46 protein-coding genes, 1 tRNA gene and 2 pseudogenes (1 of these 49 only partly in view) are annotated in these 57,671 nt (G+C 73.5%); 22 read left to right on the forward strand and 27 right to left on the reverse strand.

Translation table 11 applies throughout. From position 1 onward, the window contains the following. The 3 genes from ACH4K4_RS02720 to ACH4K4_RS02730 all read right to left on the reverse strand — a co-directional run. The coding region (locus ACH4K4_RS02720; RefSeq protein WP_398164255.1) for a lysophospholipid acyltransferase family protein at positions 1–803 on the reverse strand (803 nt) is incomplete at its 3' end. A 152-nt stretch (positions 804–955) separates the two neighbouring features. After that, a complete protein-coding gene (locus ACH4K4_RS02725; RefSeq protein ID WP_398164256.1) occupies positions 956–2,059 on the reverse strand; it encodes an isoaspartyl peptidase/L-asparaginase family protein in 1,104 nt (367 codons plus the stop codon). A gap of 80 nt (positions 2,060–2,139) precedes the next feature. Then, on the reverse strand, positions 2,140–4,212 hold the full coding sequence (locus ACH4K4_RS02730; protein ID WP_398164258.1) for a phosphocholine-specific phospholipase C: 2,073 nt from the start codon (positions 4,210–4,212) through the stop codon (positions 2,140–2,142). Positions 4,213–4,720: 508 nt separating this feature from the next. On the opposite strand from ACH4K4_RS02730, the gene ACH4K4_RS02735 reads away from it, so the two are divergent. From ACH4K4_RS02735 to ACH4K4_RS02750, 4 genes are all read left to right on the forward strand, one after another. Further along, positions 4,721–5,677 carry a hypothetical protein gene (locus ACH4K4_RS02735; protein WP_398164259.1) on the forward strand — a complete coding sequence of 319 codons (957 nt, stop codon included), beginning with the start codon at positions 4,721–4,723 and terminating at the stop codon, positions 5,675–5,677. 166 nt (positions 5,678–5,843) lie between these two features. Continuing rightward, entirely contained in the window at positions 5,844–7,295 is a 1,452-nt protein-coding gene (locus ACH4K4_RS02740; protein WP_398164517.1) for an amino acid permease, read from the forward strand. An 85-nt stretch (positions 7,296–7,380) separates the two neighbouring features. Then, on the forward strand, positions 7,381–8,298 hold the full coding sequence (locus ACH4K4_RS02745; protein WP_398164260.1) for a GNAT family N-acetyltransferase: 918 nt from the start codon (positions 7,381–7,383) through the stop codon (positions 8,296–8,298). A gap of 6 nt (positions 8,299–8,304) precedes the next feature. Further along, positions 8,305–9,270, forward strand: a complete 966-nt coding sequence (locus ACH4K4_RS02750; protein WP_398164261.1) for an RNA polymerase subunit sigma-70 — start codon at positions 8,305–8,307, stop codon at positions 9,268–9,270. Here ACH4K4_RS02750 and ACH4K4_RS02755 read toward each other — a convergent pair. Together ACH4K4_RS02755 and ACH4K4_RS02760 are read right to left on the reverse strand one after the other, a co-directional pair. Next, complete coding sequence (locus tag ACH4K4_RS02755; RefSeq protein WP_398164263.1) at positions 9,215–10,375, reverse strand: prephenate dehydrogenase; 1,161 nt, start codon at positions 10,373–10,375, stop codon at positions 9,215–9,217. The two genes, ACH4K4_RS02750 and ACH4K4_RS02755, sit on opposite strands and share 56 nt — an antisense overlap. Then, the gene (locus ACH4K4_RS02760) at positions 10,372–11,718 is read right to left on the reverse strand and encodes a PLP-dependent aminotransferase family protein (RefSeq protein ID WP_398164264.1); all 1,347 of its coding nucleotides are present in this window, start codon (positions 11,716–11,718) and stop codon (positions 10,372–10,374) included. Before ACH4K4_RS02760 ends, ACH4K4_RS02755 begins: the two co-directional genes overlap by 4 nt. A gap of 379 nt (positions 11,719–12,097) precedes the next feature. Here ACH4K4_RS02760 and hppD point away from each other — a divergent pair, with 379 nt between their 5' ends. After that, positions 12,098–13,201 (forward strand): 4-hydroxyphenylpyruvate dioxygenase, encoded by a 1,104-nt coding sequence (gene hppD, locus ACH4K4_RS02765; protein ID WP_398164266.1) that lies wholly within the window; start codon positions 12,098–12,100, stop codon positions 13,199–13,201. After that, a complete protein-coding gene (locus ACH4K4_RS02770; protein WP_398164267.1) occupies positions 13,188–14,324 on the forward strand; it encodes an alpha-hydroxy acid oxidase in 1,137 nt (378 codons plus the stop codon). Before hppD ends, ACH4K4_RS02770 begins: the two co-directional genes overlap by 14 nt. Positions 14,325–14,396: 72 nt before the next feature. Here ACH4K4_RS02770 and ACH4K4_RS02775 read toward each other — a convergent pair whose 3' ends face one another. From ACH4K4_RS02775 to ACH4K4_RS02815, 9 genes and pseudogenes are all read right to left on the reverse strand, one after another. Next, positions 14,397–15,683 (reverse strand): cation:proton antiporter, encoded by a 1,287-nt coding sequence (locus tag ACH4K4_RS02775; protein WP_398164268.1) that lies wholly within the window; start codon positions 15,681–15,683, stop codon positions 14,397–14,399. A gap of 461 nt (positions 15,684–16,144) precedes the next feature. Further along, positions 16,145–17,140, reverse strand: a complete 996-nt coding sequence (locus ACH4K4_RS02780; RefSeq protein WP_398164269.1) for a ParB N-terminal domain-containing protein — start codon at positions 17,138–17,140, stop codon at positions 16,145–16,147. 389 nt (positions 17,141–17,529) lie between these two features. After that, on the reverse strand, positions 17,530–18,063 hold the full coding sequence (locus ACH4K4_RS02785; protein ID WP_398164271.1) for a winged helix-turn-helix domain-containing protein: 534 nt from the start codon (positions 18,061–18,063) through the stop codon (positions 17,530–17,532). A gap of 223 nt (positions 18,064–18,286) precedes the next feature. Continuing rightward, positions 18,287–19,339, reverse strand: coding sequence for a 3-deoxy-7-phosphoheptulonate synthase (gene aroF, locus ACH4K4_RS02790; protein WP_398164272.1), 1,053 nt, complete (start codon positions 19,337–19,339; stop codon positions 18,287–18,289). A 407-nt stretch (positions 19,340–19,746) separates the two neighbouring features. Next, a complete protein-coding gene (locus tag ACH4K4_RS02795; RefSeq protein WP_398164273.1) occupies positions 19,747–22,635 on the reverse strand; it encodes an AAA family ATPase in 2,889 nt (962 codons plus the stop codon). A gap of 476 nt (positions 22,636–23,111) precedes the next feature. Next, positions 23,112–23,196, reverse strand: a tRNA-Leu gene (locus ACH4K4_RS02800). A gap of 178 nt (positions 23,197–23,374) precedes the next feature. Continuing rightward, the gene (locus ACH4K4_RS02805; RefSeq protein ID WP_398164275.1) at positions 23,375–23,764 is read right to left on the reverse strand and encodes a chorismate mutase; all 390 of its coding nucleotides are present in this window, start codon (positions 23,762–23,764) and stop codon (positions 23,375–23,377) included. Between the two features lie 85 nt (positions 23,765–23,849). After that, on the reverse strand, positions 23,850–24,425 hold the full coding sequence (locus ACH4K4_RS02810) for a hypothetical protein (protein WP_398164518.1): 576 nt from the start codon (positions 24,423–24,425) through the stop codon (positions 23,850–23,852). A 26-nt stretch (positions 24,426–24,451) separates the two neighbouring features. Next, positions 24,452–24,730 (reverse strand): annotated as a pseudogene (locus ACH4K4_RS02815) (hypothetical protein); the annotation flags it as partial. A 6-nt stretch (positions 24,731–24,736) separates the two neighbouring features. On the opposite strand from ACH4K4_RS02815, the gene ACH4K4_RS02820 reads away from it, so the two are divergent. The 4 genes from ACH4K4_RS02820 to fdhD all read left to right on the forward strand — a co-directional run bounded on the left by ACH4K4_RS02820 (position 24,737) and on the right by fdhD (position 31,640). Further along, positions 24,737–28,105, forward strand: a complete 3,369-nt coding sequence (locus tag ACH4K4_RS02820) for an ATP-binding protein (protein ID WP_398164277.1) — start codon at positions 24,737–24,739, stop codon at positions 28,103–28,105. A 282-nt stretch (positions 28,106–28,387) separates the two neighbouring features. Beyond that, positions 28,388–29,158, forward strand: a complete 771-nt coding sequence (locus tag ACH4K4_RS02825) for a hypothetical protein (RefSeq protein WP_398164279.1) — start codon at positions 28,388–28,390, stop codon at positions 29,156–29,158. Between the two features lie 183 nt (positions 29,159–29,341). Next, positions 29,342–30,589, forward strand: a complete 1,248-nt coding sequence (locus tag ACH4K4_RS02830) for an FAD-dependent monooxygenase (RefSeq protein WP_398164281.1) — start codon at positions 29,342–29,344, stop codon at positions 30,587–30,589. Between the two features lie 199 nt (positions 30,590–30,788). Continuing rightward, positions 30,789–31,640 (forward strand): formate dehydrogenase accessory sulfurtransferase FdhD, encoded by an 852-nt coding sequence (gene fdhD / locus ACH4K4_RS02835; RefSeq protein WP_398164283.1) that lies wholly within the window; start codon positions 30,789–30,791, stop codon positions 31,638–31,640. Positions 31,641–31,664: 24 nt separating this feature from the next. Here fdhD and ACH4K4_RS02840 read toward each other — a convergent pair whose 3' ends face one another. Further along, positions 31,665–32,120 (reverse strand): MarR family winged helix-turn-helix transcriptional regulator, encoded by a 456-nt coding sequence (locus ACH4K4_RS02840; protein WP_398164285.1) that lies wholly within the window; start codon positions 32,118–32,120, stop codon positions 31,665–31,667. Between the two features lie 131 nt (positions 32,121–32,251). Here ACH4K4_RS02840 and ACH4K4_RS02845 point away from each other — a divergent pair, with 131 nt between their 5' ends. Continuing rightward, positions 32,252–33,193, forward strand: a complete 942-nt coding sequence (locus ACH4K4_RS02845) for a zinc-binding alcohol dehydrogenase family protein (RefSeq protein ID WP_398164287.1) — start codon at positions 32,252–32,254, stop codon at positions 33,191–33,193. Positions 33,194–33,567: 374 nt separating this feature from the next. Continuing rightward, positions 33,568–35,460: an exo-alpha-sialidase gene (locus ACH4K4_RS02850; protein ID WP_398164519.1), complete on the forward strand. Its 1,893-nt coding sequence runs from the start codon at positions 33,568–33,570 to the stop codon at positions 35,458–35,460. Positions 35,461–35,475: 15 nt separating this feature from the next. Here ACH4K4_RS02850 and ACH4K4_RS02855 read toward each other — a convergent pair whose 3' ends face one another. Further along, complete coding sequence (locus ACH4K4_RS02855) at positions 35,476–36,537, reverse strand: bile acid:sodium symporter family protein (RefSeq protein ID WP_398164289.1); 1,062 nt, start codon at positions 36,535–36,537, stop codon at positions 35,476–35,478. A 133-nt stretch (positions 36,538–36,670) separates the two neighbouring features. Here ACH4K4_RS02855 and ACH4K4_RS02860 point away from each other — a divergent pair, with 133 nt between their 5' ends. The 5 genes from ACH4K4_RS02860 to ACH4K4_RS02880 all read left to right on the forward strand — a co-directional run bounded on the left by ACH4K4_RS02860 (position 36,671) and on the right by ACH4K4_RS02880 (position 42,183). Beyond that, positions 36,671–37,555, forward strand: a complete 885-nt coding sequence (locus ACH4K4_RS02860) for a LysR family transcriptional regulator (protein ID WP_398164291.1) — start codon at positions 36,671–36,673, stop codon at positions 37,553–37,555. A gap of 253 nt (positions 37,556–37,808) precedes the next feature. Further along, positions 37,809–39,611, forward strand: coding sequence for an AMP-dependent synthetase/ligase (locus tag ACH4K4_RS02865; RefSeq protein ID WP_398164520.1), 1,803 nt, complete (start codon positions 37,809–37,811; stop codon positions 39,609–39,611). A 97-nt stretch (positions 39,612–39,708) separates the two neighbouring features. Further along, positions 39,709–40,719 carry a hypothetical protein gene (locus ACH4K4_RS02870; protein ID WP_398164293.1) on the forward strand — a complete coding sequence of 337 codons (1,011 nt, stop codon included), beginning with the start codon at positions 39,709–39,711 and terminating at the stop codon, positions 40,717–40,719. A gap of 48 nt (positions 40,720–40,767) precedes the next feature. Next, the gene (locus ACH4K4_RS02875; RefSeq protein WP_398164295.1) at positions 40,768–41,598 is read left to right on the forward strand and encodes an aldo/keto reductase; all 831 of its coding nucleotides are present in this window, start codon (positions 40,768–40,770) and stop codon (positions 41,596–41,598) included. A gap of 252 nt (positions 41,599–41,850) precedes the next feature. Further along, a complete protein-coding gene (locus ACH4K4_RS02880) occupies positions 41,851–42,183 on the forward strand; it encodes an SH3 domain-containing protein (RefSeq protein WP_398164297.1) in 333 nt (110 codons plus the stop codon). Positions 42,184–42,378: 195 nt separating this feature from the next. On the opposite strand, the gene ACH4K4_RS02885 is transcribed toward ACH4K4_RS02880, so the two are convergent. The 3 genes from ACH4K4_RS02885 to ACH4K4_RS02895 all read right to left on the reverse strand — a co-directional run bounded on the left by ACH4K4_RS02885 (position 42,379) and on the right by ACH4K4_RS02895 (position 45,218). Further along, positions 42,379–43,125: an SDR family oxidoreductase gene (locus tag ACH4K4_RS02885; protein WP_398164299.1), complete on the reverse strand. Its 747-nt coding sequence runs from the start codon at positions 43,123–43,125 to the stop codon at positions 42,379–42,381. A 203-nt stretch (positions 43,126–43,328) separates the two neighbouring features. Further along, positions 43,329–44,195, reverse strand: coding sequence for an LLM class flavin-dependent oxidoreductase (locus tag ACH4K4_RS02890; protein WP_398164301.1), 867 nt, complete (start codon positions 44,193–44,195; stop codon positions 43,329–43,331). A gap of 102 nt (positions 44,196–44,297) precedes the next feature. Then, a complete protein-coding gene (locus tag ACH4K4_RS02895) occupies positions 44,298–45,218 on the reverse strand; it encodes a class I SAM-dependent methyltransferase (protein WP_398164303.1) in 921 nt (306 codons plus the stop codon). A 104-nt stretch (positions 45,219–45,322) separates the two neighbouring features. Here ACH4K4_RS02895 and ACH4K4_RS02900 point away from each other — a divergent pair, with 104 nt between their 5' ends. Further along, positions 45,323–46,396 carry a DUF1266 domain-containing protein gene (locus ACH4K4_RS02900; protein ID WP_398164305.1) on the forward strand — a complete coding sequence of 358 codons (1,074 nt, stop codon included), beginning with the start codon at positions 45,323–45,325 and terminating at the stop codon, positions 46,394–46,396. A gap of 22 nt (positions 46,397–46,418) precedes the next feature. On the opposite strand, the gene ACH4K4_RS02905 is transcribed toward ACH4K4_RS02900, so the two are convergent. Genes ACH4K4_RS02905 through ACH4K4_RS02915 form a run of 3 tightly spaced genes read right to left on the reverse strand, consistent with a single transcriptional unit; the run spans position 46,419 to position 47,970 of the window. Beyond that, positions 46,419–46,763, reverse strand: coding sequence for a hypothetical protein (locus ACH4K4_RS02905; protein ID WP_398164307.1), 345 nt, complete (start codon positions 46,761–46,763; stop codon positions 46,419–46,421). Continuing rightward, positions 46,760–47,401 (reverse strand): Asp23/Gls24 family envelope stress response protein, encoded by a 642-nt coding sequence (locus tag ACH4K4_RS02910; RefSeq protein WP_398164308.1) that lies wholly within the window; start codon positions 47,399–47,401, stop codon positions 46,760–46,762. Before ACH4K4_RS02910 ends, ACH4K4_RS02905 begins: the two co-directional genes overlap by 4 nt. Further along, positions 47,392–47,970 carry an RNA polymerase sigma factor gene (locus ACH4K4_RS02915; RefSeq protein WP_398164310.1) on the reverse strand — a complete coding sequence of 193 codons (579 nt, stop codon included), beginning with the start codon at positions 47,968–47,970 and terminating at the stop codon, positions 47,392–47,394. The genes ACH4K4_RS02910 and ACH4K4_RS02915 overlap by 10 nt, the downstream gene beginning before the upstream one ends. A 127-nt stretch (positions 47,971–48,097) precedes the next feature. On the opposite strand from ACH4K4_RS02915, the gene ACH4K4_RS02920 reads away from it, so the two are divergent. Beyond that, positions 48,098–49,042, forward strand: coding sequence for a YihY/virulence factor BrkB family protein (locus ACH4K4_RS02920; RefSeq protein WP_398164311.1), 945 nt, complete (start codon positions 48,098–48,100; stop codon positions 49,040–49,042). 12 nt (positions 49,043–49,054) lie between these two features. Here the strand turns inward: ACH4K4_RS02920 and ACH4K4_RS02925 are convergent, their stop codons facing one another. Continuing rightward, on the reverse strand, positions 49,055–49,366 hold the full coding sequence (locus tag ACH4K4_RS02925) for a 4a-hydroxytetrahydrobiopterin dehydratase (RefSeq protein ID WP_398164312.1): 312 nt from the start codon (positions 49,364–49,366) through the stop codon (positions 49,055–49,057). Positions 49,367–49,585: 219 nt separating this feature from the next. Here ACH4K4_RS02925 and ACH4K4_RS02930 point away from each other — a divergent pair, with 219 nt between their 5' ends. Continuing rightward, entirely contained in the window at positions 49,586–51,418 is a 1,833-nt protein-coding gene (locus ACH4K4_RS02930; protein ID WP_398164314.1) for an FAD-dependent oxidoreductase, read from the forward strand. Between the two features lie 27 nt (positions 51,419–51,445). Here ACH4K4_RS02930 and ACH4K4_RS02935 read toward each other — a convergent pair. Further along, positions 51,446–51,544 (reverse strand): annotated as a pseudogene (locus ACH4K4_RS02935) (RNA polymerase sigma factor); the annotation flags it as partial. A 221-nt stretch (positions 51,545–51,765) separates the two neighbouring features. Between ACH4K4_RS02935 and ACH4K4_RS02940 the strand changes: the two are divergent. Next, positions 51,766–52,587, forward strand: coding sequence for a helix-turn-helix domain-containing protein (locus ACH4K4_RS02940; protein WP_398164315.1), 822 nt, complete (start codon positions 51,766–51,768; stop codon positions 52,585–52,587). Positions 52,588–52,605: 18 nt separating this feature from the next. Here ACH4K4_RS02940 and ACH4K4_RS02945 read toward each other — a convergent pair whose 3' ends face one another. From ACH4K4_RS02945 to ACH4K4_RS02955, 3 genes are all read right to left on the reverse strand, one after another. After that, positions 52,606–53,007: a nuclear transport factor 2 family protein gene (locus ACH4K4_RS02945; protein WP_398164316.1), complete on the reverse strand. Its 402-nt coding sequence runs from the start codon at positions 53,005–53,007 to the stop codon at positions 52,606–52,608. A 169-nt stretch (positions 53,008–53,176) separates the two neighbouring features. Next, positions 53,177–54,559 (reverse strand): amino acid permease, encoded by a 1,383-nt coding sequence (locus ACH4K4_RS02950; protein WP_398164522.1) that lies wholly within the window; start codon positions 54,557–54,559, stop codon positions 53,177–53,179. A gap of 87 nt (positions 54,560–54,646) precedes the next feature. After that, positions 54,647–56,770, reverse strand: a complete 2,124-nt coding sequence (locus ACH4K4_RS02955) for a phage holin family protein (RefSeq protein WP_398164318.1) — start codon at positions 56,768–56,770, stop codon at positions 54,647–54,649. 199 nt (positions 56,771–56,969) lie between these two features. Here ACH4K4_RS02955 and ACH4K4_RS02960 point away from each other — a divergent pair, with 199 nt between their 5' ends. Then, positions 56,970–57,671: the 5' portion of an MBL fold metallo-hydrolase gene (locus ACH4K4_RS02960; protein ID WP_398164319.1), read on the forward strand. 111 nt of this gene lie beyond the right edge of the window; the window shows 702 of its 813 coding nt (coding positions 1–702); the start codon lies at positions 56,970–56,972; its stop codon lies beyond the right edge, outside the window.

Genomic DNA, 57,671 nt, shown 5'->3' on the forward strand with positions numbered 1-57,671 from the left:
GGGTGGCGCCCCCCCGCGGGGGTGCCCCCCCGCCCCCTGCCGGGCGGGCCCCCGGGCGCGCGCGGCCGTTCGCGGCAGCGGGGGGCGGGCCCCCCCCCGGGGGTGCGGGCCACGGCGGCGGTCCCGGCCCCCGCCCGCGCCTTGGCCTCCGCCGCGTAGGTGTCGACGTACTCCTGCTCGGACAGCTTCAGGAGGGCGTACATGATCTCGTCCGTGACCGCCCGCAGCACCAGGCGCTCGTCGGCCAGCCCGGCGTAGCGGGAGAAGTCCAGCGGCTCCCCGAAGCGGATGGTGATCGGGACGACGCGCGGCAGCCGGCGGCCGGCCGGCTGCGCCTCGAACGTACCGATCATCGCGCACGGGATCACCGGCGCGCCCGTGCGCAGCGCCATCTCCGCCACACCGGTCTTGCCCTTGTACATCCGGCCGTCGTGCGAGCGCGTGCCCTCGGGGTAGATGCCGAGCAGTTCGCCGCGGTCGAGCACCCGTACGCCCTCCTCGACGGCGGCCTGTCCCGCGCTCCGCCCCGAGCGGTCCACCGGGATCTGCCCGCAGGCGCGGAAGAAGGCCGCCGTCAGACGCCCCTTGACGCCCCGTCCGGTGAAGTACTCCTGCTTGCACAGGAAGGTGATGCGGCGCTTGACCGTCGCCGGCATCAGGAAGCTGTCGCAGAAGGAGAGGTGGTTCCCCGCGATGACGGCCGCGCCCGATTCCGGCAGGTTCTCCAGGCCCTCGACGCGGGGGCGGAACAGGCACCGCAGCAACGGCACCAGGACGATGGATTTGAACAAGTAATAGAACATGTAACTGATCCCCTCCCCAGAGTGATCCCCCCGCGTCGGGGGACGGTAGTGCCTGCTCCGGGAGGAGAGGGAGAGTGCCGATTGAGCCACGCGCGGCGGGCGGCGGGCCGGGGGCGGGGCGCACGGCGCGCCGGGCCCCCGGCCCACCGGAGTCACCGGTTCGCCGGGGTCTCGTCCGCGAAGATCTTGGTGACGGTCCGGCCGTCCTCGGTCAGGTAGCCGTGCAGCATGCCCTCGCTGCTGTGCGGGGCGTCGAAGACGCCGTCGGCGTCCAGCGCGATCACACCGCCCGTGCCGCCCAGTTCCGGCAGTCGCTCGACCAGCACCTCGTACGCCGCTCCGGCCAGATCCGAGCCCCCGAACTCGATCAGGTCCGAGAGGGTCGCGGTGGCGGAGCCGCGCAGGAACACCTCGCCCGCTCCGGTGGCGCTGGCCGCGGCCGTGCCGTTCTTGGCGTAGGTGCCCGCGCCGATGACGGGCGAGTCGCCGATCCGGCCCGCCATCTTGTTGGTCAGCCCGCCGGTGGACGTCGCCGCCGCGAGGTCCCGCTTCCCGTCCACGGCCACCGCGCCGACCGTGCCTTGGGTCAGCGTCTCGCCGGAACCTTTCAGCTGCCCTTTGGCCTTGAGCAGTTCCCGCCAGCGCTGCTCGGTCCAGTAGTAGTCCTGGGTGACGGTCCGCAGGCCGCTGCGCGCCGCGAAGTCGTCGGCGCCCTCGCCCGCCAGCATCACGTGCCTGGTCTTCTCCATCACCAGCCGCGCCGCGGAGACGGGGTTGCGGACGTTGCGTACGCCCGCGACCGCGCCCGCCGCCAGGTCGGAACCGCGCATGATCGACGCGTCCAGCTCGTGCCCGGCGTCCTCGTTGAACACCGCGCCCTTGCCCGCGTTGAACAGCGGGTTGTCCTCCAGCGAGCGGACGGCGGCCTCGACCGCCGCGACGCTGGTGCCGCCGTTGTCCAGAACCTTCCCCCCGGCCCGCAGCGCGTCGGCCAGGCCGTCGCGGTACGCCTTCTCCTGGGCGGGTGTGGTGTTCTCCCGCTTGAGCGCGGCGCCCGCGCCGCCGTGTACCGCGAGGACGACATGGCGGGCGTCGGGCCGCGGCTTGCCCTTGGCGGCCTGCGCCACGACGGGCTCGGCGGCTCCGGGACGGCCTGCGAAGACCGCGCTGCTGCCGGGCACGGCCGCCAGCAGCGCGGCCACGGACAGCGCCCCGGCTCCGGCAGTCGTCAGTCGCCGTGTCGGTTTCCTGGTCATGGGCAACACTCCCTCGGAAAAGAAGGTCACTTGCCTGGAAAGACGGCTGCCCGCCCCTCTGGCGGGGCGGACAGCCGGCGTCACGCCGTACGGATCGCGGGATCGCTCACACCCTCGGCGCCGGTCTCCACGTGACCGGCGAACCGGCGCAGGTAGCTCTTGTCCGCCGCGCAGCGCACGGACACGTCGTACCACCGCTTGCCCGCCTTCAGGTCCACGGTGTGCGTCACCCGCTGACCGGGCCGCACGGTGACCTTCCCGGAGGCACCGCCGTACGCGTTGGCGATGGTGAGCGTGCGGGTGCCGTCGCCCGCGTTGGTGAGCGTCAGGTCGAGGTTGCCGGTGGCCTTGTTGTGGCGCGCGGTCACCTCGGGTCCAGCGGCCTTGCCCGGGCCCCGGAACGTGCGCAGGAACCCGTTCGGGCCGAACACCGAGAGGTCGTACGTGCCGTTCGAGTAGGCCGTGTTCCACCTGTCGGACAGCTTCTTCGCGCGTTCGGTGGTGTACGTCCACGGGCCGTCACCGCGGTTCGGCGCCGTGACGTGGAACTGCGCGCCGGCGTCGGCGCCGCTGCCGAAGGTCAGGCGGAACGTACCCGCCGCGGTGTCGGCGGCGCCGTCCACGTACGGCGCGTACGGCAGCGGCCGGGTGGGGCGCGAACCCCGCTCCTGCTGGGGCAGGCTGCCCCGTGCGGGCGGCACCGGGTGGAAGTCGCCGGGCTTGGACCCGTCGGGCCGGTAGCCGCCGGTGTCCGGCAGCTTGCCGGGCGCACCCGTCTTGGCGAAGTCGAAGGCCGAGGTCAGATCGCCGCAGACGGCGCGCCGCCACGGCGAGATGTGCGGCTCGGACACCCCGAAGCGGCGCTCCATGAAGCGGATGACCGAGGTGTGGTCGAAGGTCTCGGAGCAGACGTACCCGCCGGTGCTCCAGGGGGAGACGACGAGCATCGGCACCCGCTGGCCGAGGCCGTACGGCCCGGCCTCGAAGCCGTTGCCGCCGGGGTAGAGCTCCAGCTCGGTGGAGACGGTGGACAGGCCCTGGCCGGCGTCGGCGGGCGGGTACGGCGGTACGACGTGGTCGAAGAAGCCGTCGTTCTCGTCGTACGTGATGAACAGCGCCGTCTTGCTCCAGACCTTCGGGTCGGAGGTCAGCACGTCGAGCACCTGGGAGATGTACCAGGCACCGTAGTTGGCGGGCCAGCTCGGGTGCTCGGTGAACGCCTCGGGGCAGGCGATCCAGGAGATCTTCGGCAGCCGGCCGCCCTTCACGTCCGCGCGGAGGTCGTCGAGGAGCTGCCCGCCCGCCTTCACGTTGGAGCCGGTCCTGGCCTTCTCGTAGAGCGGGCTGCCCGGCTTCGCGTTGCGGAAGCTGTTGAAGTAGAGCAGCGAGTTGTCGCCGTAGTTGCCCCGGTAGGGGTCCTTGATCCAGCCCCAGTGGCCGTTGGCGTCCAGGCCGTCGCCGACGTCCTGGTAGATCTTCCAGGACACCCCTTTCGCCTCCAGCCGCTCGGGGTACGTCGTCCAGCTGTAGCCCTTCTCGGCGTTGTCCAGGACGGGACCGCTGGAGTCGCTGCCGCCCTTGCCGTCGTTGCCCGTGTAGCCGGTCCACAGGTAGTAGCGGTTCGGGTCGGTGGAGCCGATGAAAGAACAGTGGTAGGCGTCGCAGACGGTGAACGTGTCGGCGAGCGCGAAGTGGAACGGGATGTCCTTGCGTGCCAGGTGCGCCATGGTCGTGGCGGTCTTGGCGGGCACCCACTGGTCGTAGCGTCCCTTGTTGAAGGCTCGGTGGCTGCCCTTCCAGTCGTGGTTGAGGTCCTCGATGAACGTGAGTCCCAGGTAGTCGTCCGCGGTCTGCGGCCGGAACGGCAGCACTTCCTTGCCGCCCGTGTCGGCCTGGTGCCAGACCGGCTTGCCGCTGGGCAGCGTCACCGGGCGCGGGTCGCCGAAGCCCCGTACGCCGCGCAGGGTGCCGAAGTAGTGGTCGAAGGAACGGTTCTCCTGCATCAGCACGACGATGTGCTCGACGTCCTCGATGCTGCCGGTGCGGCGGTTCGCCGGGATGGCGGCGGCGCGCGCGATGCTCTCCGAGAGGACGGAGAAGGCGGCGGCCCCGCCGGAGAGTTGGAGGAACCGGCGCCGGTCGAGTTCTGGCATGGCTGAAATGACCCCTTGGGCTGGGCGGGAACGGGCGGGACTGGAGTGTTCCAAGAGAGCCAGGCCGTGGGAAGACACCATGACGCGCGGGTGAAGAATCGTCAGGGATGGCGTGAACAGGTGGGTGGCGCGCCTCCGTTCCCGTCGCGCGGGGCATATCGCCCCGCCGCCGCCCATACCGTCCCTCGGCCTCCCCGGCCGGGCAGTCGGTGACGTGTCCGGCCGAAACCGGACCGGCCGGAGCGCTTCTCCCGTCGGGGCATATGCCAATTGCAAGCCGTTCGTTTTCGGACGGCGCGCGCTCGACCGTTTTTGTCGCCAATGTCGCGCCCGGCGACGAAGCGGAATCGCGTAATTCCGATCACCAGTTTCGAACCGACTTGCTGCTGAGTAGGGTGTGGCACTGCCGGTGGAACTGGGGGAACAGTGCGTACCGGTCTGTTTCGGCATGGCTGAAAATGCGCTGGTGGCCGACCACACCGGCAGAACGGCAGGAGCGGCAGGGGACATGACCGCTGGGTTATTCGAGGGGCAGTACGTGTGGCATCCCGCAGCCGACGACGTCCAGCTCGCCCGCGCATGCGTGGACGTACGGGCAGGCCGCTACTTCGGCGCGCGCGAAATCCTGCGGGAGGCGCGCGGGGACCACGGCGTACGGGCACACCGCTCCCTGGTGCTGGCCTCCGAGGCCGCCGCCTCCGACCTGGCGGAACGCTGGCTGGCCGAGGAGCCCGACCAGGAAGCGGCCCTGGTGTGGGCGCGGGTGGCGGTGCTGCGCGCGGTCCGGGCCGCCGACGGCGGCGACCGGCGGGCCGACGCGCTGGGGCGCATCGCGGTGGCCGCCTGCGACCGGGCGGCGGAAGCCGCTCCCGACGACCCCGCGCCGTGGGTGGCGAAACTGACCCTGGCGCGCTTCCAGCAGCCCCGCGACCCCGCCCCGCAGGGCCTGCTGACCGCGCCGCCGGGCCCCTGGTCGCTCTTCTCCCACATCCTGCGGCTCGACCCCTGGAACCGGGAGGGCCACCACCGCTTCCTGTCGTACTTCTTCCCCCGGTACGGCGGCGAGGCCAACGCGGCCTGGGACGTCGCCGCGTTCCTGAGCCAGCGGGCACCGGCCTCCTCGCCGCTGCGGCTGCTGCCGCTGGTGGCCCTGGTCGACGGCTACAACCCGTCCTCGCTGCTGGCGGAGCGCACCTGGGAACAGCCGCAGTGGAAGGCCACCGCCCTGGGCATCTACCGCGACTGGCTGCCGCACGTATCCGGGTACCGGTTCACGCCGGTGCTGGACCTGGCCTATCTCGCGCACGCCCTGCACATGGCGCAGTGCGCCTTCGAGGCGCGGGCGGTCTTCACGGCCATGGGCCCGTACGCCTCCCGCATGCCGTGGAGCGTCTTCGGCGACCCCGAGGAGCAGCTGAACAAGGCGAGACGCGCGTGCGGCCTCCCGGTGCCCGATGCCTCCTGAGTCCGTTTCCCGGTTCCCCGCCCCACTGATCGACGCTCCGCGCCGATGTCTTCTGTTCCCCGTCAGAAAGGTTGCGGCTGTGTCCGATCCCGCGTCCCCCACCCGTACGAGAACCCGCCGCGCCGCGGAGCCCGTCACCCTCGACGACGACGCGACGCTGCACGCCATGGGTTATCCGCGGAAACTGACCCGGCGTTTCCGCGCGTTCGACAATTTCGCGATCTCTTTCACCATCATCAACATTATTTCCGGAATCTTCTCCTCCTTCGGATTCGGAATGAATGCCGGCGGGCCGGTGATCCTGGTCTTCGGCTGGATAGCCGTGGCCGCCATGGTGCTGTTCGTCGGCGCCTCGATGGCGGAGATCGCCTCCGCCTATCCGACCAGCGGAGCGCTCTACTTCTCGGCCGGAAAGCTGGCCAAGCGGCACCGGGGCGCCTGGTCCTGGTACACGGGCTGGCTGAACTTCGTGGGCCAGGTCGGCGGCACGGCCGCCACCGGTTACGCCGCGGCCACGTTCATCCAGGCGTTCATCGCCATGCAGTGGCCCTCCTATGAAGCCACCCCGCAGCGGGCGGTGCTGATCACCGCGGCGATTCTCGTGGTCCAGGCGCTGGCCAACACCTTTACCGTGCAGCTCGTCGCGGTGCTGAACCGGATTTCGGTGTGGTGGCTGCTGATCGGCCTGGTGGTGATCGTCACCGCGCTGATCGCCCTGCCCTCGCACCACCAGTCCCCGTCGTTCGTGACGCACTTCGTCAACAACACCGGCTTCACCAACGGCCTGTACGGCGCGATGCTCGGCCTGCTCGTCACCAGCTGGACGTTCACCGGGTTCGACGGCAGCTTCCACATGTCGGAGGAGACGGTGCAGGCGACGGTCAACGCGCCGAAGGGCATCATGCGGGCGATCGGCTACTCCGCGGTCGCCGGGCTGGTCCTCATGCTCGCCCTGGTCTTCGCGATCCGCGACTACGCGGGCGCGGCCGCCGCCGAGGCGCCGCCGGTGCAGATCCTCATCGACGCGCTCGGCGCGGGCACCGCCAAGTTCCTGCTGCTCATCGTGATCGGCGCGATGCTCTTCTGCGGCCTGGCCAACATGACCAGCAACACCCGGCAGATCTTCGCCTTCTCCCGCGACGGCGCGATGCCCGGCTCCCGCTGGTGGCACTCGGTCTCCTCGCGCACCCGCACCCCGGTCAAGGCGGTCTGGCTGGCCGCCGCCTGCTCCCTGGTCCTGGTCGTGCCGGGCTGGTGGTCGCACACCGCGTTCACCGCGGTCGTCAGCGTCAACGTGGTCGGGCTGTTCCTGGCGTACGCGGTGCCGATCTTCCTGCGGCTGCGGCTGGACACCTTCCAGCCGGGCCCGTGGAACCTGGGGCGCTACGGCAAGCTGGTCGCCGCGGTCGCGGTGACGTGGATCGTGATCAGCAGTGTGCTGTTCATGCTGCCGCAGGCGTCGCCGATCACCGCCGAATCGTTCAACTACGCGCCGATCGCGCTGGCCGTGGTGCTGGTCATCGCTACGGTGTGGTGGTTCGCCACCGCCCGGCGGCGCTTCCAGGGACCGGTCAGCTACGGCCGCCCCGACGAAGTCGCCGCGATGGACCTGATCTGACGGGCCGCCACGACCGCCCGCCGACCGCCCCGCCCCGCCGCCGCGCACGGCGGCGGGGCCCGACAGCCAAGGACGTACACCAGGTATGACCGCCTCCGGCGACATCCCGAGCCAGCACACCACGACCGCGACGCTCGCCGCTGCCCCCGGCTCCCCGGCCGGCGAGTTCACCGTCCGCCCCGCCACCCTCGAAGAGTGGCACCAGGTGGCGGAGTGGGCCGCCGAGGAGGGCTGGAACCCCGGCCTCGGCGACACCGCGTGCTTCCACCCCACCGACCCCGACGGCTTCTTCACCGGCCGCCTCGACGGCCAACTGGTCTCGGCGGTCTCCGTCGTCAACTATTCGCCCGAGTACGCGTTCCTGGGCTACTACCTGGTGCACCCGGGGTTCCGCGGCCGCGGGCTGGGCCTGGCCACCTGGCGCGCCGCCGTACCGCACGCCGGAGACCGGGTCATCGGCCTGGACGCGGTGCCCGCGCAGGAGGCCACCTACCGGCGTTCCGGCTTCACCACCGCCTACCGGACCACCCGTTACCGCGGCCGGCCGGTGCGCCCCGGCACGCCGGCGCTGCCGGTCGTGCCCGTCGGCGCCGGGCACCTGGACGAGATCGCCGCGTACGACCGGCAGTGCTTCCCCGCCGACCGCCGCCCGTTCCTCGGACGGTGGCTGACCGCCCCGGGCCACCACGCGTACGCGCAGCTGCGGGACGGCCGGGTGGCCGGGTACGGCGTGATACGGGCGGCCCGCGACGGGCAGCGCCTCGGGCCCCTGTTCGCGGACACCTCCCGGGGTGCCGAGGCCCTCTTCGACGCGCTCACCGCGCACCTCGGCCCCGACGAAACGGTCCACCTCGACATACCCGACCCGCACCACAGCGCCCGGTCCCTCGCCCTGTCGCGCGGCCTGGAGCCGGACTCGCACACCATGCGGATGTACACCGGCTCCGCCGGTCCGGTCCGGCCGGAACGCGGATACGCCGTCACCAGCCTCGAACTGGGCTGAGAACCTGTGCAGGAGGGCCCGACGGACGCCGGCGCGCGTGACGACGCGGCGGCGTTCTCCCGGCTGGTGGCGCGGTACCGGCCGGAACTGCACCTGCACTGCTACCGGCTGCTGGGCTCGTACGAGGAGTCGGGGGAACTGGTGACGGAGGCGCTGCTGCGGGCGTGGCGCGAGCGCGACACCTTCGCGGGGCACGCGACGTTCCGCACCTGGCTGTACCGCGTCGTCACCCGGGCGTGCCTGGACTTCCTGGCCGGCCGGCCGCGCGTCGCCGTGGCCGGGGAGCCGCGCGGCGGCCCGGTGCCGGCGACCGCGCTGCCCTGGCTCCAGCCCTGTCCCGACACGCTGCCGGAGCAGGTGGCGACCCAGCGGACGGGTACGGACGAGGCGGTGGTGGCCAAGGAGAACATCGCGCTCGCGTTCGTGGTGGCGCTCCAGCTCCTGCCGCCGCGCCAGCGGGCCGTGCTGGTCCTCCGGGACGTACTGGGATGGCCGGCGCGGGAGGCGGCCGAGGTGCTCGGGGTCAGTGTCGCGGCGGTGAACAGCGCGCTCCAGCGGGCCCGCCCGGCGGTACGGGACCGGCTGCCGGACCGCCGCACCGGCCGGCCACCCCCCGCGAAGCCGTCCGGTGCGCAGCCGGCCGACGCGCCGGAAACCGTGCCGGACGCCGACGAGAACACCGTGCTACAGCGCTACTTGGCCGCGCTGGGCCGGGGCGACGAGGCCGCGCTCACCGGCGTAGTGCGGCGCGAAGCCCTGGCCGCCCGGCACCCCGACCCGCCCGGCTGCCGCCGGGTGCCCACCCGGATGAACCGGCAGCCCGCCGCCGCCGTCTACACCCGTGGCCCGTCAGAGCGCTTCCACCGTGCTCACGGCCTGGAGGTGCTCCGCGTCGAGGACGACCGCGTCGCGGAGATCACCGTGTTCCCGCCCGGCCTCTTTCCGGCGGTCGGCCTGCCTCCTGTCCTGTGAGGACGAGGCCGCCGCCCTCCCGGTCGGCGTCCCAGCCCCGGGCGGTGACGCGGGCGAGCAGCGGCCCTGCTACGGCCGCGGGCACGGCGAGGCGCACCGACAGGCCGTGTGCCTCGGCGTCGGGCCGGACCTCGGCGTCCTCGGGACCGACGCCCAGGTCGGCGGTGGCGTCCAGGAGCCGGGCGAGTTCGCCGGGGCGGTCGGCGATCCGGACGCGTACGGACGCGGAGCGCGGCAGGCCGCCCGTGTGGACCGCCGGCACCTCGTCCAGCCCGGCGATGCCCCGGTCCAGGAGGTCCACGACCGTCCGCAGGCTCTGCGGGCTGCGCCGGTGCGCGGGCCCCGCCAGGTCGTGCAGGGCGGTGAGCAGCTCGCCCAGGTCGGCCTGGAGGTCCGTGAGGACGCCGGCGACGGCACCGGCGTTGGCCTGGAGGATGTCGCTCCACAGCCGGGAGTCGCCGCCGGCGATGCGGGTGACGTCGCGCAGCCCCTGGCCGGCCAGCCGCGGCGCCTGGGGCGGGCCGTTGCGGAGCCTGGCCGCCATCAGGCTCGCCACCACGTGCGGCACATGGGAGGTGAGCGCCACCGCGTCGTCGTGGGCCTGGCTCTGCATCACCACGGGTACCGCTCCGCAGAGCGCGACCAGGCACAGCGCGCGGTCGAGGGCGGTGCGCGAGGTCAGCCGGGACGGGGTGAGCGCCCAGGCCCGGTCCTGGAACAGGTCGGCGCGGGCCGCGAGCGGTCCGGACCGCTCCCGCCCGGCCAGCGGGTGGCCTCCGATGTAGCGCGTCGGGTCGGGCGCCCCGGCCAGGACCGCCCGCTCCGGTTCGGACTTCACGCTGGCCACGTCGGTGTAGGTACGGGCCAGCCCGCGCGTCTGCTGCTGGGCGAGTACGGCGGCGACCTGGCTGGGCGGGACGGCGATCACGGCCAGGTCCACGGGTCCGGGCGGCGGCCCCGGTATGCCGGCGCCCAGCGCGGCGGCGGTCCGTACGGCGTCCGCGTCGCGGTCCTGGAGGTACACCGTCACGCCCTGGCGGGCCGCGGCGAGCGCCAGCGAGGTGCCGATCAGCCCGGTGCCGACGACGGCCAGGGTGCGGATCACCGGGCACCGCCCGCCGCGTGGGCGCCGTTGCCCCGGAGCCGTTCGGTGATCAGCGCGGCGAGCCGGTCGAGCCCCTTCTCGATCCGTTCGGGCGTCAGGGTGCTGATGGAGAGCCGCAGCTGACGGCACTGCGCCGACGCGTCGTAGAAGTGGTGCATCGGGGTGAACAGCACGCCGTGCCGCCGGGCCGCGTGTTCCAGGAGGTCGTCGGTGACGGGGAACGGCACGCTGAGCACCACGAAGAAGCCGCCGGTCGGCTCGTTCCAGGTGACGCCGGGGCAGTCGCCGAAGCGCCGGGCCAGGCCCGCCAGCACCTGGTTGAGGTTCTGCCGGTAGACGGCGGTCTCGCGGCGGTTGGCCTCGACCATGCTGCATCCGTGGCTGAGCAGTTTGCCGCCGATGACCGCCTGCGCGATCGGCGAGGTGTTCACGGTGAGCATGCTCTTGATCTTCGACAGTTCGTCGGCGAACAGCCCCTCGCCGCCGGCGCCGCCGGTCACCCGCTGGTCGGCGACCACATAACCCACCCGGGCCCCGGGTACGCCGGTCTTGGCGAACGAGCCCAGGTAGACGACCCGGCGGTTGCGGTCCAACGACTTCAGCGTCGGCGGCCGTTCGCCAGAGGTGTGGAAGACGCCGTACGCGTTGTCCTCCAGCAGCAGGAGGCGCTCGGCCTCGGCGATCTCCAGCAGCCGGTGCCGGTCGGCGAGCCCCATGCTGGCGCCCACCGGGTTGGCGAAGTCGGGGGTCACGTAACAGGCGCGCACCCGCCGGCCCGCGGCCCGCGCGCGGCGCAGCTGGGTGACCAGGTCGTCCAGATCGATTCCGGACTCCCCCGTCGCCACCGGCAGGACGGGCAGGTCGGCGAGGAGCGCCGCGCCGGTCAGCCCGACGTAGGTGGGCCGCGGCGCGAGCACGGCGTCGCTGTCGTCGGCGCGCAGCGCGCGCAGCACGAGGAACATCGCTTCCTGGCAGCCGACCGTGACGACCACCGACCCGTCCACGGCCTCGATGCCCTCGTCCACGGCCAGGCTGCGCGCGATGAGCCCGGCGATGATCCCTTTCGTCTCGCCGTACTGGAACAGGGTGCGTGCGATTTCCGCTTCCGTCATCCGGCGCTCGACCCCGAGGTGATCGCAGAAGACCTCCAGGTATTTGTGCACCTGGCACGAGTCGTAAAACCCCTCGTACGGCCGTCCGGCGGCGAACGAGATCGCTTCCGGATACTTATCGGCGATCTGGTTCAGGAGATTCATCGACTCCATCGAGGCGTCGGCCAGCGATGCGTGCAGCGTCGCGGTATTCAGTTCGGCGGCGGCGAATTCCGGTTGCGTGATTTCCATGGCTGCCTTCTGTCAGTCAGGAAGCGGTACGGCGCGTACGGCCGGGGCACGCACCACACCGTCAGCATCCCTCAGGGGCCGGATCAACAGCAATGGTTGTCCCGGCGTCCGCCCGGGTCAAGGCGATAGCGCACCGGCCCGCGGCGCGCACCCCCTAATTCTTGACAGGTGCGACAGCCTTACCGCCGGTGTAATGTCTGGCGGTAACCGTAATATTTCGCCTTCCGCTGTCCGGCGGCAGTGGCGAACTCACCAAAGAGGTCTGCGGATTAGGCCGGCCCCGGCCGGGGCCGGTCATACGGCAGGTAATCCGTCCGCTTCGGTCGGCGCTCCGGCTCGACGAGCCGCGCCCGGATCATTCCTTCAAACGGGGACTCTCATGACAGTTTCAGACACCACAGCGGCAACGGCTGCTGTCAGCGACCTCTCCATCGACTACGTCGAGATGTACGTCGACGATCTGGAAGCGGCGGCGTTCGGGTGGGTCGACAAATACGCGTTCGCCGTCGTCGGCACCGGAGGGTCGGCGGAGCACCGCAGCATCGCGCTGCGGCACGGCACGATCACCCTGGTGCTCACCACCGCGACCTCCGACCGCCACCCGGCGTCGGTGTACGTCGCCGCCCACGGCGACGGGGTCGCCGACATCGCGCTGCGCACCGCCGACGTGGCGGGCGCCTTCGACCGCGCGGTCGCGGGCGGCGCGCGGGCGGTGCGCCGGCCGACCCGGCACGAGGGCCCCGGCGCGGGGGTCACGGCCGCCGTCGGCGGCTTCGGCGACGTGGTGCACACGCTGGTGCAGCGGGAACCGGGCGAGGCCCCCGGGCTGCCGGTCGGCTTCGTGGCGACCCTGCCGTCGCGGCGGCCGGTGCCCACCGAGGTGGGGCTGCTGGAGCTGGACCACGTCGCGGTGTGCCTGAACAACGGCGACCTCGCCGGGACCGTCGAGCTCTACCAGCGGGCCTTCGGGTTCCGGGACATCTTCGAGGAGCACATCGTCGTCGGGGCGCAGGCGATGGACTCCAAGGTCGTCCAGAGCCCCACCGGCCGGGTCACGCTCACGCTCATCGAGCCGGACACCACGGCGGCCCCCGGGCAGATAGACGACTTCCTCAAGAGCCACCACGGTCCCGGCGTCCAGCACCTCGCGTTCTCCTGTGACGACGCCGTGCACGCGGTGCGTACCCTGACCGGCCGCGGCGTGGAGTTCCTCAGCTCCCCGGCCGCCTACTACGACATGCTCGGCAAGCGGATCGCGCTCAGCGACCACAGCCTGGAGGACCTGCGGTCGACGAACCTGCTGGCGGACCAGGACCACGGCGGGCAGCTGTTCCAGATCTTCACCGCCTCCGCGCACCCGCGCCGCACGATCTTCTACGAGGTCATCGAGCGGCAGGGCGCGGAGACCTTCGGCAGCTCCAACATCAAGGCGCTGTACGAGGCCGTGGAGATGGAGAAGAAGGGCCAGCGTGTCCTTCGGTGAGGACGGCGCGCACGGCGAAGGGGCCGCGGACGCGCTCCTGACCCTGGAGGACGTCGAGCGTGCTGCCGCCGCGGTACTGCCCGCCGGGGTGCGGGACTTCGTCGCGGGCGGCAGCGGCCGCGAGCGCACGCTCGCCGCCAACCGCGCGGCGTTCGACCGGGTCTTCGTACGGCCGCGGGTGCTGCGGGACGTGTCCCGGTGTACGACGGGCTCCGAGCTGCTGGGCCGTCCGGTGTCGATGCCGGTGGCGCCGGCCCCGGTCGCGTACCAGGGCCTGGTGCACCCCGGCGGCGAACTGGCGGCGGCCCGCGCGGCGAAGGCGGCGGGCGTGCCGTTCACGGTGAGCACGCTGAGCACCGTGCCGGTGGAGGAGGTCACCGCGGTCGGCGGCAGCGTCTGGTTCCAGCTGTACTGGCTGCGGGAGCCCGGCCGGGCGCTGGAGCTGGCGCGCCGCGCGGAGGACGCCGGCTGCGAGGCGCTGATGCTGACGGTGGACGTCCCGTGGATGGGCCGGCGGCTGCGTGACGTGCGCAACGAGTTCACGCTGCCGGAGCGGGTGCGGGCGGTCCACCTCGGCGGCGGCGCCTCGGCCGCGCACCACCGTGCCGCCGGCGCCTCGGCGGTGGCCGTCCACACGGGCCAGGCGTTCTCCCCGGCCCTGACGTGGTCACACGTCGCGGAGCTGCGGGCGCACACGCGGTTGCCGCTGGTGCTCAAGGGTGTGCTGGCGCCCGAGGACGCGGTGCACGCGGCGGAGTCCGGCGTGGACGCCGTGGTGGTGTCCAACCACGGAGGTCGTCAGTTGGACAGTGCCCTGCCGAGCATCGACGCGCTGCCCGAGGTCGCCGAGGCCGTCGGCGGCCGCTGCGAGGTGCTGCTGGACGGCGGGGTCCGCTGCGGGACGGACGTGCTCAAGGCGCTGGCGCTGGGCGCGGCCGGGGTCCTGGTCGGGCGCCCGCCGGTGTGGGGGCTGGCCGCGGCGGGGGAGGACGGCGTCCGGCGGGTGCTCGACGTGCTGGCTGCCGAGCTGGCGGACGCGCTGGGCCTGGCGGGCTGTGCGACGGTCGCGGACGCGCGGCGGCTGCGTACGGTACGGATCGGTGCCGCGGCCGGCGACCCGTAACAGGTCATGGGCCGGCGGTGTCCGTCTTGATGGACGCCCGAGGAGAACGCTCCACGGGCCGCCGACCACTTCCTATTCGGCGCTGCTTCTCTGCTGAGGCCCCGTCAAGGACAGTGCCCTGGGCTCGGGTTCCGGCGCGCTACGGCGGCCTATCAGGGACAGCAGCGGCCCGGTCGCGAAGGTGGTGACCAAGGCCATGAGCACCAGGACGGTGAAGAGACCGGGGCCGATGACACCGGCCTCCAGCCCCACGTTCAGCACGATCAGCTCCGTCAGGCCGCGGGTGTTGACCAGCGCGGCCACCAGCGCCGACTGGTGCGGATCGAGCCTGCCGAGCCGCGCCGCCAGATACGCGGGCACCAGCTTGCCGACGGTGGCGACGGTCACGATCAGCGCCAGCAGGATGCCGGCGTCCCCGTCCATCGAGCCGATGTTGAACGACAGCCCGGTGGTGACGAAGAACAGCGGCAGCAGCAGCCCGGCGCTGTGTTCCATCGACCGCAGCACGTCGGCGTCGGGCACGCCGTCGCGCCTGGGCATCACCAGGCCGGCCAGCAGTCCGCCGAAGACGGGGTGCAGGCCCAGCGACGCGGTGACCCAGGCGCTCCCCAGGGCGAGCGCCAGCGCGATGGTGACCTGGTTGGCCACCAGCGCCTCGGAGCGCCGCAACCACCAGCCGAGGGCCGGGCGTACGACGAGGAACAGGCCGGCCACGAACACCGCGATCAACAGCAGCGTCAGGGCCCACGGGCGGCCCGGCGCGTGGCCGGTGCCGACGAGGGCGGCGGCCAGCACCAGCCACGCCGCCACGTCCATGAGCCCGGCCGCGGTCGTGGCCACCGTGCCCGCCGGGCTCCCCGCCAGACCGCGTTCGCGGATGACGGCGACCAGCACCGGCAGGGCGGTGACGGCGGTCGCCACCGCCATGAAGAGCAGGAACGAACGGCCGCCCGCGTGCCGCGGGTCGACCGCCGAGAACACGCCGGGCAGCAGCCGCACCGCCCCTGCGCTCAGCGCGGCGGGCACCAGCAGCCCGAACAGCGCCACCAGCGCGGCCGCCCGGCCGCCCCTGCGCAGCTGGCGCGCGTCGATCTCGTACCCCGCCACGAACATGAGGAGCACGATGGCCACTTGGGACAGCACCGACAGAAAAGGGAGCACCTCCCGTGGGAACAGGTGCTCCGTCGGGTTGCCGGGGAGCCGGCCGAGCAGGGTCGGCCCCAGGGCGATGCCCGCCACGATGTGACCGATGACGGCCGGCTGGCCGCACCGGCGGGCCGCCGCTCCCAGCAGCCACGAGACGACGACGATCAGCGCGACGTCGCCGATGACCACCGTCACCAGGGTCTCGGTGTCCACTTCGGCCCTCCCCCACGGGGCAGCGGGCGTCCCGGCCGCCCCCTGCACGGCTTCCTCCCACAGGCGTCTACGAGACGTTACCGCTCCCGCTCGGCGCGGCGATGAGGCTTTTCGGGCGCATGTCGGGCCGGTTCTCGTCAATGTGGCCGGGACACTTCCCACAGGGGGCCTCGCCCGCCTCCGCGAACCGCGCGTGACAACGAGCCGACCACGCTGTGGTGACCGGCTGGAACCTCGGTTTGATCCGGCGTCGGTTGTGTTCTTCGGCGTCGTTCGTATGCGGTGGGCGAATAGCGCGGTCCGGCACCGGAAGGAGCGGCGGGCGGCGTTTTCACGGCACCCGCCGGCTCCGGCCGTATCGCCTTTCCCCGTACGGAAGTACGGTCCGGCCGGACGGTCCGCAGACCGTCCAACCGGACACTTTCCCCGCTTGGACCACGCCCGGCCGTGCGGCCGGAACGTCAGACCGTCTCGACGACGTTCCGTTCCGCCCGTTGAGCGAAATCCGCCCAGATATCCGCACACTCGCGGGCCAGTTGCGCAATGATGCCGCTGCAATGCGGAGGAATGTTCGCCATGATGTCGTCCCATTCCTCCGCGCTGATCGTGTGAATACTCAGCAGCCGCAGCAGCGTGCGCCCCGTCTCGCTGAACCGCAGGGCCGGGTCGACCTTGAGGCGGCGTACGACCACCGTCCGGTCCTGCACGGGCATCCGGGCGGGTGCCGTGGCGCCCTCGTCGCCGTCGCGCGGTCCGGTGTGCCCGGCGGGCTCCCGGTCCTCGTGCGCCCTGGCCGTCCGGCCCCGCCCCTTGAGCAGCGGTTCCTCGCCCCGGCGCAGCCGGTTGCGCACGTCACGCGCCGTCTCGGGCGAGATGCCCGACGCCCGCGCGATCTGCCGCAGCGACAGCCCGGGGTTCTCGGCTATGAGATCGCCGGCGAGCCGGCGGCCCTCGGCGCCGTTGAGCGGCCTGAAGCGGCCGTCCTGGCCGATCCGGCCGTGCCCCGCCGCCGCGCCCGACACCCGGCGGCGGATCTCCGCGACGGTGCCGGGCGCAATACCGGTGACCGAGGCGATCATCCGGTCCGACCACAACGGGTGCGAACGGATGATGCGTTCGGCCGCGCTCTTGCGGTCCGCCATGGACAGCGGAAGGCCGTGCGAGATGTTCGATTCCACGGCGAGTACGAAGGCGTCGGCCTCGCCGCCTTCGAAGAATCTCACCGCGATCTTGTCGTCGCCGCGGCGTTCGGCGGCCCGCAGCCGATGGACACCGTCGATCACCCGCATCGTCCCGCGGTGCGCGATGATGGGCGGCAGCGGCGCCTGCGCCACCGCCAGCATCTCGACGTGGTCCTCGTCTTCCCCCGATATACGCGGAGAACCGGCCACCGACAGTGAACCGATCTCCACTTCGACGACCGTATCCATATCCATGTGCGCCTGCCCAGGTTCCACTCCAGGCTCCTCGCGTTGTGATTCCCCCGTGCGCAAGCTCGCGCCGACGCACCCTAACGACTTACGGCAGGCCCTTGCATCGGCGATGTCCGCCGGAGAGAGACATCGCCGGGCCGATCAGGCGTAGAAACCCACCCCCGCTTCTCGACCTCTACAACTCCGGGCGGGGGAGGAAGGTTCCCGCGTCGCCGGAAACACCCGACGCGAAGCGGAACTCATATTCAAACAAACCATCTTCCCCCATTCAGATACATACTCTAACAGTGCCTTTATCTACGGGGCACCCCTACCTGGCATGCCTGAACCTGCAATGTCGCTTTCCTCTTTCCCGGAAGCGGAGCGGCCGGAAAAGTCGATCGCCCCGGAAAAGATTGCATTCGCCACGCCCGTCATTCGCACCCCGGTGAACGAGGGGCCCGCGGGGCGCGCCCGTTCCGGCCGCCCTCGGCGCGTACCCAGCCGCCCGCCGCGCCGGCGGACCCGTCGCCCGGCCCCTGCCCCGCCGCCCGCCGCGCCGGCGGCACGTACGCCCAACCGTGACGGCGCATCATCTTGCGCACACCCTGGATCGTGTACACGACCTGGAAGCGCCGGGCGATCACGGTCTGGATGCGCTCCAGCGTCCAGCGCTGGTCGGCCCACCCGTAGGCCGCCGCTCCCCGGGCGAGTTCGGCCTCCAACTGCCGGAACTGGGCCGGCCCGAGCCGCGGCCGGGACGCCGGCCCCTTCGAGGCCAGCGCCCGCGTACCGTCGCGCTCCCAGGACTTGCGCCACCGCTGCACCGACCGCACGCTGACCCGCAGGTCCCTGGCGATCACCGCGTTGGTCTCGCCCCGCGCGAACCGTTCGACCGCCTTCCGGCGCAGCCGTTCGCGGAACTCCCGCCGCTCGGCGGTCAGTCCGCCGCCCTGTGCATATCGCATCTCTCCGACATACCGCAAGATTCGAGATTCGTCAGTATCCGGCGACATTACGGGTTCAGCGCCGGTACCCCTATCGCGGCCGCCGTGGCGCACCGGGGAACAGCGGTCCCCGGACGCACCAGCCGTCCGGCCGCGACCTCGGAAAATGGCCTGTACCAATCGAGCGGACGGTGGGTTGTGTGCGCTTGCGTCCGTCTCTCGTCGGGGTACCCCTACCGGCGGTTCAGGAGGCGGCACCCGTGGCGGCCTGCGGCGCCGGCTGGGTGAGGGTGCGCCCCATCAGCGGCGACAGGACCGAGGCCGTACTGGCGACCTCCCGCATGTCGGCTTCCTGCAGCGCCTGGTCGCCGTCGCACAGCGCGCTCTCGGGCGCCGGATGCACATCGATCATGACGCCGTCCGCACCGACCGCCAGCGCGGCGCGCATCAGCGGCAGGACCAGCTCCCGGCGCCCGCCCGAGTGCGACGGATCCACGATCACGGGCAGGTGGGACAGCCGCTGGACGACCGGCACCGCACTGATGTCCAGGGTGTTGCGGGTCGCGGTCTCGAAGGTACGGATGCCGCGCTCGCACAGCACGATGTCCAGGTTGCCGCGCTGCGCGATGTACTCGGCGGCCATCAGCCACTCGTCGATGGTTGCGCCGAAACCGCGCTTGAGCAGCACCGGCCGGCCCGCCGAACCGACCGCCTGAAGCAGCGCGAAGTTCTGCATGTTGCGGGTGCCGATCTGGAGCATGTCCGCGTACGAGGCGACCAGTTCGACGCTGCCGGGGTCGATGACCTCGGTGACCACCGGAAGCCCGGTCTCGGCGCGCACGTCCGCGAGGATGCGCAACCCGCTCTCGCCCAGGCCCTGGTAGGCGTACGGCGAGGTGCGCGGCTTGTACGCCCCGCCGCGCAACAGCGAGGCCCCGGCGGTCCGGGCCATGCGGGCGGCGGCGAGGGTCTGCTCCGCGGACTCCACCGCGCACGGCCCCGCGATGACGGACAGGGTGTCGGGCCCGATCGGTACACCGCCGACCCGCACGACCGTCCGCGCGGGGTGGTGCTCCCGGCTGACCAGCTTGTGCGGAACGGAGATCCGCACGACGTCGAGGACCCCCTTGCGGCTGCGGAGGTTGAGCGCGTCGAACTCGTCCACGTCCCCGACGAGGCCCACGATCGTACGGGTCACCCCCCGGCTGACGAAGGCGTCCCCGCCCACCGAACGCACCAGGCCGACGACGGTGTCGACGTCCTCCTGTGTGGCCCCTGGGGCCATCACCACCACCATGAGGGGTTCCTCCCGTTGCGTGGCCGGCGTCGGCCGGCCGGATCGTGTTGCGGGAAGCCGGCACGCGCCCGCACCGCCGCGCGCCGGAACGTCCGGTCCTGATGCGTGAAGGCCGCGCACCGCGCGGCGCCGTTCGCGCACCGCCCCGGCCCGCGAACAACCGGGCCCGGACCTCGTGCGCGTACCTCCGGAAAATCCGGCACACCACCACTCCGCAGCGGCAACTACGGTTTGCCCGGCGGGCGTTCACGGAAAGTGATGTCGCGGTCAATCATTCCACACGCCCTCGCCGGAGCGTCCAACCGCGCAATATCCACTGCCGCACCGCACGCCGCAAAGCCCGCACCGGCCGGGCACCGGCCGACGCCCGCGCGCCGGTCGGTGCCCCGCCGGCGTCCGCGCTCCGCTCACCCGGCGCGCAGGCAGTCGTGCGCCGAACCGTCCCCGCACCCGTCCAACCCGGCCCCGTCCGCGCCGTCCGGCTTGAGCCGCGTCGCCAGGCCGGTACGGCGCTGCACGCCCAGCTTGCGGTACGCGCGGGTCAGGTGCTGCTCGACGGTACTGATCGTGATGAACAGCGCTCCGGCGATCTCCCGGTTGGTGTAGCCGCGCGCGGCGAGCGTCGCCACGCGCAGCTCCGCGCCGCTCAGCTCGGCGGCCGGACGGCCGGCGCCGCCCGCCGTGGGCCGTTCGGGCGCGTGGGAATTTGCCGCGCCGACCGGCGGGGCCTTGAGGACGGGCGACCTGATGCCGCACTCCCGCATCAACTGCTGCGCCCTGCGCGCCGCGGCCCTCGCCCGGCTGCCGTCGTTTATGTCCCAGTACCCGTACGACAGTTCCGCCAACGCGTACGCCAACTCCAGCCGGTGCCCGCTCCGCTGGAGGAGATCCATGGCCTCGCCGAGCAGCCGCGGCCGGTCCCCCCGCTCGGCCAGCGCCGCCAGCACCCGCAACGCGACACCCCGCGTCCACGGCCGGCGGGGCCCCGGCCGGGTCAGCTCCTTCTCCAGCAGCGACCTGGCGCGGCGGTCGTCGCCCAACGACACGTACACCTGCGCGGCGTCGGCCCGCCACGGCACCAGCTCGGACAGGTCGAGGTTCCACCGCGCCATCAGGTCCCCGCACCGGTGGAAGTCCTCCAGAGCGGCGTACGGCCGGCCGACGGCGAGGTGGTAGTGACCGCGCGCCCAGAGATACAGCAGCCCGCCGGGCGTCCGAAACGCCGCTTCGGGCACGGGGACCAGCAGATGGGCCGCCGCCTCGTCCAGCCGCCCCATGGCGGTCTTCGCGTACAGCAGCGCCGCGACCGGGACGGCGACGGCCGCGCCCCACCCTTCGGGCGGGACGACGGTGAGCGCGGTGTGCGCCGACTCCTCCGCCGCGGCCAGCTCGCCGAGCCTGATCTCGATGAACGCCTTCACCGAGGCGAACAGCGACTGCCACATCGGCGTCCGGCGCTCCCGCGCCTCCACGAGCAGGACGTCGCACCAGCGCGCCGCCTCCCGCAGCCCGTCGGCGACGACGAGGGCCACCAGGGCGGCCAGCCCCGCCGCCGGGGTCCGGTCCTCGGGCCGGGTCTCGTGGAGTATCCGCTCCGCACGGGCGACCACGTCCCCGGCCGCCCGCTGGTCCAGCACGGAGGCCATCAGCGCCAGCGCCCGCTGCTGGGTGCCCTGCTCAGCCGTCAGGCCCGCCCCGCCGACCGCCTCACTCCGGTACACCCCGCCCGCCACCGCGGCCCGGTAGGAGCAGCCCGGCCCCGGATACCCGTAAGCACACCAGAGACGAGCGAGATCCCACATCACCCGCCCCCCGTCCCCCTTCCCTGCCTCCCTTTCCCTCTCCTCCCCTTCCCCCTGCTCGTCCGCCGCCCGCAGCACCTCAAGGGCCTCATCGGCCCTGCCGAACCACAACAGGTGACCGACCAGCGCCTTCGCGTCCCGCGCGGTGAGCCGCCCGGCGAGCGCGGCATCGGTGAGCGCCGGCAGATGCCGTACGGCGGAGGACGGATCGACCCGCCACCCGGCGCGCATCATCGCGACCCTGACCTTGAGCACCTGCCGCTCGTCCGAGCACGCGTCCCGGGCCGCCCGCAGGCAGTCCAGCGCCGCACCCACGTCGTTGCGTGCCAGCGCGGACTCGGCCGCCTCCAGAAGCGTGGGCAGCGCCCACGGGGCGTCGACGGGCTCCGCCGCGATCAGACGGCGCGCCAGTACGGTCGCCGGGGCACCGTGCTCGTACAGCACCCGGGCGACGCGCGCCTGCAGCCGGCCGCAGCCCGGCGGCTCCGCCCGGCGCAGCACCGCCGCCCGGCCGCACTCGTGGCGGAACCGGCCCCCGGCGAGCAGCCCCATCCGGTCCAGGCCCCGCAGGCTGCGTTCGGCCGCCGCCCGCGGCACCCCGAGCACCTCGGCCGGCTCCACCCGCTCGGCTTGCGGCCCGAGCACCGCCAGGACCCAGGCAGTACGGCGGGTGAGCGGGTCGCAGCGGTTCAGGCACAGCGCCACGGCACGCTCGTACGCCGCCCCCGGCACCAGCCCGGCGTCCCCGCCCCGGCCCGCGTCCTCGTAATCGTCCAGCAGCGCCCGTAGCAGCAGCGGGCTGCCCCCGCTCAGCCGGTGGAATTCCGAAACCGGCGGTGCGGACCGCCGCCCTTTCTGTCCGGCGACCGCCATGGCGGCGACACCGTCCCGCAGCAAGGGGCCGATCTGCACGAAACGGCACGTCGGCCGCATCAGCAATTCCTGCCGCGCCCTATTGTCTTCCCAATCAGAGCCGACGCTCTCACCGAGCACCACAAGAATCCGGCTGACATCCAGGCGCCGCACCATATACAACACACATTCCAGCGAATAGGCATCGGCCTGGTGCACATCGTCGATACACACCACGACCGGCCTGTTCCTGGCCTGCGCCAGCAGGATTCCGCACCACCGCGGAAAGAACTCGACGGCCACCTCAGCGGGGATTCCCTCCTCGGCCTCCCGCACCGGCGCCCCGCCCGCGGCCACCGGCGGCAGCCACCCCGCCGGCTCCCCGCCCGCGCCGGCCGCCTCCGCGGTACGCATCAGCTGACCCGCCACCCGCAGCGGTACGTCCCTCTCGGCCCCGACCGCCGTGGCCTGCAACCACAACGCCCCTGTGGGCGCGGCCCGCTCCCGGAAGGCGCGCAGCAGGGCCGTCTTCCCGCTGCCCACCACGCCGCTGACCAACGCCACTCCCCCGCGCCCGCCGACGCAGGCGTCGAGCATGCCCTCCAGGACGGAGAGCTCCGTGTCCCGTTCGACCAACCTCATGAGCCGGCTTCACCCCCGTATCCGGACTCGCGTGTTCAGTTGGACAGGTAACCAGTCGCGACCGACCCTTCCGCTCCAACGGTCACAAGAAATGCGCACCGGCCGATTAACCAGGCCCTCGGAACAGCCATCGCCCGCGTCCGCACCCCGGCACCGGCCCGCTCCGCCCTAACATGTTCCTTATTCCACCAACATTACCTCGCCCACGCCCCCCGAAGGCTCCGCCCGGCAAACAATTTCAGGAGCCCCCCATTCCCTCACCACTACTCCACCCAACCTCACCCAAAACCCTGACTCCAAGTAATCAAATCCCGGCCCCACCCCTCCCCATCCATTCCCCCACCACACCAGCAGCCCCCCTCACCCCGCCAACGCACCCAACCCCAGCCACCCCACGAACCCGCACCACCTCGCGGCACCCACCAACGACAAGACCCCACGGCCCGCTGGGGACCGTGGGGTCTTGATCTGCTCTGTGTCCGAGGGGGGACTTGAACCCCCACGCCCGATAAAGGGCACTAGCACCTCAAGCTAGCGCGTCTGCCATTCCGCCACCCGGACTAGGTGTGGTCTTCGCGGGGTGTTCCCCGCGGCGACATGGACAACAATACCAAGGTTTCGGAGTGCGTTTCACCTGCGTATCCACTGTGGGCATAAGCGCAGGTTATGAGGCCTCCGAGCGCCGGGCCCGACGGCCCTGACCGGGCCGCCGGCGCGCAGGAGGGGACCCGCTCGCCGGTCAGCGCTCGGCGACCCGGCTGGGGGGCTCCGCGGTCGCCCCGTCGGGCGGGGTGCCCTGGTTCGCGATCGCCTTGTGGTGGCGTACGACCTCGCCGATGATGAAGTTGAGGAACTTCTCGGCGAAAGCCGGGTCCAGTCTGGCGTCCTCGGCCAGTTTGCGGAGCCGGGCGATCTGGGTGGCCTCACGGGCCGGGTCGGCGGGCGGGAGGTTGTGACGGGCCTTGAGCTCGCCGACCTGCTGGGTGCACTTGAACCGCTCGGCGAGCAGGTGCACCAGCGCGGCGTCCAGGTTGTCGATGCTGCCGCGCAGGTAGATCAGGCGCTCGCGCGCCGCCTCGTCGGTGACGGAGGTCGCGTCGCCCGCCTCCGGTGCGGTCCCCTCGCTCATGTGCGTCTCGCCCATCCTCGTCGTACCGGTCGCCCCGGTCGGGTAGTGCTGATCCCGTGCACACTACCCGGCACGGGTGACCGGCTTAATCGCGTGCAGCGCGCAAGCCGCGCAGATGGCAGGCGGAACGGCGGGCGGTCGACAGGGAGCCTGCGGGGTTGGCGGCCGGGTCCACGGCGTCGTCGCGCTCGACGATCCAGTCTGCGCGGCGGCGGCCGTGGCGGCGTTCTACGGCGGAGAGGAAGTGGCGGTAGTCGATGTCGCCGTCGCCGACGTCCACCATGCGGTAGCCGTCGCGGGAGGCGGCGTCGTGTGCGCCGTCCTTGACGTGGAAGAGGGGGTAGCGGGCCGGCGCCTCCAGGACGTAGTCGAGGGGCTCGAAGGGGGCCGGGGTGCCGTCGGGTCGCCGGGAGAACCGGTACTGGGCGACGTAGGCCCAGAAGATGTCCATTTCGAAGAAGACCAAGTCCGGGTCGGTCTCGGCGAGCAGGACGTCGTAGAGCCGGATGCGCGGGTCGTCGATGGCGAAGCCGAATTCCTGGAAGGAAGGGGAGCCTTCGTCGCCGTTGAGTTCGATGCGCAGCGCGTTCCTGCGTCCCGCGGCGGCCCGGCCGGCCTCGAAGGAGGCGAGCGCGCCGGAGGCGAAGCGGCCGGTGCACAGCGCGGCGTCGTCGACGGTGACCGAGCCCGCCTGTCCTTGAGCTGTTCGCCGATGTACCGGCCGGCGTTCAGGCCCATGCCGTAGTTGTCGCCGTCATTCCAGCAGCGGTACGCCTGCGGGTAGCGGCGGGCCCGGCTCCCGGCGTTGCGGTTGATGGCGTTGAGCCGGCCGTGGCCGGCCTGCGGACCGGCGAAGCCGATGGCTTTCTCGCCGGGCTTGTCGTCGGTGCCGCCCGCCTGCCCAGTACGGCGCTGACGATGATCGCGCCTCCGAGGACGAAGAGTCAGGCGGCGGCCGGGGACAATGGTCCGGTGACCTACCGCTACCGCGTTCTCGGCGCCGCGCAGGCGCTCCGCCCCGACGGCACCGAGGTGCCGCTCACGGGAGCGCGGCTGCGCGCGCTGCTGGTCGCGCTGGCAGCGGGCGGCGGGCGCCCGGTGCCGTCCGACCAGCTGATCGCGCAGGTGTGGGGCGCGGAAGGGGAACCGCCCGCGGACGCGCCCGCGGCACTCCAGGCCCTGGTGGGGCGCCTGCGCCGGGCGCTCGGCGGGCCCGCGGTGACCTCGTCGCCCGGCGGGTACGGGCTGGCGGCGGAGCCGGACGCCGTCGATCTCTTCCGCTTCGAGCGGCTGACGGCGGAAGGAACGGCCGCCCTGCGCGACGGCGACCCCGCCACCGCGGCCGGGCTGCTGGACGAGGCGCTGGCGCTCTGGCACGGCCCCGCGCTGGCGGACCTGCCGGGGCGGGACGGCGACCCGCTCGCCGTACGGGCCGAACGGCGGCACGGCGAGGCCCGCCGCGCCCGGCTGGCGGCCGAGGTCGCGGCGGGCCGGGCGGCGGACGCGCTGGCCGAGCTGGCGGCGCTGGCCACGGCGGAGCCGCTGGACGAGCCGCTGCAAGCGCTGCGCATCCGGGCCCTGGCGGCGGCGGGGCGGCAGGCCGAGGCGTTGCAGGCGTACGAAGAGGTACGGGCCGGGCTCGCCGAGCGGTTGGGCACCGACCCGGGTGCCGAACTGCGCGCCCTGCACGCGGACCTGCTGGCCGGGGCCCCGGCTCCCGGGCCGCGGGCGACACCCGGAAACCTCCGCTCGCGCCTCACGTCCTTCGTCGGCCGGAGCGACGAACTGTCCGCTATATCAAGGGAGTTGACCTCACGGCGGCTGATCACCCTGCTGGGCGCCGGCGGTGTCGGCAAGACCCGCCTGGCCCTGGAGGCCGCCGAAGCGGCCACCGCCGCCGCGAACGGCACGCGGTGGCCCGACGGCGTCTGGGTCGCCGAGCTGGCTCCCGTACGGGACGGGGCGGGCGTGCCCGAAGCCGTACTGACCGCGCTCGGCGGGCGGGAGACGCTGGTGCGCGGCCCCGCCGCCGACGAACTGCACGCGCCCGAGGACGACGGGTCCGGGCGCGCTCCCCTCGCGCAGCTGGTGGAGCACTGCGAGCGGCGGCGGATGCTGCTCGTGCTGGACAACTGCGAGCATGTGATCGGCGCGGCGGCCGAGCTGGCGCATGCCGTGGCGACCGGCTGCCCGGGTGTGACGGTGCTGGCCACCAGCCGTGAACCGCTGGGCGTACCGGGTGAGGCCGTACACCCCGTCGAGCCGCTGCCGCCGCACGGCGCGCTCCGGCTGCTGGCCGAGCGGGGTGCCGCCGCGCGCCCGGGGTTCCGTACGGAGGACGACCCTGCCGCGTGTGCGGAGATCTGCCGCAGGCTCGACGGGCTGCCGCTCGCCGTCGAACTGGCGGCAGCCCGGCTGCGGGCGCTCACGCCGCGGCAGATCGCGGAGCGGCTGGACGACCGGTTCCGGCTCCTGCGCGGCGGCAGCCGGACGGCGCTGCCCCGGCAGCAGACGCTGCGCGCCGTCGTGGACTGGTCCTGGGACCTGCTCACGGCGGACGAGCGCGCGGTACTGCGCCGCCTGTCCGTCTTCTCCGGCGGCTGCGAGGCGGCGGAGGCGGAGTACGTGTGTGCCGGCCCGCCCACCCCGGACACGCCGGCCGACGTCTTGGACGGCCTCGCCTCCCTCGTGGACAAGTCGCTGGTCACCGCGGCCCCGGAGGGCCCGCGCGGCATGCGGTACCGGCTGCTCGAAACGGTCGCCGAGTACGCCGGGGAGCGGCTCACGGAATCCGGGGAACGGCCGGCCGTGGAGCTGCTGCACCTGACCGCCTACCGGGAGCTGGCCCGCACCGGCGATGCCGGGCTGCGCGGGCCGCGGCAGGCGGAGTGGCTGGAGCGCCTGGAGACCGAGCACGGCAACATCAGGGCCGCGCTGCACACGGCGGTCGGCCGTGCCGCGGAGCAGGAGGCGCTGTGCCTGGTCCTTTCCATGAGCTGGTTCTGGCAGCTGCGCAACCACCAGGCGGACGCCCGGCGCTGGTCGACGGCCGTCGCCGGGATCGCGGCCGACCCGTTCGCCGAACCCGTACGCCCCGCCGGGCCGCTGGCGGAGCGGTGCACCACGGTCCCCCCGCCGTGGTCGGGGGAACGGCTGTGGGAGGCCCGGCGCGGGGTGCGGCTGCTGGTGCTGGCGAGCAGCAGCGGGCAGGAGGGCAGCCTCTCGCCCGCCTGCCCGCCGCCCGCCCGCGCATACCTGGAGTCGGTCGTGGCCGCGTACCGTACGGGGCTCCCGCAGACCGCGCGGCAGCCGGGCGTCATGTGGTTCTTCGCCCGGCTGATGACCGGCGGGTTCGCGGGGCTCGACGAGGCGGTCGACGCGGTCGTGCGGAACTGCCGCGAAGTGGGCGACGGCTGGGACCTGGGCCTGGCGCTGCTGCTGCGCACCAAGCTGCTCGGCAACGGCCCCGCCGGGCTGGACCGCTCCGCGCGTGACGCCGAGGAGGCGCTGGCCCTCTTCGAGGACGCCGGAGACCACTGGGGCATCGCCGAGTCGCTGTCCGCGCGGGGCGAGACGTACGAACGGCGCGGACAGTACACACTGGCGGACGCGGACTTCGAGCGCGCCATGAACAGCTCGGCGCTGATCGGCGCGCACGCGCAAGTGCCGGTTTTCAAGGCGCGGTTGGCGGCCGTGCGTCTGGAAGGCATGTACACCGGAAACGCCGACGACGCGGCCGCCGATCAGGGCCTTTCGCCCCGCGCCCGGCAAGCCGAGCAACTGCTGCTGGAGGCGGTGACGGAATCCCGGCCCTCCTCCGGCGAAACGCTGAGCACGGCGCGGCTGCTGCTGGCCCGGCACTACGGCAGGACCGGGCGCACCCCTCTCGCCCGCGACCAGCTGCGGGAAGCCGAGCGGGCGTTCACCACCGGCACGCCGGAATTGTTCGCGGGCATGGTGACCGGCCTGCACGGCTGGCTGGACTGTCTCGACGGGGAATTCGGGCGCGCCCGTACGCACCTCCGCCAGGCCGTCCGGCAGCTCGGCAACCTGGCGCATCTGGTGGCCCCCCACCTGGTCACCCACCAGTTCCTCTGCGGCGCTTGGGCGATGTGCCACCTGAGCGCGGCGGAGGAGGGCGCCCGTCTGCTGGGGGCGTACGACCGTCACGCGCCCGCCGCCGAGGGCTTCGGGCTCCAGCCGCTGCCCGCCGAGACGGAGGCCCGTGTGCGCCGGCGGGCCGAGGCCGAGCTGCGTACCGCGCTGGGCACCGACGCGTACCGGCGGGCCCACGCCGAGGGCGGCGGCCTCTCGGTGCGGGAAGCCGCCGCCCTCGTCTGACGGCCGGCGAACACCGACCCCCGCGGTGTCGGCGGCGCGCCGCGCGAGGTGACGGCACGACCGTCTCAGCGGCCGCCTCCACGCGTCCCACGTCCCGCCTGCACGTACCGGACACCGCGAGCGAGCGCGCCCGGACCCCAGCTATACGGGTGATTCGCCCGCACGGCCGTCACGGCGGCGGCCTCTCCGTCAATACGTCTGCTGACAGGGAGAGCCCCGCCGTCCGCCGCCGGTACCGCCGCCCGGTGAACGGCACCCCGACGAAGAACGGATCACCACACCATGCCCGCAGACCGCTGCCGCCCGCTCCCCATCTGCTCCGCCGGCGCCCTGGCCCTCGCCGCGGCGCTGAGCGCCGGAGCCGCCCTCGCGACCGCCGCCCCGGCGGGAGCCGCACCCTCCGCCACCCACCAGGAAGGACCCCGGTCCGCACCCCGGGACCCGGGACTGCGGGTCGCCGGGGGCACCGCCGACTTCTGCCTCGCCCCCGGCGCCACCCGTGCCCTCGCGAAGGCCGCCGTCCGCCTCGCCGCCGTGGCACCGGCGAAGCTCACCGGCACGGCCGAGCGCCGCTGCGTGACCGCGCCGATCTCGGGCGGTGCGTTCGACACCCGGTTCACCTCCGGGCACCTCGCCTTCGGGGGCGGCTTCGACTTCGTACGCAAGGACGGCCGCCACCTGAAGGTCGACGCGCTGCGCGGCGACCTCGCTCGCCGGCACGTCACCGGCAACGTCAACGGCTCCAAGGCGCACCGCACCGACTTCCTCGCGTTCCGCATCGACCCCAGCCGCGTCTCGATGGGCGGCGGGCAGGTACGGGCGCAGCTCGCCTTCACCCTCACCGAGCGGGGCGCCGGCGCCTTCCGCGACGCCTTCCGTGCCCGCTCGCCGCTCACCGCGGGCCAGCGGGTGTTCGACGGGGTCGGTACGGCCCGGCTCGCGCAGAAGCCGTCCGGTACGCAGTCCGGCCCCGCGCCCCAGGCAGCCGGCGGCACGAAGCAGCCGGCGACGAGCGGCGCCCTCGACCCCGTGAACGACGTGACGGTCAGCTGAGCCGACCGGGCGGCGGGCGCGTCCTACCGGCACGCCCGCCGCCCGGCCTCCGCGCCGCCCGTCCGGAGCCCCGCGGGACACCCTCACTATCCCCCCGGCAGCGGCAACACCTGCGAGAATGAGTTTTCCCGAACCGCCGCGGGCCCGCGGACCACGGCGCGGCAAAGGAGAGGGCAGAGTCTGATGCGCGGAGGCAGGGTCGCCGTCGTGGGCGGCAGCATCGCCGGTTGCGCTGCCGCACTCGCCGCACACCGGGGCGGCGCGGCAGAGGTCACCGTGTACGAACGGGCCGCCGGCCAGCTGGCCGAGCGCGGCGTCGGCCTGGGCATGCACAACGCCCGCTACGCCGAACTGGCCGCCGCGGGCTACATGGACGCCGGCATGCCCTGGCTCCAGCTGTCCCGCCGCCGCTGGTACGCGCGCGACGGTGCCGCACCGTTCGGCCGGCTGGTGGGGGAACTGGCCCTGCCGTTCCGTACGTACAACTGGGGACCGCTCTGGCGCGCGCTGCGCGACCGGATGCCCGCGACCGCCGCGTTCCACGGGGGCAGCCCGGTCCGTACGGTCGAGTCGTCGGCCGACGGGACCGCCGTCCACCTCGGCGACGGCACCACGCACCACGCCGACCTGGTCGTCGGCGCGGACGGCTACCGCTCGGTGGTGCGCGGCGCCGCCTTCCCCGACGTACGGCCCGCGTACGCCGGGTACCTCGCCTGGCGCGGCGCCTTCCCCGCCGGACGGCTGGCCGCACTCGACGGGCTCGCCCCCGGCGGCCGGTGGCCGGTCGAAGACGCCGTCTTCGCCGTCTTCCCGGGCGGCCACGCCGTCATCTACCACATCCCCGACGCAGCGGGCGGACACCGCGTCAACTGGACGCTGTACACCGTCCCTCCCCAAGGCACCGACCTCGGCCTGGACACCCCCACGAGCCTGCCGCCCGGCACCCTCGACGACTCCCTGCACGCCCACTTCGCCCAGATCACCGGCGACCTCCTGCCGCCCTACTGGGGCGCGCTGGTGCGCCTCACCCTCCCCGGCGAGCTGTTCATCCAGCCCATGTACGACTTCACGGCGCCGCGCTACGCCGCGGGCCGCGTCCTGCTCGCCGGCGACGCGGCCACGGTCGCCCGCCCGCACACCGGCAGCGGCGCGGTGAAGGCCCTCCAGGACGCCACCGCCCTGGAGGCCGCCTGCGCCGCCGCCGGAAGCTGGGCCGAGGTCCCCGCCGCGTACGACGCCGCCCGCGGCGCCGCAGGCCGCTCGATGATGGAACTGGGCCGCCGCCTGGGCGACGCCCTCGTCCTGCGCAGCCCGGACTGGCGCACGGTGCGCCAGTCGGACCTGGACGCCTTGTGGGCGGGGACGAACACGGGCGCGTTCGGCGGGCGGGCGCTGAACGCCGAGAACGCGCCGGGCGGCGCCCGCCGGTAGCCGCGGCGCCGGCCGGCAGCCCGGCGGGGAAGTCGCTTGGGCTCTGGTCTCGACTTCTTCCGTACGTGCACAGCCGTCTCGGCCGTCTCAAGGGTTGCGACTATTCGAAAACGCGTGCGTACCGGACAATGGGAGCGGCGAGGCCGGCTCGCCGGCCGGCGAGCCGGCGCACACCAGGAACGGACGGGACTGATCAGACATGGGACGGGTCACCGAGCGGCGCCGCGTCATCCGCATCCGCGACGGAGCCGTGAGCGAGCGCCCGGACACCCTCGTCGGCGAGGAACCGCTGGAGATCCGCCTCGGCGGCAAGCCGCTCGCCATCACGATGCGCACACCGGGCGACGACTTCGCCCTGGCCGCCGGCTTCCTCGTCAGCGAAGGCGTGCTGGGCGGCGCGGAAGAACTGGCGAACATCGTGTACTGCGCCGGCGCCACCGAGGACGGTTCGAACACGTACAACGTGGTGGACGTCCAGCTCGCGCCCGGCGTCCCCGTCCCGGACATCACGCTGGAGCGCAACGTCTACACGACCTCCTCCTGCGGCCTGTGCGGCAAGGCGAGCCTGGACGCGGTCCGCACGACCGCCCGCTGGCCCCTGGACGCGCCCGCTTCCCCGGCCCGCATCACGCCGGCGACGCTGTCCGCGCTGCCCGGCAGGCTCCGGGCGGCGCAGCGGGTGTTCGACCGGACCGGCGGGCTGCACGCCGCCGCGCTCTTCGGTACGGACGGTGAACTCCTCGACGTACGCGAGGACGTCGGCCGGCACAACGCCGTCGACAAGGTCGTCGGCCGCGCCCTCCAGGAGGGGCGGCTGCCGCTGCGCGACACCATCCTGATGGTGTCGGGCCGGGCCTCGTTCGAACTGGTCCAGAAGGCGGTCATGGCGGGCATTCCCACTCTCGCCGCCGTCTCGGCACCCTCCTCCCTCGCCGTCGACCTGGCCGCCGAGACCGGCCTGACGCTGGTGGGCTTCCTGCGGGGCACGTCGATGAACGTGTACGCGGGCGAAGAACGCCTGGCCCTGGGCGCGGAGGCGGCGCGGAGCTGACCCCGGGTCACGGGCAGGCCCCCGTCATCCCGCCTCCGCCTGTCCCGGCTCCACGACGCGCGCCAGCAGCGCCATCAGCTGTGCGCGTTCGGCGGGCGTGAGCGCCGCGGTCAGCTCCTCGTTGGCCCGGTCACCCAGCTTCTCCGTACGGCGCAGCCTGCGCTCCCCCGCGGGCGAGATCTCGATGGCGTTCTTCCGCCGGTCCTTCGGGTCGGGGGTGCGGGTCACCAGGCCGTCGGCCTGGAGGTCGTTGACGACCGCGACCATGTCTTTCGGGTCGATGCCGGTGCTGCGGCCCAGTTCCGCCTGGGACACCGGGCCCAGCTCGCCGACGGCCGACAGCACCGCGTGGTGCATCATCCGCATGCCTTCCTCGGCCAGCGCCTCGGCGACGAGCCGGTGGCCGCGGGCGGCGGCCCGGCCGAGCAGCCAACTGGGGAGGGCGCGGATGCGGGCGGGCGCGTACGGGGTCTCTGCCATGGGGCCAGCCTACCGAATTCCATTGGTTGCCCCAACGAATGCTGTTACCGTTGGGGCAACCAACGGTTGGGTCCCGCCGTGCGGTTCCCCTGCGTGGCGCCCGGCCACGCCCCTCACCCCCGGAGATGCCCATGCGGCGAGTCCGCTTCCACGCGTACGGCGGTCCCGAAGTCCTGCGGACCGAGGAGGCCGAGGCCCCCGAGCCGGGGCCGGGCGAGCTGCTCGTCCGCACGGAGGCCATCGGCGTGAGCCTGCCGTCCGTGCGCCGGACGCGCGGCGACGGCCGGGGCGGCGGCGTACCGCTGCCCGCGGTCCTGGGCGGCGAGGTCGCCGGCGAGGTCATCGGCCTGGGCCCGGACGTCGCCGGCTTCGCGGCCGGCGACCGCGTCACCGCGCTCAGCTTCACCGGCTCGTACGCCGAGATCGCCACCGTGCCGGCCGCGCTGGCCGCCCGGATACCGGACGGCGCGAGCAGCGTGGACGCCGTCGCGCTGGTACGCGGCGGGCAGGTCGCACTCGCCGCGCTGGCCACCGCCGCCCCCACCGGCACGGAATCGGTGCTGGTCACGGGCGCGGCCAGCGCCACAGGGCACCTGGCGGTGCAGCTGGCCAGGCTGCGGGGCGTGCCACGGGTCGTGGCGGCCGCCGGCTCCGCGGCCAAGGCGGAGTTCCTGTACGGGCTCGGCGCCGACGAGGTCGTGACGTACGAGGACGCGTCCTGGGGCGAACCGGCCGACATCGTCCTCGACGGCGTCGGCGGGGACCTCCTACCGCGCGCGGTGGCGGCCCTCGCCCCCGGTGGGCGGCTGGTGTTCTTCAACTCGGGAGGCGGTACGGTCCCGGCGTTCGACCTCCTCGCCGGCTCGAAGACCATCACGGGACTGACCATGGCCCGCTTCGCCGCCACCCGCCCGGAGCTGTACGCCCGGCACGGCGCCGAGCTGTGGGACCACTTCTTCGCCGGCCGGCTGCGGGCCGCCGTACACGCGGAGATACCGCTGTCCCAGGCCGCGCGGGCGCACGAGATCATCGAGGCCCGCAGCAACCTCGGCAAGGTGGTGCTGCGCCCGTGAGCGCCCGCCGCGGCACGGGATTTCACACAGGCGTGCCCGGCGTACTCCGGACGGGGGAAATCCGGCCGGGCGCGAAGAAGCGCCGCGCGTGGCTTGTGGCCGTGCCGGGGGCCCAGTAGCTTCCTGCGCACCAGAGGCAGGACATGGGACATTCTACGTAGGACGTGGGATGTTCGCCGTCCCTGCCTCCCGCGCCGCTTCGCCCTCCCCTCTCATCCCCTCTCCTCCGCTCCTCCTCCGGCGCCTCGAAGGGCAGGTCGGAACATGACGCCACCGTTCCGCGCACACGACGAGCACCGCGGCAGACCCGCCACCGGGGCCGGCAACGCCCCCGCCACGGCCCCCGCCGCGGCCCTCGTCCCCGGCGCCGCACCCTGGCCGCGCTCGCCACGGCGGCCGCCGCCCTGGTCCCGGTGGCCACCGCACAGGCCCACCCCTCCACCGTGCCCGCCAGTGCCTCTCCCACCACCGGCTTCGACCAGCAGGTGCTGTTCAAGGCGGCACAGGAGCACGGCTACGCGTGCTTCCGCATCCCGGCCGTCGTACGGTCCGCCAACGGCACCCTGCTCGCCTTCGCCGAGGGCCGGGTGAACAACTGCGGCGACGCCGGCGACATAGACCTCGTGCTCAAACGCTCCACCGACGGCGGCCGCACCTGGGGCCCTCTCCAGGTCGTCAACGAAGGCGGCGGGGACACCCACGGCAACCCGGCCCCCGTCGTCGACCGCGAGACCGGCCGCATCCTCCTCGCCGAGACCTACAACAAGGGCCGCCCGGACGCCGGGAACTGCGACGTCCCCTGCGACCGCACCCCGCACCTCCAGTACAGCGACGACGACGGCGCCACCTGGTCCGCGCCCCGCGATCTGACCTCCGAACTCCGGCCCGCCGGATGGAACTCCTGGTACGCGACCGGGCCGGTGCACGGCATCCAGCTCGCCCGGGGGCGGCACGCGGGGCGGCTGGTCTTCTCCGTCAACGCCGAGAGCTACGCGGGCGGCCGGATAACCGCCAACCACGCGGCGCTGATGCTCAGCGACGACGGCGGCGACACCTGGCGGGTCGGCGCCGTGGACAGCTATCCGACCGCCGCCGACGGCACGTTCCGCCAGAAGCCGTCCGAGATGAGCCTGCTGGAGCGTTCCGACGGCACGGTGTACGTCAACGCGCGCGAGCAGGACGGCACCGACCTGGGCCACCGCACGGCGGCCGTCAGCCACGACGGCGGCGCGTCCTTCGCCCGGCCCTTCCGCGCGCTGCCCGACCTGTACGCGCCCATGGTGCAAGGCTCCGTGCTGCGATCGCCCCGGCGGAACCCCGGCCGCCCCGCCCGTACGCTGTTCGCCGCGCCCGCCGACCCCGACCGCCGCCGCACCATGACCATCCGCTCCTCGTACGACGAGGGCCGCACCTGGGAGGGCGTGGACCGCGGGGCCCGGGTCACCACCGACTGGTCCGGCTACTCGGACCTGGTGACCGTCTCCCCCGGCCTGACCGGCCTGCTGTACGAGGGCGGCGCCGCCGACGCCCGCGACGAGATCCGCTTCGCGCGCTTCACCGACGGCTGGCTCGGGCCGCGCCGGGCCCCCGACCCGACGACCGCCGACCGCGGGCGGCACGCCCGGCCCGCCCTCGTCCTGGGCGGCGCCCGCACGGTACCGGGCCGCTTCGGCAACGGGCTCTCCTTCGACGGCCGGGACGACGCCGTACGGCTGCCCTTCCGCTCCGCACTCCCCCTCGGCAGCCGGGACTTCACGTGCAGCCTCTGGTTCCGCTACCGCGCCGCCTCCGGCGAGCAGCCCTTCCTGTGGATGGGCGGCGTGGGCAGCCGCAGCCCGCAGGTGGCCCTGCGCGGCGACCCCGCCCGCAAGCGGATCAGCGCCTTCGTCACCGCGCTCGACGGCGCCCGGCCGCCCGCGACCGCCGAGGTCGGCTCCACCGCCGCCTACCACGACGGCCGGTGGCACCACCTGGCACTGCGGCGCGCCGGCGGCCGGCTCACCCTCACCGTCGACGGAGCCGACACCCACACGGCCGCCGACGTGCCCGGCTCCGTGAGCCGCAACTCGGTCTTCGGCGTCCACGCGGGACAGAAGGCGGACAGCCGCGCCCAGTTGACCGGCGACCTGGACGAAGTACGCGTGTACGGGCGCGCGTTGAGCGACGGCGAACTGGCCCGGGTGCGCGAGCACAACGCGCGCGTCAGCGGCCCGGTCGTCCTGCACCTGCCGCTGGACGAGGTGCAGCGGCCAGGGCCCGCCGCATGAGTACCGTGCCGGTTCTCACCCTGCGCCTCCGCGCGGGCCGGGCGCGCGCACGGGGAGAGGGCGGGGGGACGCAGGCCGGTGGTCCGGCGCGTCGGGTTGGCCGGGTGCCTGGGCCGCGTACCGCTTCGAGAGGACCGCGCAGACCATCAGCTGCATCTGGTGGAACAGCATCAGCGGCAGCACGGCGAGCCCGGCCTGGGCGCCGAAGAGGACGCTGGCCATGGGGAGTCCGGCGGCCAGGCTCTTCTTCGAGCCGGCGAAGGTGATCGCGATGCGGTCGCCGCGCGGGAAGCCGGCCTTCTTGGAGCCGTAGGAGGTGAGCGTCAGCATCAGGGCCAGCAGGACGGCCTCGACGCCCAGCAGGCCCAGCAGGCGCCAGACGGAGACCTGGTGCCAGATGCCCTCGACCATGCCGGTGCTGAACGCGCTGTAGACGACGAGGAGTATCGAGCCGCGGTCGACGAGGCCGAGGATCTTCTTGTGGCGGGTGATGAAGCCGATGATCCAGCGGCGCAGCAGCTGTCCGGCGAGGAACGGCACCAGCAGTTGAAGGACGATCGTGACCAGGGAGTCCGCCGAGAACCCGCCCCCGTCGCCGCCCAGCAGGAGCGCCGCCAGCAGCGGGGTCACGACGATGCCGACGAGGCTGGAGAAGGAGCCCGCGCAGATCGCCGCCGCGACGTTGCCGCGCGCTATGGAGGTGAACGCGATCGAGGACTGGACGGTGGAGGGGACCAGGCACAGGAAGAGCAGGCCGGTGTACAGGGCCGGTGTCAGGACGTACGGGACGAGGCCGCGGGCGGCCAGGCCCAGCAGCGGGAAGGCAACGAACGTGCAGGCCAGGACCGTCAGGTGGAGGCGCCAGCTGCGCATCCCGGCCATCGCCTCCCGGGTGGAGAGCCGGGCGCCGTACAGGAAGAAGAGCAGTGCCACGGCTCCGGTGGACGCGTCGCCCGCGACGGTGGCGGCGGTGCCGCGCGCGGGGAGCAGCGCCGCGAGGCCGACGGTGCCCACGAGGGCCAGGATGAACCCGTCCACGGGGAGCCAGGAGGGGATCTTGAGCTGAGGGCGGCGCATGGTCTCTTTTCGCGGTCGGTGCGGGGGGGCGGACGGTGTCCTCTCCAGCCTGCCTTGACCCGCGCTCATCGGGAAGCCCTCTTACCGTGGTGACTGTTATCACGAGCCGTGATGGCGGGGTTAGGCTGGCGGCATGTTCGATCCCGTGCAGTTGCGCACGTTCCTCGCGGTGGCCCAGACGCTGAGCTTCACCCAGGCCGCGCACCGCCTCGGTCTGCGGCAGTCCACGGTGAGCCAGCACGTGCGCAAGCTGGAGGAGGCGGCCGGGCGCCGGCTGTTCGCGCGGGACACCCATGCCGTGGACCTCACCGAGGACGGCGAGGCGATGCTCGGCTTCGCGCGCACCATCCTGGAGGCCAACGAGCGGGCCGCCGGTTTCTTCACGGGCACCCGGCTGCGCGGCCGGCTGCGCTTCGGGGCCTCGGAGGACTTCGTGCTGACCCGGATGCCGGAGGTGCTGGAGGAGTTCCGGCGCGACCACCCCGAAGTGGAGCTGGAGCTGACGGTCGAGCTGTCCGGCACGCTGCACGAGCTGCTGGCGGCCGGCCGGCTCGACCTCGTACTGGCCAAACGCCGCCCGGGTGCGACGCGCGGCCGTCCGGAGGCGGCGACCGGCCGGCTGGTCTGGCGGGACCGGCTGGTGTGGGTCGGCACGGACCGGCTGCGCCTGGACGCGCGGCAGCCGGTGCCGCTGGTGGTGTTCCCGCCGCCCGCGGTGACCCGGGCCCGCGCGCTGGAGGCGCTGGAGCGGCAGGGCCGCGACTGGCGCATCGCCTGTACGAGCGGCAGCCTGAACGGTCTGATCGCCGCCACCCGGGCGGGCCTGGGCGTGATGGCGCACAGCCTCGGCATGATCCCACCGGGCCTGGTCCGGATGCCGTCCCGGGCCGGGCTGCCGGACCTCGGCGGGGTGGACTTCGTCCTGCTGTACGGGGAGCGGGACAGCGCGGCCAGGGGCCCGGCGGACGCCCTCGCCGAAGCCATACTGGCGGGCGGCGACCGGTTGCAGCTGCCGTAGGCCGGCCCGCGCCGCCGAACGGAGAGATTCGGTGCAGATCCGGTCCCGGTGCCGTGATCGTCGGGCGCGGGCCGCCCCCGGCGATGTCCCGGCTTCTCCGGAGTCACCCGATTTCGCCGCATGACCAGCGACTACGCCATCCGTCCCGCGGGCAGGACGCCCCTGACGCGCGCCGTCCCGTTGGGGTACGGTCTCGGCCCTGTGAGGAGCACCACGAGGAGCTGGGTCATTGCGCGAGTTCACCGTCCCACCTTTGGCGACGGCGCCCCGCGTCGGCGGGTTGGCGGACGCTGTGTTCGATCATGCCGAATCGGATCCCGCGCGTACCGCGCTGGCGCGTAAGGACGCCGTGGGCCACTGGCGGGACGTGAGCTCGGCGCAGTTCCGTGACGAGGTGCTGGCCCTGGCGAAGGGGCTGCTCGCGCAGGGCGTCCGCTTCGGCGACCGGGTCGGGATCATGTCCCGTACCCGCTACGAGTGGACCCTGTTCGACTTCGCGCTGTGGTCCGTGGGCGCCCAGCCCGTACCGCTGTATCCCACCTCGTCCGCCGAGCAGGTCTGCTGGATGCTGCACGACGCGGGCGTGACGGCCTGCATGGTCGAGCACGAGGACCACGCGATGACCATCGGGTCGGTCGTCGACCGGCTGCCGCGGCTGCGCCGCCTGTGGCAGCTGGACGCCGACCCGGTGGCCGAACTGACCGCGGCGGGCGCGCACCTGGAGGACGACGTGGTGCACCGCCACCGCATGGCCGTCACCCCGGACGCCACCGCCACGGTCATCTACACCTCCGGCACCACGGGCCGCCCCAAGGGCTGCGTGATCAGCCACGCCAACTTCATGGCGGAGGCCGACAACATCGTCGAGCGGTACGAGACGGTCTTCCACTCCAAGCCCGGTGACGAGGCGTCCACCCTGCTGTTCCTGCCGCTCGCCCACGTCTTCGGCCGGATGGTGCAGGTCGCGGCCGTACGCGGCCGGGTGAAGCTCGGCCACCAGCCCGAACTGAGCGCCGCGGCGCTCCTCCCCGACCTCCAGTCGTTCCGGCCCAGCTTCATCCTCGCCGTGCCGTACATCTTCGAGAAGGTCTTCTCGGCGGCCCGGCGCAAGGCCGAGGCGGAGGGCAGGTCCGGCCCCTTCGAGAAGGCCGTCGACGTGGCGGTCCGGTACGCGGAAGCGCTGGAGCACAAGGCGTTCGGCACCGCGTCGGGGCCCGGGGGCGCGCTGCGCATGCAGCACCAGCTCTTCGACAAGCTGGTCTACAGCAAGGTGCGCGAGGCGATGGGCGGCCGGGTGCGGCACGCCATGTCGGGCGGCTCCGCGATGGAGCGCCGGCTCGGGCTGTTCTTCGCGGGCGCCGGCGTGACGATCTACGAGGGGTACGGCCTGACCGAGTCCACCGCCGCCGCCACCGCCAACCCGCCCGAGCGCACCCGCTTCGGCACGGTCGGCTGCCCCGTGCCCGGCACCACCGTGCACATCGCCGAGGACGGCGAGATCTGGCTGCACGGCGGCCAGATATTCCAGGGCTACCTGAACGACGCCAAGGCGACCGGCGCCGTCCTGCGCGACGGCTGGCTGGCCACCGGCGACCTCGGCGCGCTGGACGAGGACGGCTATCTGACGATCACCGGCCGGAAGAAGGAAATCCTCGTCACCTCCGGTGGCAAGACCCTCTCCCCCGTCGTCCTGGAGGAGCGGGTACGGGCGCACCCCCTCGTCGCCCAGTGCATCGTCGTCGGCAACGACCGCCCGTACGTCGCCGCCCTGGTGACGCTGGACCCGGAGGCGGTCACGCACTGGCTCGCCATGCGCGGCAAGCCGGACCTGCCGCCGACGGACCTGGTGCACGACCCGGACCTGGAGACCGAGATCCGGCGGGCCGTCGTCGCCGCCAACACGCTGGTCTCGCAGGCCGAGTCGATCCGTACGTTCCGGATACTGGCCCACCAGTTCAGCGAGGAGCACGGCCTGCTGACGCCCTCCCTCAAGCTCAAGCGCAAGGCCATCGAGGCGGCGTACACGGCGGAGGTGGACGCGCTGTACCGGTCGTGAGCAGGCGCGCCCCGGTGCGGCGCTCCCCCGCGCGGGGGAAGCGGTTCATCCCCGTGCCGGACGTGCCGCCCCGCGGCCGCCGGGAGGCTCGTACCTCATGAACACCGACAAGCGCGCGGGCCGCCAGGTCCTCCTCGGCCGGACCGCCGTCGCGGCCTGCGCCCCGTACCTCCTCCTCAAGCTGCTGTGGATACTGGGCTGCGACATCGGCGTGGTGGACCTCCACGGCATTGGCCGGGGCGCCTGGGTCGCCGCCAACGCCGTCACCTTCCTCATGGACGCCATCGCCGCCGCCGTGGCGTACACGCTCGCCCGCCCGTCGGGGACGCGGGCCCCGGCGTGGCTGCTCGCCCTGCCCCTGTGGACGGCGTCCGGGCTGCTCACCCCCCTGATGCTGGCCGTGCCGACGGGGTCGGCCGTCGCCGCCGTGACCGGCACGGCGAACCCGATGGCGTCCGGCGACTTCCTCCGGCCCTGGGTCTTCGTGGTCGTCTACGGCGCGTTCATCGTCGAGGGCGTCACCCTGCTCGGCGCCTTCACGGTGTACGCGCACCGGCGGTGGGGCGCGCTGCTGCGCCGGCCACTGGCATCCGTACCGGCTCCCGCCCCGGCGGTGCGCGCGGCGCGACGGTTGCTCGGTGTGCCCGCGGCACTGCTCATGGCCGTGATCGGCACCGTCGACGTGCTGTGGGGCCTCGGCATGCCGGCCGGTGCCGGAGCGGCGGCCCTGCCCGCGCGGAGCGCCATCACGGCCACGTCCGAGGTCGTGCAGGGCCTGTTCTCCCTGGCCGGCGCGGCGGGGCTGGCCGCTCTGCTCTTCCCCCACCGGGGCCCCGTCCGCCGGCTGCGCACCCGGGTGCCGCTCGCGCTGGCCTGGCTGGGGTCCGCCTCGGTGTTCGCCTGGGGCGGCACGCTGTGGCTCTCCTGGACGGTGGCCGAGGCGCTGGGCGGCGGCAGCAGTTCGCCGGCCCACGGCCTGCCCGGCCTGACGGGCGCGCTGGAACTGGTCGCGGGACTGGTGGTGCTCTGCCTGGGCGCCCTGACCCTGGCGGAGGAAACGTCCCGGAAAACCGGTTCCGGGTGCGCGGGAATGCCGCGTACCGGATGATCGTTGACGTTGGAGTACATGTACGTCGACCTAAGGATCGAATCGCTCGTGAGCAAGGTCCCCCACATCACCCTCAACAACGGCGTCGCCATGCCGCAGCTCGGCTACGGCGTCTGGCAGGTGCCGGACGACGAGGCCGCCACGGCCGTCGGAACCGCCCTGGAAGCCGGGTACCGCAGCATCGACACCGCCGCGATCTACGGCAACGAGGAGGGCACGGGGAAGGCGCTCGCCGCCTCCGGCATCGCCCGTGACGAGCTCTTCGTGACGACGAAGCTGTGGAACGACGAGCAGGGCTACGACTCGACCCTGCGCGCCTTCGACACGTCCCTCGCCAAGCTGGGCCTGGAGTACGTGGACCTGTACCTGATCCACTGGCCGATGCCCGCCAAGGACACGTTCGTGGACACGTACCGGGCGTTCGAGAAGATCTACGAGGAGGGCCGGGCCAAGGCCATCGGCGTCTCCAACTTCCAGCCCGCCCACCTGGAGCGGCTGCTGGGCGAGACCTCGGTCGTCCCCGCGGTCGACCAGATCGAGCTGCACCCGCAGCTCCAGCAGTCCGAGGCCCGCGCCTTCCACGCCCGGCACAACATCGCGACCGAGGCCTGGTCGCCGCTGGGCCAGGGCAAGGACCTCCTGAAGGACGCCACGATCACCGGGCTCGCCGGGAAGTACGAGCGCACCCCCGCGCAGATCGTGCTCCGCTGGCACCTCCAGCTCGGCAACGTCGTCATCCCGAAGTCCGTGACCCCGTCGCGGATCAAGGAGAACATCGACGTCTTCGGCTTCGAGCTGGACGACGCCGACATGGCGGCGATCGCGGCCCTCGACTCGGGCACCCGCCTGGGCCCGGACCCGGACGCCTTCAACGGCTGAGGCACCGCGGCCGGACCACGGTGTCCGGCGCACCCCCTCCCACGAAGCCGCCGCCCCGCCCGGGGCGGCGGCTTCGTCGCGTCTTGCCTCCTCCGCCCCAGCTCGCGCGCGGTTTCCCGGTTTCCCCCGGGCCGCAGGGGACGGGAAACCCCTTGGCCCGCGGTACGGCACAGGACGAGTGTCCTGGGTGCCGGGTCCGAGCAGCCGACGGCCCCGGCACACACCGAGCACCACCCAACGGAGGAGATCCGGATGATCCGCATTTCGCGTGCCACCGCCCTCGCGGCCGGCGCGGCCGTACTCGCCCTCGCCGGCAGCACGGTCGCCGCCGCCGCCGGCAGCAGCCCCGGCTCCGCGGCCGCCGCACAGCAGGCCGCTCCCGCCGCGTTCCAGGACGTCGTCTGCACCGTCAACGACAACGGCGTCAACTACCGCGGCGGTCCGGGCACCAACTACCCGGTCCTGGGCCAGGTGAACAGGGGCCAGAAGATGAACGCGAAGGGCAGCGAGGGCTCCTGGGTCATGGGTGACCTCTGGGGCGGCCGTACCGGGGTGTGGATCCACCGCGCCTACCTCAACTGCTGACCCGGCGCGCCGGCGCGCCGACAGGACAGCGGGGTGGTGGAGGGTTTCCCGGCCCGGGAGGGCCGCCACCCCGCCCGCGGCGGCCGGCCGCCTGCCACGGACACCGCACGCGAACGCCGACGGGGGCGCGGAGCGGCACGACCGCGGCAACGGCGGCCGGCCGGGGGAAGGGCATGGGGCGGGCAGGCAGCGTCTTCACCGCAGCGCGTACCCGCCGTCGGGGTAGAGCGTGGAGCCCGTCATGTACGTGTTGGTGAACAGGAAGAGGACCGCGTCGGCCACTTCGCCTTCCGTGCCCAGGCGGCCGAGGAGGGCGGCGTCCCGGTAGCCGTCCGCCGCCGGTTCGCGGACGGACGCGGGGCGCCGGCTCCAGAGGTTGCCGTCGACCATGCCGGGGGACACGACGTTGACGCGTACGGGGGCGAGTTCCACGGCCAGGCCGCGGCCCAGGCCTTCCACCGCCGCGTTGCAGGCGACGTAGGCGGGCGCCACCCCCGCCGGGCGGACGCTCGCGGCACCGGACATCAGGACGACGGAGCCGTCCTCGGCCAGCAGGGGCGCCGCGTGGCGGACCGCGTGGTACTGGCCCCAGAACTTGCTGACGAAGGGGCTTTCCGCGTCCTCGTCGCTCAACTCCCGCATCGGGCCCGTCCGGTAGGAGGCGGCGGGGGTGAAGAGGTGGTCGACGCGGTCGATGCCTCGGAAGAAGGCGGCGAGGGAGTCCTTGTCGGTGTTGTCGACGGTGCGCCAGCGGGCCGCGTCGCCCAGCTCCTTCGCGGCCGCGGCCAGTCGCTGTTCGTCGCGGCCGCCGAGGATCACGGAGGCGCCGGCGGCGACGGACCGGCGGGCCGTTTCCAGGCCGATGCCGGCCGAGCCGCCGATGACGACCACGGTGCGGCCGGCGAGACGGGCGAGCGGATCCGGCGCGGGAGTGCTGGTCATGCGGTTCCCTTCGGTGGTGGGGGGAGCGGAACGCTCGGGGGCGTACGTCACCAACCAAGGGGCGGGTGGGGGCATTCCCGTCCCACTGGCCCCCAGCCGCCTCGCTCGCCCGGCCACGATCTCAACGACCGCCGGGGGCGCCGCGGTTACCTTCCGCAACCGACCATCCTCACCCGGGGCGGAGGGCCCGCGGCGCTGGTTGACTAATCGAGTGCCGGCGGCCCCGCCTCGATGCGCCGCAGCACCGGAGCCAGGCAGTCCACATCGGGGCCGGGATCGAGTTGCCGTTCGTCCCACCAGGTGGCACCCGCGTCGCGCAGCGGGCCGATCACATCCGTGGCCTGGGCAGCGTCCGCCGGAGTGGCACCGCCGACCACGAGGTCGAAGGGGCGCTGGGTGTCGCCTTCTCGATGACCACGCACATAGGTGATCAACTCCCGCACGTCCTCAGGGTCCGGCGGGTGGCCATGCAGGGCGTTCTTGAACAGAGGCACCGCGCCATCCCACCGCGCGGCCCGTCGCATGGGCGGACGGTTCGGCCAGAATCCCCCGATCCACACCGGCGGCCGGGGCCGCTGCACGGTGGCGGGCTGCAGGCTCACGTTCCGCGCCTGGTAGTGCCGTCCGTGGTGGTCGACGGTCTCGCCCGTCCAGAACCGCCCCAGCAACTCCAGCCCTTCGTCCAGCCGCTCGGCGAGCACACGTCGATCGGTGGAGTCGCCGAAGCTGCCGTACTCGTCCTCGACCGGCCCACCCAGCCCCGCTGCGAAGACGACCCTGCCTCCGCTGAGGTTGTCCAGGGTGGCCACCTGCCGCGCGAGCTGCTGCGGTCGGTATCGCGCTACCGGAGTGAGCAGCGTCCCCACCCGGATCCGTGACGTCGCGAGCGCGGCCGCGGTCAGCAGCATCCACGCGTCCGCGAAGGGCCGCCCCGAGTACCCCCGGTAATGGACGTGGTCCCATACGAAGAGCCCGTCCCACCCGGACTCCTCGGCCGCCGCCGCGACGGTTGCCACGTTTCGGGGGTCGGCGAAGTCGCCGAAGTTCGGGATATTGATCGAGAAACGCATCCGGGCATCGTGGGCTACCCCCACCTGCCCAGGCAATGGATTATCAAAGGCGCACGGCGTACCGGCCGTCTGGCTGTTTGCGCAGCCGTCCGTCCGGACGGGTTACGCGGCGCGGGCCGTGTGGAAGGTCTGGGCGGAGAGCCAGAAGAGGTCGCCGCGGTGGGCGAGGCCGGCCGGGTCGGCCGGGTCGAGGAGCCGGTCGAGGGTGGCGCGGTCCTCCGCGTCCAGCTCGTCGCCGAACACCTCCGCGTAGCGCTCGAACTGGGTGACGGCGTACGCGCGGGTGGCGGGGTCGAGCGGGGCGGGGCGGTCCAGCAGGAAGCTGCGGCTGCGCGGGGAGCGCAGGCCCGCGGCCGTCAGGACGGCGGGCCAGTCCTCGACGAGGTCACGGGCGCCGGGCAGCGCCGCCCGCATCCGTACGAACCAGTCCTCGTGCACCACGTCGAGACGGTTGAGGAAGCCGGGGCGGCCGATGCCGAAGTCGCGGGGCAGCATGCGCGCGGGCAGGCCGCCCTCGGACACGACGAGCAGCCCCCGCGGCCGCAGCAGGCGGGCCAGCGCGTCCACCGCCGCGGCCTGGTCGCCGACGTGGTGCAGGGCCTTGCTGGACCAGATGACGTCGGCGTCCCCGACGCCGTCGACGCCGTCGGGCAGCTCGGCGGCCTGGGTGCGGAACCGGTCGGCGAGGCCGAGCCGGGCGGCGCGGTCCCTGGCGCGGTCGAGCAGCGCCTCGGTCGGGTCGACGGCGACGATCTCGGCGTCCGGGAAGGCGTGGGCGAGCAGGCAGCTGGTGACGCCGGGGCCGCTGCCGACGTCGAGCACGCGGCGGACCGCGTCGGGGCCGGGGCCGGACTCCGTCAGCAGGTCCCGCAGCCAGGCCGCGGCCTGTTCGAGGACCGGGGTGTAGACCTCGGCGTCCCGTTCCAGGTGGGTGGCCATGGCGTCCCAGTCCATCTCGGTGGCGCCGTGGTGATGGTGGTGGCCGTGCTGCGGGGCGGCGGTGCCGTGTGTGTGGTCGGTCATGGGCCGAGGGTCCGGCAGGCCGGACCGAAAGGCAACCTTTGTTGCCGGTCCGGCAAAGGACCCCGCGTCCGGTCCGGTGGCCCGGCCGCCGTAAGGTCTGGTCCGTGGGAACTCCAGGATGGATGCCGCCGACCGAGACGGAACGGCGGCTGTGTGAGGCCGGCGCGCGGGGCGACTGGGAAGGCCAGATCGCAGCGGTGGCCGGCGAGGACTTGTATCTGCTGGTGCCCCAGCAGGGCCAGGACCCGCTGCCGGTCTACGACGACCCCGCGGTGGGCGGCACGTGCATCCCCGTGACGACCCGCGGCATGCTGCCGCCGTGGCACCCCCAGCAGCTCTTCGACCGGGTCTCGGTCGACGAACTGGCGCAGGACTGGCCGAACGACAAGTGGATGCTGGCGGTCAACCCGGGTACGCCGTGTGCCGCGTACCTGCCCGCGACCCCCGCGCACCGCGGCGCCTGGGCGCGCATCCGGGCCCAGTACGGCGTGCGGCCCGGCGGAATGCTCGCCACCCACCTCGGCGGGCCGCTGCACGGCCCGCTCGCCCAGGGGCTCGCCTGCGGCGCGCCGGTCGCCGTGCACCACAGCGTGCCGTGGAACGAACTGGGCACCGCCTTCCTCGACTACGCGACCGACGCCGAGCTGCTCCGCGACCAGTGGTCGGTCGTGGACCCGGCCTCCTGGCAGCAGCGGCTGGACCAGTTGCTGAACGCGCGGTTCGTGCCGGCCGAGGCGGAGGCCGCGCTGCGTGCCCGCGCCGGAAAGGGCGACGGGAGCGGGGAGGACGCGGCGGACGCGAAGGCCGGTACGGGCGAGGTGCCGGAACTGGTGGAGAAGTACGAGGAGCGCTTTCGCGCGGACGGGTTGCTGCCCGCCGGCGGGCAGGTGAAGTCGCTCGCCGCGCTGGACCACGCACACGCCGTCAATCTGGTCCGCTGGGGTCTGGGCGCCCGTTTCTGCGCGCCGCCGCAGGCCGAGCAGGCGGTGCTGCGCGCCGGGGAGCTGGCGCGGGCGGTGTACGGCTCGTGGCAGGAGTTCTCCGCCGGCTACTTCCTGGGACGGCTGCTGGCCTTCGACAACGGCTGGTTCGGCCCGCCGTACGCGGAAGCCGTGCACATCCACCGCGTCCTCACCCAGGACCCCGCCTCGCCCTGGGCGAACCTGCCGTTCGCCTGACGGCGCCGGACGCCCGCCGACGTCAGGTGATGTCCGTGACGGTCACCGTCACGGCGACCGACGGCGCGGCACCGCCCGGTTCCCGCAGCGCCTGCCCGGCCGCCGCCGCGACACGGGTCCTGACCTCGCGGGTCACGTCCAGCGCGCGGTGGCCGCGCCGGACCGCCAGGTGGACGCGGATCCGCCAGTCGCCGGGGCCGGGCCCGCGCTCGGCCCGTACGCCGGCCACCTGGCCGCCCGTACGCCGTACCGTGCCGCGTACCAGTGCGCCCAGGCCCGACCGGAGGAAGGCGACCCCGGGTGTGTCCTCGGCCGCCCCGGCCGCGGCCCGCAGGACCCGGGCGTGCAGCTGCGCGTCGCCGTTCACGCCGTGCCCGCTTCCCCGGTGTCCGTGCCGCGGCCGCCGTGCCCCGCTTCGCCGTCCTCGCTCTCGACGAGGTCCACGACGCTGACGTCGATCTCCGCGACGAGCAGGCCGACGCGGTCCCACGCCGCCGCGCTGACCCGTTCGCGCACCCGGTCCGCCAGCACGTGCAGGGGCCACTCGTACCCGGCGGCCAGCTGCAACGCCACCTTCACGGGGCCGTGCGGCGCGAGCAGCGTGACCCGGCAGCTGCCCGCCTGGACGCCCGGCAGGGTCTCGGCGGCGGCGCGGAAGGTCTTGGCGGCCGCCGCCTCGGTGATCCACGCGTCGTCCTCGGGCTCGCCCAGCGGCAGGGTGCGTCCCGGGCGGAGTTCCGTTCTGACCAGGTCCATGACCCGGGCCGTGAAGCGTTCGGCGCTGCGGTCGTCCTCGTCGCATCCGGCTGCGACGGCGGCCTGCCGGGCCTCGCGCACGTAGGTGTCGAGCACGCCGAGGCCGGCGAGTGCCTCCTGGCAGTACGGGCACCGCGCGGCGTGCGCGCCGGCGTCCCCGTCCGTACGGCCGGGCTCGTTCTCCTCCCACACGGACGACAGCGCGCGGCCGCAGGGCAGGGTCGGGTCGTCGTGCTCGCTCAGCGCCATGCGCCCATCGCCTCCGTCAGATAGCGGCGTGCCCGGAAGACCCTGCCACGTACCGCCTGAAGGCTGATGCCCACCACCTCGGCGATGTCCTCGTACGGCAGGGCGTGCAGCTCGCGCAGCACCCAGCAGGCGCGCTGCTCCGGGGTGAGGCCGGCCATCGCCCGGGTCAGCGCCTCGACGGCGGCGGTCGACTCGGCCGCCCGCACCGGTGACGACGCGTGCTCGGGCGCGCTCGGCTCGGGCACCGAGCCGAGGTCCTGGGTGGGCCGGCGGGCCCGCAGCAGGTTCAGGCACCGGTTGGTGACGATGCGGTACATCCAGGTCTGGAACGAGGCGTCGCCGCGGAACTCCGGAATTCTGCGCCACGCGCTCACGAAGGCGTCCTGTACGGCGTCCTCCGCGTCGGTGCGGCTGCCGAGCAGCCGGGTCGCGAGGCGCAGGAGCTGAGCGCTGTGGCGGCGTACGAGCACCTCGAAGGCCCCCTCGTCTCCCTCTCCGGCACGTACGGCCAGCAGGGCATCGCTGGGTTCGGGCACTCGCCGGCTCCTTCCGTCCCTGTTTCTTAGCATTTCCGGGCGCTCTCCGCACCGGCGCACACCGCCGGTCCGACCACTCCGGGCGCGCTTGTACGCTGCGCGAACGGGCAGACGCAACGGGCCGACGCGCGCCGGGCGACGACGAGAGGACGGGCACACCATGGGCGGGAGCGGTACGGACCGGGCGCTGGTCGCCGCCGGGACCGGCAGACCGCGGGGCGCGCCGCGGCCCGACTGGCCCCGGCTGCGGACCGCGGCCCGCCGGACCCCGGTCTCGGTCTGGAACGACGACGTGTCCGACTGGGCCGCCAGCCTGACGTACTACTCGGTGCTGGCCCTGCTGCCCTCGCTCATCGTCACCATCTCGCTCATCGGCATCGCGGACCCCGCGGCCACGGAGGAGCTGATCAACCACCTCAGTGCGATCGCCCCGGCCGGGTCGGGCGCGACGGTCCGCCGGGCGCTGGTCGGCATGGCCCATTCGCGGACCGCCGCGTGGCTGCTCGTGGGCGGCGCGTCGGTCAGTGCCCTGTGGTCCTCGTGCAGCTATCTGGCGGTGTTCCGGCGGGCCCTGCACGCCATGTACCGCGTCAAGGACGACCGGCCGCCGTGGCGCAAGGTGCCGCGCATCCTGGCGACGGCCCTGCTGCTGATGGCCCTGCTGATCAGCAGCGCGGTCGCCCTGCTGGTGAGTGGTCCGATAGCGCGCGCGGCGGGGCGGCGCCTGGGGCTGGGCGAGGCGGGCGAGGAGTTGTGGAACCTGTTGCAGTGGCCGCTGCTGCTGTTCCTGGCCGTGGTGCTGGTGATGGTGCTGTTCCGTACTGGGCCGTCCCGTTCGCGCGGGCGGCGGGCGGTGCCCGGCGGGGTGGTCGCGGTGCTGCTGTGGCTCGTCTCGTCGGCGGGCTTCACCTTCTACGCCTCGTACGTGGGCACCTTCAACCGGCTCTACGGTTCGCTCGCCGGGCCCGTCGTGTTCCTGATATGGCTGTGGTTCTCCCACCTGTCCCTGCTGAGCGGCGCCCAGTTCAACGCCGAGCTGGCCCGCATGGACACCCCGGAAGACGATCCGCAGGAGAGGAACGGCCCGCAGGAGAAGAAGAGCTGATCCCCCGCCCCGTCAGCCGGCTCCGTGGCCCGTGGCGATCTCCTCGACGCGGTGCGCCAGGGCGAAGTCGAGCGCGGTGACCGCGTTGCCCGCGCTGTGGGTGTTCACCGCGACGGTGAGGGTGTTGTAGCCGAGGGTCAGTTCGGAGTGGTGGTTCAGTTCCTCCTGGACCTGGGCCACGTGCACCACCATCGCGGCACCCTGCGGATGCCGGTCGAAGGTGTAGACGCGGTTGAGCCGGCCGTCCGCCACGGACCAGCCGGGCAGCTCCGCGAGGCGGTCCTCGATCTCCTTGTCCGTCAGCGGGTCCACCGATGCGTCCATGTCGCTCTGCCTCTCCGTCACAGCGCCGTCGCGCGCACCGCCCGTACCACCGGGCCGTCCGCGGCTACCTAGATTGCAGCAGTTCCAGCCTGGCACGCCGAGGACGCTTTCGCGCCAATGTGCGAACGGCCCCGCCGCGGCCTTCCGGGGGCCGTGGGCCGCTCCTAAGCTCCTGCGCCTGACGAGCTGACCGTTACCTGGGGTAATGAGGGGGCGATCGTGGACACCGGCGACCGTACGGAACACACGCACAGACCCGGCGGCGGCACCTCCCGGCGGGCGTTACTGGGCAGCGCGGCGGCGGTGGGCGGGGCGGCCGCCCTGGGGGCGGTCGGCGGTACGGCCGCCGCGGCACCCGCGCCCACCGCGGCGCGGCGCCGCGCCGCGGGCCGTACCGTGGCCGTCCTGGGCGGCGGCGTCGCCGGCCTGACCGCCGCACACGAACTGGCCGAACGCGGCTTCCAGGTCACCGTCTACGAACGCAAGCCCAACGGGCTCGGCGGCAAGGCCCGGAGCATGGACGTACCGGACAGTGCCCGCGGCGGCCGCCGACCGCTGCCCGGCGAGCACGGCTTCCGCTTCATCCCCGGCATCTACCACAACCTCCCCGACACCCTGCGCCGCATCCCGTTCCCCGGCAACGCCAACGGCTGCCACGACAACCTCGTCGCCTCCACCGAGGTGATGCTGGCCCGCACCGGCGGCCGGGAGGACATCCGCATCCCGTTCTCCGCCCTCGGCACTCCCCCGCCCGTACTGACCCCCGACGCGTTCCTGCGCATGCTGACCGGGCTGCTGGAGACCTTCACCAGCCTCCCCCTCCACGAGGTCGCGTACTTCGCCAACCGGCTGCTGGTCTTCTTCACCAGCTGCGACCGCCGCCGCCTGGACGTCTGGGAGCACACACCGTGGTGGCGCTACCTGCGGGCCGCGTCGATGTCCGCCGACTACCAGCGCCTGCTGGCCATCGGCCTGACCCGCAACATCGTGGCGACCAAGGCCGAGATCGCCTCCACCCGCACCGTCGCCACCTGCGCCGAGGCGTTCGTCTTCAACCTGCTGGGGCGGGGCGCGGACGGGCAGCCGGACCGGGTGCTGAACCTCCCCACCAACGAGGCGTGGATCGACCCGTGGGTGGCGCACCTGCGGTCGCTGGGCGTGCGGTTCCGCGTCGGATGGACCGTACGGGACCTGAAGCTCGCGGGCGGCCGGATCGCCGAGGCGGTCGTCACCGGCCCGGACGGCACCCGGCAGCCGGTCGCCGCCGACCACTTCGTCCAGGCCATGCCCGTCGAGCACGCCCGTACCACCTGGAACGCCGCCGTACGGGCCGCCGATCCCCAGCTGGCGCGCTGCGACAAGCTGGTGACGGACTGGATGACCGGCATCCAGTTCTATCTGACCGAGCCCACACCCGTCATCCACGGGCACGTCAACCACATCGACTCGCCGTGGTCGCTGACCGCCGTCGGCCAGGCGCAGTACTGGAAGGGCCGCGACTTCCCCGCCGACTACGGGGACGGGACGGCCGCCGACTGCCTGTCGGTGGACATCTCCGAATGGGACCGGCCGGGCATCCTGTACGGGAAGACGGCCAAGCAGTGCACCCGCGAGCAGGTCGCGCGCGAGGTGTGGGCGCAGATGAAGGCCGGGCTCAACGACACCGGCGCGGCCGTGCTGCGGGACCGGACGCTGCACTCCTGGTTCCTGGACCCGGCCGTGACCGGGCTCGGCACGCCGCACCCCGCCAACGACGAGCAGCTGCTGATCCACCCCACCGGCACCTGGTTCAACCGGCCGCAGGCCCGTACCGCGATCCCCAACCTCTTCCTCGCCGGTGACTACGTGGCCGTCGACATCGACCTGGCGACGATGGAGGGGGCCAACGCGTCCGCCCGGCAGGCCGTGAACGCGCTGCTGGACGCGGCCGGTTCGAGCGCCGGGCGGTGCGCGGTCACCCCGCTGTACCGGGCCCCGGAGTTCGAGACGCTGCGCAGGCACGACGAGACCCGGCACCGGTGGGGACTGCGCAACGTCTTCGACCTGGGGTGAGCGAGCGCCCGGCGGGGCGCCCGGCGGGCGTCCCAGGCGTTCCAGCAGGTCGCCCCGACCGCTCGGCAGCAGGTGGCAGCCCCTCAGGGACGGTTCGGCGGCGAGGGCGTCCACCAGGGGCAGAGCAGTCCTGGTCGGCGTCGTCGGCGTCCGCCGGTTCCGGCGGCGGCACGTCCTCCAGCGCCCGCCCGACCTCGGCCAGCTCTCACCCCTGCGTCGAACGGGAGACCGCCGGATCGACAGCTCCGCCGGATTTCTTCGGAGACCTCTTTTCCGGCGGTGCCGCGCCATGGCCGCGACCGCACGCACCACCCGTACAGACGTACGGAATCGGCTACGGTTCGGCCATGACGACTGCTGTGGTCTCCTCGAAGACGGCGTCCGAGACGACGGGGGTGGGCCCGCTGCTGCGCGAGTGGCGGGTGCGGCGCCGCGTCAGCCAGCTCGACCTGGCCCTGCGCGCCGGCTCCTCCGCGCGGCACGTCAGCTTCATCGAGACCGGCCGCGCCCGGCCCAGCCAGGACATGGTGCTCCGGCTGGCCGAGCATCTCGACGTACCCGTACGGGAACGCAACGCGCTGCTGATCGCGGCGGGTTACGCGCCCCGGTTCCCGGAGACCCCCATGGGCGACCCGTCGATGGACGCGCTGCGCACCGGTATGCAACGGCTGCTGACGGGCTACGAGCCGTTCCCCGCCCTGGTCGTGGACGCCACCTACCACGTCGTCGCCGCGAACCGGGGCATCCAGGCGATGATGGCGGGCGTCGGCGAAAAGCTGCTGGAACCGCCGCTGAACGCCATGCGCATCACCCTGCACCCCGACGGGCTCGCCCCGCGCATCCGCAACTTCCCGGAGTGGCGGGAGCACCTGCTGGCGCAGATGCAGCGGCAGTTGGCGGTCATGCGTTCCGCGCCGCTCCGTGCGGTCTACGAGGAGGTCAGCGCCTACCCGCTGCCCAAGGGCGGGCGGGAGACCGCCGCGGGCGGCGGTCACGCGCCGTACGCGCTGCCCATGGTCATCGAACACGGCGGGCGGGTGCTGTCCTTCATCTCCACGATCGCCACCTTCAACACCCCGATGGACGTGACCGTCTCCGAACTCGCCCTGGAGACTTTCCTCCCGGCGGACCCGGAGACGGCCGATCACCTGCGGACGTGGCTGCCGTAGGGCGGCAGCCACACCGGCTCACATGGCGGGCACGCGGTCCAGAAAGCCGGAGACGGTGCGGATCCGGCCGTCCGCCGCGAGGGCCGCGACGTCGAACCCGGCGACCGGGGCCGAACCGTCCGGCGCCACCAGCTCCCAGCCGAACCGGACGACGTCGTGGTGCCCGTCCGGGGTGCCCAGCGGCCGGAAGACGAAGCCGGGGAACTGCGCGTGGGCCCCGGCGATGACGGCGGCGAGCCCGTCGTGCCCCGCGGTGTCGGCGAGCGGGTCGGTGTACGTGGCGTCCTCGGTGAAGGCCGCGGCGACGGCCTTGTCCGCGCCGTCGGCCCCGGCTCCTGCCGCGTTCCAGGCCGCGAAGTACCGGGCCACCGCGTCAGCGTAACGGTCGGTGCTGTTCTGCTGGGTGCCTGTCTGCGTCATGGCCGAACCCCTCGTACCTCGTCACGGAACCTTCTTCACCGGCGGTTCGCGGGCCGGAGTGCGCCGGCCCGCGAACCGATGCCTCGAAGATGCCGGAGCGCGGGGAGGGGGTCGATTACCAGCGAGGTAATGGGCCGGGCCGCGCTGGCGCGCGGCGCCGGCCGGTGCGTTACGCCTTGGCCGCGCCGGCCTCCTCGGTCGCGCCGGCCGCCTCGGAAGCCTCCGCCTCCGCCGCACGCCGGCGGGTGGTGCGGCGGGCCGCCATGCAGGCGTACACGAGGATGCCGGCGAACAGGAACAGCACGCCCTGGTAGATCGCCGCGTACCCGGCGCCGGCGACCAGCCAGAAGGTGAAGCCGAAGGCGACCAGGGCGAGCACCAGGTCCCGGGCGAAGCGGGCCGGGCGGACCTTGTCGCGCTCCCCGGTGAGCAGGAAGTAGATCTGGGCGCCGGCGGCGAGCAGGTAGGGCACGGTCGCCGAGAACGTCGTGATCAGTACGAGGATCTCGAAGACGCCGCCCGTGCCGATCAGGTAGTTGATCACGGTCAGGGCCGTGGCCAGCACCGAGGCGGCCAGCACGCCGAAGGTGGGCACGCCGCGCTGCTTCTTCAGGAAGGCGGCGGGGAACAGCCCGTCCTTGGCGGCGGCGTACGGCGACTGGGCGCTCATCAGCGTCCAGCCGTTGAGCGCGCCGACGATCGAGACGACCGCGGCGATCGCGATGACCGTGCCGCCCCACTGCCCGCCGAACATGGCGTTCACCGCGTCGGAGAACGGCGCCTTGGAGTCCACCAGCTTGTCGTGCGCGACGGTGCCGAAGACCGAGACCGTGCCGAGCAGGTAGACGACGGCGGCGGCGATCGTGCCGAGGACGGTGGCGCGGCCGACGTTGCGCTCGGGGTCGCGGACCTCGCCGGCGCTCATCGCCGCCGACTCCACGCCCACGTAGCTGTAGAGCAGGATCGCCGCGGCGGCCGACATGCCGCCGACGGCGCTGCCGCCGCCCTCGTTGAAGGAGCCCAGCTTGTCCGGGTCGAAGAAGAACAGGCCGACGATCGCGATGAACAGCAGCGGGACGAACTTCAGGACCGTGGAGACCAGCTGGACCGCGCCGACGTAGCGGGTGCCGGCGAAGTTGGAGAGCGCCGGGAGCCAGAGCGCGACCAGCGCCACCAGCAGGTCCATGCCCTTGGAGTCGTGGCCGGGGAAGAGCACGTGGACATAGCCGACGGCGGCGACCGCGAGGGCCGCGTTGCTGACCCATGTCATGGTCCAGTACGACCAGGCCGACAGGAAGCCGGCGAAGTCGCCGAACGCCTCGCGGGCGTAGACGTACGGGCCGCCGGTGTCCGGGTGCCGCTCGGCCAGCCGCCCGAAGACCAGGGCCAGCGCGATGGCGCCGACGGTCAGGACGCCGAAGGCGACCAGGCTCACGGTGCCGAAGGGCGCCACCGAGGCGGGCAGCAGGAAGATGCCGCCGCCGATGATGTTGCCCGTAACCAGACAGATTGCGGTCCCGAGACCGAAGCGGCGGGTGTGCCGGTCGTGCATGGCTTGGGTGAGCCTCTCGTCGTGCTGTGCGGGCCCGGAGTCGCCGGGCGACTGCTCATGGTCTTCGACCTGCAACGTCGTACAAAATCAGCGGGTATTGTCCCGCCCGGCACCGTCGGCGGGTGAAAATACTTCGGGCTGCGGCCCTCCTGACCGCAGTTCGTCCGCCGGGCCGCCGAGGGGTATCTGCGGTCCGTCCACCTCGCGCAGCCAGCGCCGCAGGATCTCGTGGACCCGCCGCGCGCCGGCCGGTGCCGTCCCGTCGGCGGTCGGCGGGGACAGTTCGGCGGGCCACAGCAGGAAGGGCCGGCTCTGCTCGCCGCCCAGCCCGCCGTGCGAGCCGATCTGCTCCTCGAAGGCGTGCACCGCGCCCGTGTCCGGGGCGCAGGCGGAGTTGACCATGATGTCGGCGGCGTGCGGGAAGCCGTCCGTGCGCCGTACGGCGTCCGCGGCGCCCGGGCCGAAGCCGGCGAGCGGGTCGCGGCCCACGACACGGCCGGTGTCCAGGTGGTGCTCGGCGCCGCCGGGGCCGAGCACCACGGCGCCGTGCGCGGCGGAGCGCACGAGCAGGAAGCCGACGCCCGGGTGGTTGGCGAGGGTGGCCAGGAGGGCCGGGTGGCGGCGCTCGATCTCCTCGCGGGCGACCCGGCCCGGCAGGTCGGGGAAGGACACCAGGCCCAGGTTGCCGGAGGCCAGCACCACGGGGTCGGACGGGCCGCACCCGTCCGCGCCCTCCGGCCGGTGCAGCGCGGCGCGGGCGGCCTCGCGCGCCTCGGCGCCGCTCGCGGTCCGCCCGGCGCGCCGGGAGACGGGCAGGCCGCAGCCGGCCCGCACCAGGTCCTCCAGGCCGAGCCCGTAGGTGTCCAAGAAGGTCGCGCCGGGGCTCTGGCCGTGGTCGGAGAGCAGCACGACGCGGTAGCGGCGCGGGGCGTACTGCGCGGCGTCGGCGATCAGCCCGACCGCGCGGTCCAGACGGCGCAGCACCTGGTGGGTGTCGCGGTGCCGGGGGCCCGAGTGGTGCGCCACCTCGTCGTAGGCGACGAGGTCGGCGTAGACGGCCGTGCGGCCCGCGAGCAGGTCGCCGATCACGGCGGCGACCACGACGTCGCGCTCGACGACGGTCGCGAAGGCGCGGAGGAAGGGGTAGAGCCCGCCGCGTTTGACGCGCGGGCTCTCCCCGCGGAGCCGGGACCGCAGGGACTGGCCCACCTCGCGAAGGACCTCGGCGGCGAAGGACACCGCCGTGCGGGTCGCGTTGGCCGGGTCGGAGAAGTACGCGAAGTAGCCCGCACGGGAGCGGTTGTGCCGGCCGCGGCGGGCGGCCACCGACATCACCAGCGCGAGCTGGTCGGCGCCGCCGCTGAAGAGGTTGCCGCGGCTCGCCCCGTCGAAGCCGAGCAGCCCGGCGTCGCCGGTGCGCGCCACGGCGCGCCGCTGGAGCTCGGCGGCGCCGCTGGGCCGGTTGCTGACGATCAGCCGGCCGGTCTCCTTCTCGTACCAGCGGAAGGCGGGCAGGTCGTGGTTGGTGCCGTGCAGGATGCCGAGCTGGCTGGCGCCGGTCTGGCTGGACCAGTCCGTGTGCCACGGGGTCAGGCGGTGGGTCGAGCCGAGCCATCCCGCGACCGTGCCCATCAGGGGTTGCTCGCCGCTCGCCGCCTCGCGCAGCAGGTCGTGCCCCAGGCCGTCGAGCTGGAGGAAGACCGTGCCGGGCGCGACGGGGCCCGGGTCGCCGGGGGCGCCACGGCGGCGCCCGTGCCGGCGCCCGGCCAGCCGCACCAGGCGCCGGCGGTACGCCTCGTCGTCGCGCACCGCGAGGAAGGTGGACGTGGCGGAGGAGGCGGCGGACATCACGGCGGCGACGATCACGGCCGTCTCCGGGGCGGCCCGGCCGCGCCCGGCGGGGATCAGGTCGAGGGCGACCAGCAGCAGCGAACCGTTCAGGAAGAAGACCAGCAGCCCGAGGACGAGGGCCGGCACCAGGAGCAGGGCCCGCACCAGCACCGGCCACACCAGGGCGCTGAGCAGGCCGAAGGCGCCGGCGGCGAGCGCGGCGGCGAGGAAGGTGCGGGGGATGCTCTCACCGTTGGCGGACTGGAGGCTGAGGTCGGGCAGCAGCGCGGCGAGCACCAGCAGCGTCAGCGAGGAGACCGCCCAGACCGCGGTCACCCGCACGAGGGCGCCGCCCGCCGTCCTCCACCGGGGCCGTCGCATCCGCGCTCACCTCGCTCCCGCCGCCCGTCACGCCCGGACACCCGCACCGGGCGTCACGCATACAGCGTGTCACAGCCCACTGACAGTCCGGCTGGACGACGGCGGCGCGCGATGAGGCAGGATCGGAAGGCGGGCGTACGGCGGAACCCTGGCCGCACGGCCCGGCGCGCGGTACGTCGTTTCCGGTCGGGAGGTCATCGTGGCGGTGGAGGTCACCTGGTGGGGGCATGCCACCGTGACGGTCGCCGACTCGGGTGTGCGGGTGCTGACGGACCCGCTGTTCACCCGGCGGCTGGCGCATCTGCGGCGGCGCCGGGGCGCGCTCCCGCCGCCGGCCGCGGCCCGGGCCGACGCCGTGCTGGTCTCGCACCTGCACGCCGACCACCTGCACCCCGCCTCGCTGGCCCGCCTCGCGCCGGGCACCCGGGTGGTGGTGCCGCACGGCGCCCTCGCCGCGGTGCCGGGGCTGCGGCGGGTCGCGGCGGCGCGCGGGCTGCCGGTCACCGAGCTGCGGCCCGGCGAGTCGGTCACGGTCCGCGCCGCGTACCCGGGCGGGCACGGCACCGGCGAGGTGACCGTCCGCGCGGTGCACGCGGCGCACGACGGGCGCCGGCTGCCGTACGGCCCGCACCGGGCGCCGGCCCTCGGCTACGTGGTGCGCGGCGCGGCGACGACGTACTTCGCGGGCGACACCGGGCTCTTCGACACCATGGCGGAGGAGGTCGGCGCCTGCGACGTGGCGCTGCTGCCGGTGGGCGGCTGGGGGCCGTTCCTCGGGCACGGGCACCTCGACGCGCGGCGGGCGGCCCAGGCGGCGGCCCGGCTCGCGCCGGTCAGCGCGGTGCCGGTGCACTACGGGACGTACTGGCCGATCGGCCTGGACGCGGTGCGCCCGCACGAG

Origin of the sequence: Streptomyces sp. NPDC017529, assembly GCF_044329785.1 — a bacterium.
GTDB lineage: Bacteria > Actinomycetota > Actinomycetes > Streptomycetales > Streptomycetaceae > Streptomyces.

Coding starts and splice junctions, on each gene's coding strand:
- ACH4K4_RS02725 (WP_398164256.1), bottom strand. CDS start 2,059: ATGACCAGGAAACCGACACGGCGACTGACGACTGCCGGAGCCGGGGCG.
- ACH4K4_RS02730 (WP_398164258.1), bottom strand. CDS start 4,212: ATGCCAGAACTCGACCGGCGCCGGTTCCTCCAACTCTCCGGCGGGGCC.
- ACH4K4_RS02735 (WP_398164259.1), top strand. CDS start 4,721: ATGACCGCTGGGTTATTCGAGGGGCAGTACGTGTGGCATCCCGCAGCC.
- ACH4K4_RS02740 (WP_398164517.1), top strand. CDS start 5,844: ATGGGTTATCCGCGGAAACTGACCCGGCGTTTCCGCGCGTTCGACAAT.
- ACH4K4_RS02745 (WP_398164260.1), top strand. CDS start 7,381: ATGACCGCCTCCGGCGACATCCCGAGCCAGCACACCACGACCGCGACG.
- ACH4K4_RS02760 (WP_398164264.1), bottom strand. CDS start 11,718: ATGGAAATCACGCAACCGGAATTCGCCGCCGCCGAACTGAATACCGCG.
- hppD (WP_398164266.1), top strand. CDS start 12,098: ATGACAGTTTCAGACACCACAGCGGCAACGGCTGCTGTCAGCGACCTC.
- ACH4K4_RS02785 (WP_398164271.1), bottom strand. CDS start 18,063: ATGCGATATGCACAGGGCGGCGGACTGACCGCCGAGCGGCGGGAGTTC.
- aroF (WP_398164272.1), bottom strand. CDS start 19,339: ATGGTGGTGGTGATGGCCCCAGGGGCCACACAGGAGGACGTCGACACC.
- ACH4K4_RS02795 (WP_398164273.1), bottom strand. CDS start 22,635: ATGAGGTTGGTCGAACGGGACACGGAGCTCTCCGTCCTGGAGGGCATG.
- ACH4K4_RS02805 (WP_398164275.1), bottom strand. CDS start 23,764: ATGAGCGAGGGGACCGCACCGGAGGCGGGCGACGCGACCTCCGTCACC.
- ACH4K4_RS02825 (WP_398164279.1), top strand. CDS start 28,388: ATGCCCGCAGACCGCTGCCGCCCGCTCCCCATCTGCTCCGCCGGCGCC.
- ACH4K4_RS02830 (WP_398164281.1), top strand. CDS start 29,342: ATGCGCGGAGGCAGGGTCGCCGTCGTGGGCGGCAGCATCGCCGGTTGC.
- fdhD (WP_398164283.1), top strand. CDS start 30,789: ATGGGACGGGTCACCGAGCGGCGCCGCGTCATCCGCATCCGCGACGGA.
- ACH4K4_RS02840 (WP_398164285.1), bottom strand. CDS start 32,120: ATGGCAGAGACCCCGTACGCGCCCGCCCGCATCCGCGCCCTCCCCAGT.
- ACH4K4_RS02845 (WP_398164287.1), top strand. CDS start 32,252: ATGCGGCGAGTCCGCTTCCACGCGTACGGCGGTCCCGAAGTCCTGCGG.
- ACH4K4_RS02855 (WP_398164289.1), bottom strand. CDS start 36,537: ATGCGCCGCCCTCAGCTCAAGATCCCCTCCTGGCTCCCCGTGGACGGG.
- ACH4K4_RS02860 (WP_398164291.1), top strand. CDS start 36,671: ATGTTCGATCCCGTGCAGTTGCGCACGTTCCTCGCGGTGGCCCAGACG.
- ACH4K4_RS02870 (WP_398164293.1), top strand. CDS start 39,709: ATGAACACCGACAAGCGCGCGGGCCGCCAGGTCCTCCTCGGCCGGACC.
- ACH4K4_RS02880 (WP_398164297.1), top strand. CDS start 41,851: ATGATCCGCATTTCGCGTGCCACCGCCCTCGCGGCCGGCGCGGCCGTA.
- ACH4K4_RS02885 (WP_398164299.1), bottom strand. CDS start 43,125: ATGACCAGCACTCCCGCGCCGGATCCGCTCGCCCGTCTCGCCGGCCGC.
- ACH4K4_RS02890 (WP_398164301.1), bottom strand. CDS start 44,195: ATGCGTTTCTCGATCAATATCCCGAACTTCGGCGACTTCGCCGACCCC.
- ACH4K4_RS02895 (WP_398164303.1), bottom strand. CDS start 45,218: ATGACCGACCACACACACGGCACCGCCGCCCCGCAGCACGGCCACCAC.
- ACH4K4_RS02910 (WP_398164308.1), bottom strand. CDS start 47,401: ATGGCGCTGAGCGAGCACGACGACCCGACCCTGCCCTGCGGCCGCGCG.
- ACH4K4_RS02915 (WP_398164310.1), bottom strand. CDS start 47,970: ATGCTAAGAAACAGGGACGGAAGGAGCCGGCGAGTGCCCGAACCCAGC.
- ACH4K4_RS02920 (WP_398164311.1), top strand. CDS start 48,098: ATGGGCGGGAGCGGTACGGACCGGGCGCTGGTCGCCGCCGGGACCGGC.
- ACH4K4_RS02925 (WP_398164312.1), bottom strand. CDS start 49,366: ATGGACGCATCGGTGGACCCGCTGACGGACAAGGAGATCGAGGACCGC.
- ACH4K4_RS02940 (WP_398164315.1), top strand. CDS start 51,766: ATGACGACTGCTGTGGTCTCCTCGAAGACGGCGTCCGAGACGACGGGG.
- ACH4K4_RS02945 (WP_398164316.1), bottom strand. CDS start 53,007: ATGACGCAGACAGGCACCCAGCAGAACAGCACCGACCGTTACGCTGAC.
- ACH4K4_RS02950 (WP_398164522.1), bottom strand. CDS start 54,559: ATGCACGACCGGCACACCCGCCGCTTCGGTCTCGGGACCGCAATCTGT.
- ACH4K4_RS02955 (WP_398164318.1), bottom strand. CDS start 56,770: ATGCGACGGCCCCGGTGGAGGACGGCGGGCGGCGCCCTCGTGCGGGTG.